General features: G+C 71.8%; 45 protein-coding genes, 1 pseudogene and 1 riboswitch (1 of these 47 running past the window's edge). Of the genes and pseudogenes, 21 read left to right on the top strand and 25 right to left on the bottom strand.

What is annotated here, in order from left to right; translation table 11 throughout:
* Positions 1–342: 342 nt before the first annotated feature.
* The 6 genes from ACZ4S3_RS27145 to ACZ4S3_RS27170 form a co-directional block, all read right to left on the bottom strand.
* Positions 343–1,395, bottom strand: a complete 1,053-nt coding sequence (locus ACZ4S3_RS27145) for a hypothetical protein (RefSeq protein ID WP_467938540.1) — start codon at positions 1,393–1,395, stop codon at positions 343–345.
* Positions 1,396–1,487: 92 nt separating this feature from the next.
* On the bottom strand, positions 1,488–2,396 hold the full coding sequence (locus tag ACZ4S3_RS27150) for a hypothetical protein (protein ID WP_467938542.1): 909 nt from the start codon (positions 2,394–2,396) through the stop codon (positions 1,488–1,490).
* 142 nt (positions 2,397–2,538) lie between these two features.
* Entirely contained in the window at positions 2,539–3,723 is a 1,185-nt protein-coding gene (locus tag ACZ4S3_RS27155) for a VWA domain-containing protein (RefSeq protein WP_467938544.1), read from the bottom strand.
* Positions 3,720–6,164 (bottom strand): DUF5682 family protein, encoded by a 2,445-nt coding sequence (locus ACZ4S3_RS27160; RefSeq protein WP_467938546.1) that lies wholly within the window; start codon positions 6,162–6,164, stop codon positions 3,720–3,722. The genes ACZ4S3_RS27155 and ACZ4S3_RS27160 overlap by 4 nt, the downstream gene beginning before the upstream one ends.
* Before the next feature lie 91 nt (positions 6,165–6,255).
* Positions 6,256–7,674 carry an RNA-guided endonuclease IscB gene (iscB, locus tag ACZ4S3_RS27165; protein ID WP_467938548.1) on the bottom strand — a complete coding sequence of 473 codons (1,419 nt, stop codon included), beginning with the start codon at positions 7,672–7,674 and terminating at the stop codon, positions 6,256–6,258.
* 226 nt (positions 7,675–7,900) lie between these two features.
* Positions 7,901–9,010, bottom strand: a complete 1,110-nt coding sequence (locus tag ACZ4S3_RS27170; protein WP_467938550.1) for an ATP-binding protein — start codon at positions 9,008–9,010, stop codon at positions 7,901–7,903.
* 193 nt (positions 9,011–9,203) lie between these two features.
* Here ACZ4S3_RS27170 and ACZ4S3_RS27175 point away from each other — a divergent pair, with 193 nt between their 5' ends.
* Complete coding sequence (locus ACZ4S3_RS27175) at positions 9,204–10,568, top strand: SWIM zinc finger family protein (RefSeq protein ID WP_467938552.1); 1,365 nt, start codon at positions 9,204–9,206, stop codon at positions 10,566–10,568.
* A 160-nt stretch (positions 10,569–10,728) separates the two neighbouring features.
* Entirely contained in the window at positions 10,729–12,465 is a 1,737-nt protein-coding gene (locus tag ACZ4S3_RS27180; protein WP_467938554.1) for a DUF5691 domain-containing protein, read from the top strand.
* 65 nt (positions 12,466–12,530) lie between these two features.
* Here the strand turns inward: ACZ4S3_RS27180 and ACZ4S3_RS27185 are convergent, their stop codons facing one another.
* Positions 12,531–12,989, bottom strand: coding sequence for a cobalamin B12-binding domain-containing protein (locus tag ACZ4S3_RS27185; RefSeq protein WP_467938555.1), 459 nt, complete (start codon positions 12,987–12,989; stop codon positions 12,531–12,533).
* Positions 12,990–13,291: 302 nt separating this feature from the next.
* Between ACZ4S3_RS27185 and ACZ4S3_RS27190 the strand changes: the two genes are divergently transcribed.
* Positions 13,292–14,119, top strand: coding sequence for an esterase/lipase family protein (locus ACZ4S3_RS27190; RefSeq protein WP_467938557.1), 828 nt, complete (start codon positions 13,292–13,294; stop codon positions 14,117–14,119).
* A gap of 223 nt (positions 14,120–14,342) precedes the next feature.
* Entirely contained in the window at positions 14,343–16,058 is a 1,716-nt protein-coding gene (locus ACZ4S3_RS27195; protein WP_467938559.1) for a M23 family metallopeptidase, read from the top strand.
* A 55-nt stretch (positions 16,059–16,113) separates the two neighbouring features.
* Here ACZ4S3_RS27195 and pcrA read toward each other — a convergent pair whose 3' ends face one another.
* A complete protein-coding gene (gene pcrA, locus ACZ4S3_RS27200; protein WP_467938561.1) occupies positions 16,114–18,597 on the bottom strand; it encodes a DNA helicase PcrA in 2,484 nt (827 codons plus the stop codon).
* Positions 18,598–18,879: 282 nt separating this feature from the next.
* A riboswitch (cyclic di-AMP (ydaO/yuaA leader) is annotated at positions 18,880–19,063 on the top strand.
* Between the two features lie 8 nt (positions 19,064–19,071).
* Between pcrA and ACZ4S3_RS27205 the strand changes: the two genes are divergently transcribed.
* Complete coding sequence (locus ACZ4S3_RS27205; protein WP_467938563.1) at positions 19,072–20,226, top strand: C40 family peptidase; 1,155 nt, start codon at positions 19,072–19,074, stop codon at positions 20,224–20,226.
* 109 nt (positions 20,227–20,335) lie between these two features.
* Here the strand turns inward: ACZ4S3_RS27205 and ACZ4S3_RS27210 are convergent, their stop codons facing one another.
* Positions 20,336–20,689, bottom strand: coding sequence for a hypothetical protein (locus ACZ4S3_RS27210; protein WP_467938565.1), 354 nt, complete (start codon positions 20,687–20,689; stop codon positions 20,336–20,338).
* Between the two features lie 231 nt (positions 20,690–20,920).
* On the opposite strand from ACZ4S3_RS27210, the gene ACZ4S3_RS27215 reads away from it, so the two are divergent.
* On the top strand, positions 20,921–21,961 hold the full coding sequence (locus ACZ4S3_RS27215; RefSeq protein ID WP_467938567.1) for a C40 family peptidase: 1,041 nt from the start codon (positions 20,921–20,923) through the stop codon (positions 21,959–21,961).
* 29 nt (positions 21,962–21,990) lie between these two features.
* Here ACZ4S3_RS27215 and ACZ4S3_RS27220 read toward each other — a convergent pair whose 3' ends face one another.
* From ACZ4S3_RS27220 to ACZ4S3_RS27235, 4 genes are all read right to left on the bottom strand, one after another.
* Complete coding sequence (locus tag ACZ4S3_RS27220) at positions 21,991–23,115, bottom strand: alpha/beta hydrolase (protein ID WP_467938569.1); 1,125 nt, start codon at positions 23,113–23,115, stop codon at positions 21,991–21,993.
* A 226-nt stretch (positions 23,116–23,341) separates the two neighbouring features.
* Positions 23,342–24,133, bottom strand: coding sequence for a LuxR C-terminal-related transcriptional regulator (locus tag ACZ4S3_RS27225; RefSeq protein WP_467938571.1), 792 nt, complete (start codon positions 24,131–24,133; stop codon positions 23,342–23,344).
* 266 nt (positions 24,134–24,399) lie between these two features.
* A complete protein-coding gene (locus ACZ4S3_RS27230) occupies positions 24,400–25,683 on the bottom strand; it encodes a PspC domain-containing protein (RefSeq protein WP_467938573.1) in 1,284 nt (427 codons plus the stop codon).
* Between the two features lie 172 nt (positions 25,684–25,855).
* On the bottom strand, positions 25,856–27,451 hold the full coding sequence (locus ACZ4S3_RS27235; protein ID WP_467939013.1) for a serine/threonine-protein kinase: 1,596 nt from the start codon (positions 27,449–27,451) through the stop codon (positions 25,856–25,858).
* A 566-nt stretch (positions 27,452–28,017) separates the two neighbouring features.
* Here ACZ4S3_RS27235 and ACZ4S3_RS27240 point away from each other — a divergent pair.
* Both ACZ4S3_RS27240 and ACZ4S3_RS27245 read left to right on the top strand, forming a co-directional pair.
* Positions 28,018–29,448: a PspC domain-containing protein gene (locus tag ACZ4S3_RS27240; protein WP_467938575.1), complete on the top strand. Its 1,431-nt coding sequence runs from the start codon at positions 28,018–28,020 to the stop codon at positions 29,446–29,448.
* A complete protein-coding gene (locus ACZ4S3_RS27245) occupies positions 29,445–29,651 on the top strand; it encodes a hypothetical protein (RefSeq protein ID WP_467938577.1) in 207 nt (68 codons plus the stop codon). The genes ACZ4S3_RS27240 and ACZ4S3_RS27245 overlap by 4 nt, the downstream gene beginning before the upstream one ends.
* A 71-nt stretch (positions 29,652–29,722) precedes the next feature.
* Here ACZ4S3_RS27245 and ACZ4S3_RS27250 read toward each other — a convergent pair whose 3' ends face one another.
* A complete protein-coding gene (locus tag ACZ4S3_RS27250) occupies positions 29,723–30,265 on the bottom strand; it encodes a DoxX family protein (RefSeq protein ID WP_467938579.1) in 543 nt (180 codons plus the stop codon).
* Positions 30,266–30,471: 206 nt separating this feature from the next.
* A complete protein-coding gene (locus ACZ4S3_RS27255; RefSeq protein ID WP_467938581.1) occupies positions 30,472–31,752 on the bottom strand; it encodes a hypothetical protein in 1,281 nt (426 codons plus the stop codon).
* A 935-nt stretch (positions 31,753–32,687) separates the two neighbouring features.
* On the opposite strand from ACZ4S3_RS27255, the gene ACZ4S3_RS27260 reads away from it, so the two are divergent.
* Positions 32,688–33,446, top strand: a complete 759-nt coding sequence (locus tag ACZ4S3_RS27260; protein WP_467938583.1) for a bestrophin-like domain — start codon at positions 32,688–32,690, stop codon at positions 33,444–33,446.
* A 206-nt stretch (positions 33,447–33,652) separates the two neighbouring features.
* Positions 33,653–34,525, top strand: coding sequence for an alpha/beta fold hydrolase (locus tag ACZ4S3_RS27265; RefSeq protein WP_467938585.1), 873 nt, complete (start codon positions 33,653–33,655; stop codon positions 34,523–34,525).
* Positions 34,526–34,887: 362 nt separating this feature from the next.
* Here ACZ4S3_RS27265 and ACZ4S3_RS27270 read toward each other — a convergent pair whose 3' ends face one another.
* Positions 34,888–35,673, bottom strand: coding sequence for a class II aldolase/adducin family protein (locus ACZ4S3_RS27270; RefSeq protein ID WP_467938587.1), 786 nt, complete (start codon positions 35,671–35,673; stop codon positions 34,888–34,890).
* Between the two features lie 208 nt (positions 35,674–35,881).
* Between ACZ4S3_RS27270 and ACZ4S3_RS27275 the strand changes: the two genes are divergently transcribed.
* Positions 35,882–36,346 (top strand): SRPBCC family protein, encoded by a 465-nt coding sequence (locus ACZ4S3_RS27275; RefSeq protein WP_467938589.1) that lies wholly within the window; start codon positions 35,882–35,884, stop codon positions 36,344–36,346.
* On the opposite strand, the gene ACZ4S3_RS27280 is transcribed toward ACZ4S3_RS27275, so the two are convergent.
* From ACZ4S3_RS27280 to guaA, 3 genes are all read right to left on the bottom strand, one after another.
* A complete protein-coding gene (locus tag ACZ4S3_RS27280; protein ID WP_467938591.1) occupies positions 36,343–37,242 on the bottom strand; it encodes a 2-hydroxy-3-oxopropionate reductase in 900 nt (299 codons plus the stop codon). The two genes, ACZ4S3_RS27275 and ACZ4S3_RS27280, sit on opposite strands and share 4 nt — an antisense overlap.
* Before the next feature lie 90 nt (positions 37,243–37,332).
* Entirely contained in the window at positions 37,333–37,917 is a 585-nt protein-coding gene (locus ACZ4S3_RS27285) for a Uma2 family endonuclease (RefSeq protein ID WP_467938593.1), read from the bottom strand.
* Positions 37,918–38,041: 124 nt separating this feature from the next.
* Entirely contained in the window at positions 38,042–39,625 is a 1,584-nt protein-coding gene (guaA, locus tag ACZ4S3_RS27290) for a glutamine-hydrolyzing GMP synthase (protein ID WP_467938595.1), read from the bottom strand.
* A gap of 245 nt (positions 39,626–39,870) precedes the next feature.
* Here guaA and ACZ4S3_RS27295 point away from each other — a divergent pair, with 245 nt between their 5' ends.
* Together ACZ4S3_RS27295 and ACZ4S3_RS27300 are read left to right on the top strand one after the other, a co-directional pair.
* Positions 39,871–40,176, top strand: coding sequence for a chorismate mutase (locus ACZ4S3_RS27295; protein WP_467938597.1), 306 nt, complete (start codon positions 39,871–39,873; stop codon positions 40,174–40,176).
* Between the two features lie 898 nt (positions 40,177–41,074).
* Positions 41,075–42,112 carry an LAETG motif-containing sortase-dependent surface protein gene (locus ACZ4S3_RS27300; protein WP_467938599.1) on the top strand — a complete coding sequence of 346 codons (1,038 nt, stop codon included), beginning with the start codon at positions 41,075–41,077 and terminating at the stop codon, positions 42,110–42,112.
* Between the two features lie 75 nt (positions 42,113–42,187).
* Here the strand turns inward: ACZ4S3_RS27300 and ACZ4S3_RS27305 are convergent, their stop codons facing one another.
* From ACZ4S3_RS27305 to ACZ4S3_RS27315, 3 genes are all read right to left on the bottom strand, one after another.
* Positions 42,188–44,059, bottom strand: a complete 1,872-nt coding sequence (locus ACZ4S3_RS27305) for a GMC oxidoreductase (RefSeq protein WP_467938601.1) — start codon at positions 44,057–44,059, stop codon at positions 42,188–42,190.
* A 23-nt stretch (positions 44,060–44,082) separates the two neighbouring features.
* Positions 44,083–45,720: a succinic semialdehyde dehydrogenase gene (locus ACZ4S3_RS27310; protein ID WP_467938603.1), complete on the bottom strand. Its 1,638-nt coding sequence runs from the start codon at positions 45,718–45,720 to the stop codon at positions 44,083–44,085.
* Between the two features lie 136 nt (positions 45,721–45,856).
* A complete protein-coding gene (locus ACZ4S3_RS27315) occupies positions 45,857–47,770 on the bottom strand; it encodes a serine/threonine-protein kinase (RefSeq protein ID WP_467938605.1) in 1,914 nt (637 codons plus the stop codon).
* 135 nt (positions 47,771–47,905) lie between these two features.
* Between ACZ4S3_RS27315 and ACZ4S3_RS27320 the strand changes: the two genes are divergently transcribed.
* The 5 genes from ACZ4S3_RS27320 to ACZ4S3_RS27340 all read left to right on the top strand — a co-directional run bounded on the left by ACZ4S3_RS27320 (position 47,906) and on the right by ACZ4S3_RS27340 (position 52,310).
* Positions 47,906–48,364, top strand: a complete 459-nt coding sequence (locus ACZ4S3_RS27320) for a hypothetical protein (protein WP_467938607.1) — start codon at positions 47,906–47,908, stop codon at positions 48,362–48,364.
* Between the two features lie 190 nt (positions 48,365–48,554).
* The gene (locus ACZ4S3_RS27325) at positions 48,555–49,574 is read left to right on the top strand and encodes a hypothetical protein (protein ID WP_467938609.1); all 1,020 of its coding nucleotides are present in this window, start codon (positions 48,555–48,557) and stop codon (positions 49,572–49,574) included.
* Between the two features lie 267 nt (positions 49,575–49,841).
* Positions 49,842–50,129, top strand: a complete 288-nt coding sequence (locus tag ACZ4S3_RS27330; protein WP_467938611.1) for a hypothetical protein — start codon at positions 49,842–49,844, stop codon at positions 50,127–50,129.
* Between the two features lie 325 nt (positions 50,130–50,454).
* A complete protein-coding gene (locus ACZ4S3_RS27335; RefSeq protein WP_467938613.1) occupies positions 50,455–51,117 on the top strand; it encodes a response regulator in 663 nt (220 codons plus the stop codon).
* Between the two features lie 14 nt (positions 51,118–51,131).
* The gene (locus ACZ4S3_RS27340; RefSeq protein WP_467938615.1) at positions 51,132–52,310 is read left to right on the top strand and encodes a sensor histidine kinase; all 1,179 of its coding nucleotides are present in this window, start codon (positions 51,132–51,134) and stop codon (positions 52,308–52,310) included.
* Between the two features lie 72 nt (positions 52,311–52,382).
* Here ACZ4S3_RS27340 and ACZ4S3_RS27345 read toward each other — a convergent pair whose 3' ends face one another.
* Positions 52,383–52,757 carry an STAS domain-containing protein gene (locus tag ACZ4S3_RS27345; protein ID WP_393538666.1) on the bottom strand — a complete coding sequence of 125 codons (375 nt, stop codon included), beginning with the start codon at positions 52,755–52,757 and terminating at the stop codon, positions 52,383–52,385.
* A 465-nt stretch (positions 52,758–53,222) separates the two neighbouring features.
* Between ACZ4S3_RS27345 and ACZ4S3_RS27350 the strand changes: the two are divergent.
* Together ACZ4S3_RS27350 and ACZ4S3_RS27355 are read left to right on the top strand one after the other, a co-directional pair.
* Positions 53,223–53,822: pseudogene (locus ACZ4S3_RS27350) on the top strand (sigma-70 family RNA polymerase sigma factor); the annotation flags it as partial.
* A 122-nt stretch (positions 53,823–53,944) separates the two neighbouring features.
* Positions 53,945–55,357 (top strand): anti-sigma factor family protein, encoded by a 1,413-nt coding sequence (locus tag ACZ4S3_RS27355; RefSeq protein WP_467938617.1) that lies wholly within the window; start codon positions 53,945–53,947, stop codon positions 55,355–55,357.
* Between the two features lie 45 nt (positions 55,358–55,402).
* On the opposite strand, the gene purU is transcribed toward ACZ4S3_RS27355, so the two are convergent.
* Positions 55,403–56,293, bottom strand: a complete 891-nt coding sequence (gene purU, locus ACZ4S3_RS27360) for a formyltetrahydrofolate deformylase (RefSeq protein ID WP_467938619.1) — start codon at positions 56,291–56,293, stop codon at positions 55,403–55,405.
* Positions 56,294–56,326: 33 nt separating this feature from the next.
* Positions 56,327–56,785 carry an SCO4402 family protein gene (locus tag ACZ4S3_RS27365; protein ID WP_467939015.1) on the bottom strand — a complete coding sequence of 153 codons (459 nt, stop codon included), beginning with the start codon at positions 56,783–56,785 and terminating at the stop codon, positions 56,327–56,329.
* Positions 56,786–56,956: 171 nt separating this feature from the next.
* Here ACZ4S3_RS27365 and ACZ4S3_RS27370 point away from each other — a divergent pair, with 171 nt between their 5' ends.
* Positions 56,957–57,671, top strand: partial view of an ABC transporter substrate-binding protein gene (locus ACZ4S3_RS27370; RefSeq protein ID WP_467938621.1) — the 5' portion only. It continues 644 nt past the right edge of the window; the window shows 715 of its 1,359 coding nt (coding positions 1–715); its start codon is at positions 56,957–56,959; its stop codon lies beyond the right edge, outside the window.

The following is a 57,671-nucleotide window of genomic DNA, read 5'->3' on the forward strand; positions in this document are numbered from 1 at the left end:
GGTCACACTTCCGCAGACGCAGCCAAGCCCGAGCCCGCCACTGCCACTACCAACGCCGAGGCCACACACCCCACATGCGGTTGCAGTACTAGGGGTGTCGATGACCGACAAGACGCTTCCCAGGGCGTCTCCCGAGGCCCATTCCCGCCCCGCCCCCGGCCCCGCCCCCGGCCCCGGCCCCGGCCGGAAAACGCCAAGGCCGGGCGGCTCTCCCCCACAGAGAACCGCCCGGCCGTTCTTGGGCGCCGGAGATGATCCGGCGTGGCCCGGCCCGGCCTGTCCGCCTCCGCCGAGACGGATGGGCCGGGGCTACCTTCGGCCGGGGTTACCGGCCGGAGGGGTTCAGATGCCCTGGACGGGCAGGTTCGGCACGGCCGGGAGGGCCGGCAGGGCCGGGATGTTCGCGGCGTTGGTCAGGTCGCCGAGGTGGGCGGGCGCGGCCGGCACGGCCGGGAGGGACGTCACCGGGGCCAGGCCCTGCGCGCCGGCGGCGATGCCCTGGCCGTCGGTCACGACTACGGTGCCCAGGCCCTGCGCGAACGGCGCGGCGTCGGTCGCGACACCCTGCGTGAAGACCTGCGCACGGCCGCCGACGGAGGTCACGAACGGGGTCGCCTGGGCGGCCGCGTCACCGGCGAGCCGGCCGGCGCCGCCGACCGCGTTCTGGGTGACCGGCACCACCTTGACGACGATCCGCCGGGCGACGGGCGGCAGCACATCGGCGGCGGCGCTGTCGACGGCCGGGCGGGCGGTGGCCGGCGCGGTCCGGGCCTGGTTCGTCAGCTGCTCGGGGCGGACGCCGGTACCGGCGAGGGCGGCCAGCAGGTTGGTGACCGAGCCGGGCGCCTTGGGCAGCGCGGGGGCCTTGGGCAGGCCCTTGGTCAGGCCGCCGAGGCCGGCGGCGGGGACGCCGGGGGTGGCGGGCAGCGACGGGGCACCGGCCAGGTTCGGCACGGCGGGCAGCGTGACGTTCGGGAGCTGAGCGGCCTTGGCGGCCTTCTTGACGGCCTTGCCGGCCTTCTTCGCGGCCTTCTTGGCCTGCTTCACATCGGCGGCCTTCTTCAGGTCACCGGCGTTGGCGTTCGGCAGCCCGGCGCCACCCACCAGCTTCCGCACGCCGTCCACGGCGCCGGTCGCACCGCCGACCCGGGGCAGCTTGCCGGTCGCGTCGCCGACCGTCTTCTTGGCGGTCGTGGTGACGGTGCCCACGGCCTTCGTGGCGGTGCCGGTCACGTCGCCGGCGGGCAGCTGCTTCGCGGCATCGGTCACCGTCCCGGCGGCGGGCAGCTGCGGGGCGGCGGGCAGTTCGGCGGCGTTGGCGGCGACGGAGCCGAGGGCCCACAGACCGCTGGCGGCAGCGGCAACGACGATGGAACGGCGGATGTTGGAGCGCATGATGGTGAAAGTCCTTCGAATTCAGGGGTGTTGGGCAGACCTGTCCCGCCCCCGCGCGGCAGGTCGGTGGTACAGACGCGGAGCGGTCTGCCCTAGCCGGGGAATTCGAGGATGTCTTCGGCACGCCGACGCGTCGGAGCGCCATCGGCCGTGCGGACGCCACCGGGCAGCAGCCGGAAGCGCGTGGGGTCCACCGGGGCGGCGGCGTGCAGGTCCCCGCCACGGGAGCCGTGGCCGTCGCCCGCGGTGTGCGAGGCGGGCGCCACGGGGCCCTGCGGGAACTGGCCCGGCAGGCCGTGATGTCCCTGGTCCCGCTGCTCGTGCAGGGCGGGGCGGGGGTGGCCGGCCGGCTTGTGCGGGCCGTCGGTGCAGTGCGCCGGGTGCAGCGCGGCGGCGGAGACACCAGCCGGGCCGACGGTCCGCGACCCGGCGCCACGGGCGCCGTTGGGCCGCTCGCCGGGCGCGGGCGTGGTGCCGTTGCCGGGCCGTCCCGCCTGCTCACCGGAGGGGAGCCGGACGGGCAGCGTGGCGCCGACGGTGGTGCCGGTCTCCCGTACGACACCGGACACCGGCGTGGTGACCGGAGCGGTCCGCTCGGCGGCGGGCCGTACGGCCGTGGCCACCGCCGCGGAAGCGGCATCCGTGCGCCGGGTGAGCTTGGTGTCGGCCGCCTCGCCCTGCCGCGCGACCGCGGTGTCGGAGCCGGAGAGCCGGTCCGCTCGGTCCGCCGCACCGTCCCGGTTGGGGGTGCCTCCCGCTCGAGCGGAGCCGGGAGTGGGGGAAGTCTGGTCCGGGGCGGACGCCTCGGCCGGGGCCCGGCCCGGGGACGACACGCCGGCCGGAGCCTGCATGCCCGTACGGTCATCGGCGTGCGCGCCGGGACCGAAGGCGAAGCCGAGGGCGACGAAGGCCACCAGGAAGAGCCCCGCCAGCAGCGCACGCCGCGCGACCGCCGCGCGCGGCAGGCGCACGGCGGCAGGCATGGCGAACACAGCGGACAAGGAGGGGACCTTCCCATACGGACGGGGACACCCGGCCGCGCCAACGCGCGGCTTCGGTGTCACTCTCGTCGCGGGCGATCGAGCGATGGGCTGATCCTCGCACGACCTGCCACGTGCCATGCAAGTCGCCCCGGTGCTCCTGTCACCGTTGCTCCGCCATGTCCGGTATGGGCAGCGGCCGCTTCTCGATGGCGGCCGCCATCACATCCGGGAAGAGGTCCGGCGTACACGCGAACGCCGGTGCGCCCAGGGCCGCGAGCGCCGCGGCATGCTCCCGGTCGTAGGCGGGCGCGCCCTCGTCGGACAGGGCGAGCAGTGTCACGAACTGCACCCCGGCCGCCTTCATCGCGGCGACCCGCTTGAGCATCTCGTCCCGGATGCCGCCCTCGTAGAGGTCGCTGATGAGGACGACGACGGTCTCGGCGGGGCGGGTGATGCGGGACTGACAGTAGGCGAGGGCGCGGTTGATGTCCGTGCCGCCGCCGAGCTGGGTGCCGAAGAGGACATCGACCGGATCGCTCATCCGGTCCGTCAGATCGACCACCGAGGTGTCGAAGACGACCAGGCGGGTGTCGATGGCCCGCATCGATGCCAGCACCGCCCCGAACACCGAGGCGTAGACGACCGAGGCGGCCATCGACCCGGACTGGTCGATGCAGAGCACCACCTCCTTCTTCACCGACTGGGCGGCCCGGCCGTAGCCGATCAGCCGCTCCGGGACGACCGTGCGGTACTCGGGGAGGTAGTTCTTGAGGTTGGCCCGGATCGTGCGGTCCCAGTCGATGTCGCGGTGGCGGGGGCGGTTGATCCGCGCGGAGCGGTCCAGCGCGCCGGTGAGGGTGGCCCGGGTGCGGGTCGCCAGCCGCTTCTCCAGCTGTTCGACGACCTTGCGGACGACGGCCCGAGCGGTCTCCTTCGTCGTCTCCGGCATGACCCTGTTGAGGGAGAGCAGGGTGCCCACCAGATGCACATCCGCCTCCACGGCCTCGAGCATCTCCGGCTCCAGCAGCAGGTTGTTCAGGCCCAGCCGGTCGATGGCGTCGCGCTGCATGACCTGCACCACGGAGGAGGGGAAGTACGTACGGATGTCGCCCAGCCAGCGCGCCACGGAGGGCGCCGAGGCGCCGAGCCCCGCCGAACGGTGCGCCCCGTCGGCGCCCTTGCCGCCCTTGCCCTGGCCGTAGAGCGCGGCGAGCGCCCCGTCCATGGCGGCGTCCTGGCCTCGCAGCTCGCATCCGGTGCCGTCCGCCCCGTCGCCGCCGAGCACCAGCCGCCAGCGCCGCAGCCGCTCGGCCTCGGTCGTGGGTCCGGTCGTCGTGCTGGTCATGTCCCTACCCCCGTGAGGTCGTTGTCCGGTCGTCGGGCGGCGTCGGTGTCCTGGTCCCGGCCCAGCAGCAGGCGCAGGGTGGGGAGGACGGCCGCGGCGCGGTCGCGGTCCAGGCCGGGACCGAAGCCGGGGGACGCGGCGTCCGTGGTGTCGCCGGCCGGGGCGCGGGTGGTGGCCGCGGGGCCACGGCGGATCAGCTCGCCGAGGGTCCGGCGTACCCCGGGCTCGTACTCGGTGAAGGTCCGGCGCAGCAGCGGCAGCACATCCGTGAACGCGGCGTCCGGCACGCTCGTCAGCCAGCCGTCGACCAGGGCGAGCAGCCGTTCGTCGTGGACGAGCAGCATGCCGCCGTCCCCGCCGCCGGCGAAGCCCTCGATCCAGCCGGCGGCGTCGGCGGGTGCGGTGCCCGGTGAGAGGGCGAGGCCCATCAGCCGCTCCGCTCCCCCGTCGTCCAGCCGGCCGTCGTCCAGGAGGAGCCGGGCGGCCCGCCCCCGGATCAGGCCGGGTACGGCGTCCCGTCCGCTGACCGCCCGCAGCACCCCGGCCCAGCGGGACCGCAGGTCCGCCGGTCCGCCCTCGGGCCGGGCGGCGGCCCCGAGTTCGGTGTCGGTCTCCGGTTCGGTGTCGGTCCCGCGTCGGGCGTCGGTCTCGAACTGGGCGAGCAGACCGACGGCCTGGTGGGTGGCGTCGAGATGGCCGCGCATCTCCGCGGCGCCGTCGTCGTCCAGGCCTGCGCAGGCCGGCGGCAGCCCGACGAAGACCCGCTCGGCCAGGCCCAGCGCCACCTCGCGCAGCGCCGCGCCGTCCGTGCCGCGCACATTGCCGTACCGCACGGACCGTACGAGAGCGGGCAGTGCCTGGGCGAGATGGCCCACGTCCGCATCCAGCGCCGCGCGGTCCGACAGCGCCCGCATCACCACCGGCAGGGCGTCGGGGAGTTCGGCGAGCAGACAGCGCTCGGCGAGCGCCGTCACCTGCGCGAGTGTGGCCGCGCCCACCGCCTCCGACGCCGATTTGGCGGTGGCCGCGGAGAGGACGGTCGTGCCCCAGATCCCGGCCTCGGCGACCCGTACGGCCAGCTCGGGCTCCCAGCGCAGCAGCCAGGTCTCCCGGAAGGTGCCGGTGCTGCCGCGGGAGCGGGTGGGCTCGCCCCAGGGGATGCCGAGCAGCCGCAGCCGGTGCAGCAGCCTGCTGCGGCCTGCGTCGGTCTCCTTGCGCAGGTCCAGCTCCACCTCGCGCTCCAGCGCTTCCGGCTTGAGCCGCAGCGCCCGCCGGCTGCGGGTGAGATCGCGCTGCAACGGCACCGTGGGGGCGTCCTCGGGTACCTCGCCCAGCACGTCCCCGACCACCAGCCGGTCGTGGATCAGCGAGGACGGGGCGTCGGATCCGTCTCCCATCACGGCGCGGATCGCGTCGTCGGTCTCCGCGAGACCGGCCAGCGGGCGGCCGCGCACCGTGGCCAGCCCCTCGGCGAGCCGCACCGCCTCGATGACATGCGCCGACGAAACGGCGAAATCCTCTTCCCGCAGCAGCCCGGCGACCTTGGTCATCCAGCGCTCGATGGGGCGGTCGGGGGAGCTGAAGAGATGGCCGTACCAGCCGGGCGAGGCGATACCGGCGCCGTAACCGCTGCGCCGGGAGAGCCGCCGGTGGGTCCACGGCACCCAGGTCACCGCCGCCTTCACCTTGGGCAGGCCCTTGAGCAGCTGCCGGTCAGCGGTCACGGTGCCGCGGCGGGCGAGCGCCGGGACGTGCCAGGCTCCGCACACCACGGCGATGTCGTCCCCGAACTCCCGCCGTGCGGCGTGCAGCCGGAGCCGCATATGGGCCTCGCGCACCGGGTCGCGGTCCGGTCGGCCGTCCCCGTACGTCTCGCGCAGCGCCGCCATCGCCTCGGCCAGCGCCGCGAACGGCGCCAGCGCGTCCGCCCCGGGACCACTCACCCCCCGGTGCTCCACGACGTCCTCCCACCAGCGCTCGGCGTCGTCGTATCCGGCGGTCTCGGCCAGTACGCCGATGGGGTCCACCCGGACGTCGGCGGGATCGCCGGCATCGGCATCGGCCTTCTCCGCCTCTTCGGCCGCCGTGGCCTCCTCCTCCGCCGCCATGGCCAGGGAGTGCGCCGCGGGCAGATCGATGAAGCGGACCGGGACGTCGTGCTCCAGCGCCCAGCGCAGCGCCACCCACTCCGGGGAGAACTCGGCCAGCGGCCAGAACGCCGCGCGGCCGGGGTCGTCCAGTACGTGGGCGAGCAGCGCGACGGGGGGCCGCATGTCCTCGCGTAGGGCCAGCGGCACCAGCTCGTCCGCCTCGGGCGGGCCCTCGATCAGCACCGCGCCGGGCGCGGCCTGATCCAGGGCGGCCCGCACCGCCCGCGCCGACCCGGGGCCGTGATGCCGCACCCCGAGCAGCACCGGCTCCGTGGTGGTCCTGGTGGTCATCGGATTCCTTTCGTGGACGCCCCCTGCTTCAGCTGGGGGAGGAAACGCAAGCGCGGGAGGGCCTCCAGGGCCCGAGCCGTGCTCTGACGGGTCAGTCCGCAGCGCCCAGCGCTCCTTCGGGTCGGGTGGTGTAGGCGTATCCGTCTGCTCGTTGGAGGAGGCGGAAGTGTTTGTGGCGGATGCCCTGGATCAGGCCGTGGGCGGTTTTGATATTGAAGTTGCCGGTAGCGCGGACGGCAATCCGGCCGGTGTGGGTGCCCGCTTTCTTGCCAGTGCGGACGACGGCACGTGCGAGGTCTCCGGTCTGGTAGCCGAAGAACTGCTTCTGCCTCGGTAGCCGGAGGCGGGGGAAGCCGTACGTGTCGGTGCGGGTGCGGGCATAGGTACCCCGGCCCGTGGCAATGACGGCGAGAACGGTGTGCGGGGTGCGGTCGATGGTGTCCAGTGCGCCGACGCACAGGGCGTCGAGGGTGTGGGTCTTGGGCTGGCCGGTGCGGGTGCGGTTCCACTTCGTACGCCCGCCCGACGCTGTGTGGACCGCTCCGGGGAACGCATTGCCGAGCGCGTGCCACAGTGCCCACTTGGTCGCGTTGACGGCTGCCGCATCCCGCAGCGGGGCTTTCGCCTGGGCGAGGATGCGCGCCAGCCGACGCGGGGACTTCGACAGGAACTCTTCGACCGGGCGATTGCCCTTGGTCTGGTTGCAGGGGATGCAAGCGGTGGACAGGTTGGAGATGCGGTCGGAGCCGCCCCGGCTGCGGGGATGGATGTGGTCAATGTTGAGCGGCACGCCGGTGGTGTCGCAATAGGTGCAGGCGCGCCCCCACTTGGCGAGGAGGTACTCGCGGACCTCGGTGCCGTGCAACGTGCCGTGCTGGTACTCGGCCCCCTCCAAGGGCTTGCCGGCGGAGATGGCGTGGGTGTCGAAGGCGACCCGCTCCACATGCACCGCCCGGACGGGTGCCCACCGGGCCAGCCGGTTCGTCCACGACATGGTGGTCTCGACACGGTGCCGCATGCTGGGGGCAAGCCAGCCCTTCGGTCTCGTGCGGTTGAGGAAGCGGGGTGCGCGGTAGCGCAGGTTGCGGGTACGACGACCGCGCCGGTAGGCGGCTCGCTGCGACATCTTGTCCCGGATCCGGGCGCCGCGGTGGGTGAGTTCGATTCCGTACAGGCCTCGCCGGTTGCCTTCCTGTTCCGTGAAGACTGCGATGCCGGTGTGCTTGGAGCCGGGATCGATACCCAGCTGGACACCGTCCACCTCGGACCGTTCAGCGGTGCGGTCCTTGAGGCGGATGACGAACGGGGTGTGCCGGGCGACCACGGCCCGGCCGGACGTGAGCAGCTTGCGCGCCCTGGCGGGGGTGGTGGGCTGCAAGGGTGTGCCGTGCTTGTCGAGGACGAACACGACGGGGTGGCCCTCACGGGCCTTCTCCCCAACCGCAGGGTTGGGGGTGACGCCACCAACGCCAGGTGAAGCGCTGGTGATCTCCCCTCGCACATGTTCCACGCCCGGTGCCTTACGGCGTTCGAGCCCCGTTTCGTCCCCGATCCGGGGGGTGTCTGCTGACTCGAATTCCAGAGCCAACTGCTGAGGAAGAACAGGTGGGTGGGTCTTCTGTCGTACGTGAAACGTAGCCAACTTCGTTCACCTCCAATGTGGTGTCGGCTGGTGCTGGTAACGGCGGCCCTCAGCCAGTTCGGCTGAAAACCCCTCCTTCAGGAAGGGGATCCCGTTACGCGCTCACCTCACGGCAGGCGCGGTAGAAGTCCTTCCAGCCGGCGCGCTCGCGCACCACGGCCTCCAGATACTCCTGCCATACGACCCTGTCGGCGGCCGGATCGCGGACGACCGCTCCCAGGATGCCGGCGGCCACGTCCCCGGCGCGCAGCACGCCGTCCCCGAAGTGCGTCGCCAGCGCCAGGCCGTTGGTGACCACGGAGATGGCCTCGGCGGTGGAGAGCGTGCCGGAGGGCGACTTGACCTTCGTGCGGCCGTCGGCGGTGATGCCGCTGCGCAGCTCGCGGAAGACCGTGACGACGCGGCGGATCTCGTCCATGCCCTCCGGGGTGGCCGGCAGGTCCAGCGAACGCCCTATCTGCTCGACCCGCCGGGAGACGATGTCCACCTCTTCGTCCGGTGTCGCGGGCAGGGGCAGCACAACGGTGTTGAAGCGGCGGCGCAGCGCGCTGGAGAGCTCATTGACGCCGCGGTCGCGGTCGTTGGCCGTGGCGATCAGGTTGAAGCCCCGGACGGCCTGCACTTCCTGCCCCAACTCGGGGATGGGCAGGGTCTTTTCCGACAGGACGGTGATGAGTGAGTCCTGTACGTCGGCCGGGATGCGGGTCAGCTCCTCGACCCTCGCGGTCATGCCCTGGGCCATCGCCCGCATCACCGGGCTGGGCACCAGCGCCTCGCGGCTGGGGCCGTTGGCGAGCAGCTGGGCGTAGTTCCAGCCGTAGCGGATCGCCTCTTCGGGGGTGCCGGCGGTGCCCTGCACCAGCAGGGTGGAGTCGCCGCTGACGGCGGCCGCCAGATGCTCGGACACCCAGGTCTTGGCGGTGCCGGGCACGCCGAGCAGCAGCAGCGCGCGGTCCGTGGCGAGGGTGGTCACGGCGACCTCGACGATCCGCCGCGGGCCGACATATTTGGGCGTGATGACCGTGCCGTCCGCGAGCGTGCCGCCGAGCAGATAGGTCGCCACCGCCCACGGCGAGAGCCGCCAGCGCTCCGGCCGCGGCCGGTCGTCGGCCGCCGCGAGGGCCTTCAGTTCATCAGCGAAGGTGTCCTCCGCGTGCGGCCGCAGTGCCTCGTCGTTCGCTGCCTTGGTGTGGTTGTCGGACATGGCTCCCCCTCGTCACGGAAATACGTCGCAAGGTGTGCGGCCCGCAGCGCGGAAACCCGCCGGCCGCTTGCTGAAATCAAGCCTGCACCACACCACTGACAACGGCCCGAAAACCGTCTCTGAGCTGCTGTTTCGTCACAACGGTCGAGGGTTGTCCGGGCCGTTGTCAGTGGCGGGTCGTAGCGTCGAAGACATGAATCCGCAGGGGGAACGCTGGACGACGGATCAGGTGCTCGCGCTGGCGCCTGACGATGCCTCACGTAAGGCGGGCGGCAAACTCGCCTCGCCCGGACCGTGGTCGGAGACGGGCGCGGACGGGGGCGCGGTGTGGGGGCTGTGCAAGGGCAGCGGCAAGAAGCCGTACCAAGCCGTCATCGACGTCACCGGGCCCGCCTTCAAGTGCAGTTGCCCGAGCCGCAAATTCCCGTGCAAGCACGCGCTGGGGCTACTGCTGCTCTGGGCGGGCGGGGGCGGGGAGGTGGCGGCCGGGGAGCCGCCGCAGTGGGCGGGCGAGTGGCTGACCGGGCGCCGGGAAAAGGCGGAGCGGGCCGCGGGCGCTGCGACCGGCGGAGCGGCCGCGTCACGCACGCCGGCCGACCCGGAGGCCGCCAAGCGGCGGGCGGAGCGCCGGCTGCAGCGGATCGGCGCCGGCGCCACGGAGCTGGAGCGGCGCCTGGAGGACCTGCTGCGATCCGGCCTGGCCGCGGCCGAAGGAGCCGGCGGAGGGGGCTCCTGGGACGAGACGGCCGCGCGCATGGTTGACGCCCAGGCACCCGGACTTGCCGCCCGGGTCCGGGAGTTGGGATCGGTCGTCGCCTCCGGGGCCAACTGGCCGGCCCGGCTGCTGGAGGAGTGCGCGCTGCTCCATCTCCTCGACCAGGGTTTCCTGGGGAGGGAGCGGCTGCCGGCCCCGCTCGCCGCGACGGTGCGCTCGCGCGTCGGGCTCACCACGGACGCCGCGGACCTGCTGACCGGGCCCGATGCGACGACGGTCCGGGACCGCTGGCTGGTGCTGTCCCAACAGGACGTCGAGGACAGCAAGTTGACCACCCGCAGAATCTTTCTGCGCGGCGAGCGCACCGGCCGGATGGCGCTGCATCTGTCCTTCGGCGGCTCCGGCCGTCCCCTGGACGTGGCCCTGCCGCCCGGTCAGGTCCTCGACGCGGACCTGGCCTACTACCCGGGCGCCCGGCCGCTGCGCGCCGCCCTGGGCGAGCGGCACTCCCCGGCGGCGCCCGGCACGGTGCCGCCCGGCTGCGGCATCGATGCCGCCCTGGCGGCGTACGGCGACGCGCTGCGCGACGACCCCTGGCTGGATTCCTGGCCGGTGGTGCTCGCCGATGTCACCCCGATCCCGGCGCGGGACGGCGCGGGCTGGCAACTGGCCGATGCTGACGGGGAGTCGGCGCTCCCGCTCGACCCCTGCTGCCTGGGTCGTGCGGGCCTGTGGCAGCTGGCCGCCATATCGGGCGGCGCGCCGATCACGGTCTTCGGCGAATGCGGCCACCGCGGCTTCCTGCCGCTGACCGCCTGGGACCCCACCCCGGTGTCCCTGTGACCCGGCAGCCGGCCTCGGCCACAGCCGCGCCGCCGACGCCGCCCCCGCCCGCTCTCGGCTCCTCGCCCACTCTCGGCTCCGCTCGAGGGGGGCCACGCGCGGGAGGACCCCCATGCGCGGGAGGTACCCCCACCCGCCGCCCGACACCTGGAGAGACCCGATGACGAGCACCCCACCGAAGGCCATGACCACCGCCGCCTGGGAGGACCTGGTGAGCGCCGCCCTGCTCGGCACGGAGCGGCGCACGCCGCCGGTGGCGCCGTCGGCCGGGCAGAGCGCGGCGGCCGCGCTGCTGGACGCGGCCGCCGTGAGTACGGTCCGCCGCCGCGCCGCGCTGCGCCCCGCCCTGGCCGGCGAGCGGCCCGCCGCCGCCCCGGCCGACCCGCGGCCCCCGCTGCCGCCCGCCGCGCGGCGGAGGCTGTCCCTGCTGCTCGCCGACCGCGGCGGCACCGGCAGCGGCAGCCGCCGCGGCACCGCCCCCGACCTCACCGAGCTGCTGCCCCAGTGGCTCGCCGCCGCCCAGGAGCACGGCTATCGCGCCCCCGGGGCGCTGCTGCCCGCCCTGCTGGACGCCGCCCGCGCCCGTACGGACCTGCGGCCCGCCGCGCTCGCCCTGGCGGGACCGCGCGCCCTGTGGCTGGCCCGGCTCAACGACGACTGGAAGTTCGCGCTCCGCGGCATCGGAGGCTCCGCGGCCGCGCTCGGTGTGGGAGGCAGCTTCCACGCATCGGGGTCCCCCCGTTCAAGAGGAGCCGAGAGCGGGGGAAGAGAGGAGAGTGAAGGAGACCCCGAGGGCGTACGGCGCCTGTGGGAGGAGGGCCTGTTCGCCGAGCGGGTCACCCTGCTGACCGCGCTGCGCCGCCGCGACCCGGCCGCCGGTCTCGAACTCCTCGGCACCACCTGGGCCACCGAGCGCGCCGAGGACCGGCTGATGTTCCTCGACTCACTGCGCGAGGGCCTCGCCGCGGCCGATGAGCCCTTCCTCGAACAGGCGCTGTCCGACCGCAGCCGCAATGTCCGCGCCACGGCCGCCGAGCTGCTTTCCGCGCTGCCCGGTTCGGCGCTCGCCGCCCGGATGGCAGAGCGCGCCCGCGCCTGCATCGGCCTGGTCCACACCCCCGGCCCGGTGATCACCGTCGAGGCGCCCCAGGAGTGCGATGCGGGGATGGAGCGGGACGGCGTGGTGCTCAAGCCGCCCTCCGGGCGGGGCCTTGGCGCCTGGTGGCTGAGCCAGTTGACGGAGGCGGCCCCTCTGGCGGGCTGGTGTGAGCAGTTCCCCGGCCGTACTCCGGCACAGATCGTTGCCCTGCCGGTGGCCGACAACTGGCGGACGGAGCTGCACGACGCCTGGTGCCGGGCCGCCGTGCGCCAGCGGGACGCCGGGTGGGCGCGGGCACTGCTGGGCGCGCCCGCGGCCCCGGACCGGGCCACCGAGGTGGCACCGGCCGGCTCGTCCCGCGACCTGGCCAAGCTGCTGACCGTACTGCCCGAGGACGAACGTGCCGCGTGGGTGGCGGAGTTCATCGCCGCGCACGGCCTCTCGGACGCCTTCCGGATGCTCGGCGTCTGTGCCGTCCCCTGGTCCGAGCCGCTGGGCCGCTCGGTCGTCGACGCGCTGGACATCGCCCGGGACGCGGGCAGCTATCCCTGGAGCTTCAGCGGGGTGATGGGCCTGGCCGAGCGCTGTCTGGACCCGGCCGCCGCGGACCGTCTCGACATGCTCACCGCCATCACGGACGAACCGGAAGGCGCCTCCCCGGGCTCCGGCGGCTACTGGTCCGAGGCGTTCCAGCGCCTGGTCGGCACCCTGCGGCTGCGCGCCACCATGCACGCCGAATTCACCCGGCCCGACGCTCCGGCGAACGGGGCCGGCGAGCCCGCCCCCACCGCACCATGACCGTCCGCCCGCCATGGGGCCCGCACCACCTCGCGGGCCCCGTACGCCACCCGCGCGCCGCTGGCTCAGACCGCCAGCGGCCGCACGTTCGCCCGGACCCACTCCACGATGGAGGTGGTCGTCGCGCCCGGCGTGAAGATCTCCGCGACGCCCTGCGCCTTGAGCGGAGCGATGTCCGCCTCCGGGATGATGCCGCCGCCGAACACCTTGATGTCCGCCGCGTCGCGCTCCTCCAGGAGGGCGATCACCTTCGCGAACAGCGTGTTGTGCGCGCCGGAGAGGATGGACAGCCCGATCGCGTCGGCGTCCTCCTGGATGGCGGTGTCGACGATCTGCTCCGGGGTCTGGTGCAGTCCGGTGTAGATGACCTCCATACCGGCGTCGCGCAGCGCCCGCGCGATCACCTTGGCGCCGCGGTCATGACCGTCCAGCCCCGGTTTGGCCACCACGACCCGGATCGGCCCCGACCGGCCCGCCGCCCCCTGGCTCTCCGCTTGCGCTCCGTCCTGCCGAGCCACACTCATCACTGCCTCCAAGCCAAGTACGGCACTCGCCGGGCGGTGCCGCCGAGCCGACAATCGATCGCGCGGCCACGATCGGCGGCCACGAGCGTGAACGAACGTTATCTCCAGCATCCCGTACCCAGCCGTTTCGTGACATGCGGCGAGGGGGAAATCACACATGGGACACATTCACCACACGCCGCGTCCCGCGTGTCGCACAGCCAGGGACGGCGCAGTGCGCACGGGGACGGGCGCACGGGAAGCCGCAGCCGGGCCGCCGCGCCGTTGAGCACGCCTCCCGCATGCCCTCCGGGAGGTCGACCATGCAGGCCAGTCTGCCCAACCGCCTCTGTGCCCTTCCGCCCCTCCTCCGCAGCACCGCCCTGGACCTGGCCGTCCTCGCCGGCCATCTGCTCCTCTACCCCACCGGCATCTCCCAGGAGCAGCCCATCGCGCACTCCACATCCGCCGCATCCGGCACCGAAGCCCCGCCGCTCCTCCCCACCGAAGGCCGCGCTCATCCGCCCGTCCTCCTTCTCCATGGCTTCATCGACAACCGCTCGGTCTTCGTCCTGCTCCGCCGCGCGCTGCGCCGGCACGGCTGGCGCCACCTCGAAGCGCTCAACTACTCCCCGCTGACCTGCGATCTGCGCAAGGCCGCCGAGCTGTTGAGCCGCCATGTGGAGGGCGTGTGCGCCCGGACCGGCCACCGCCGGGTGGACATCGTGGGCCATAGTCTCGGCGGGCTCATCGCCCGCTATTACGTACAGCGCCTGGGCGGCGACGCCCGGGTGCGTACGGTGATCACGCTCGGCACCCCGCACTCCGGCACCCGCGTCGCCCCCCTGATGTCGGCCCACCCGATCGTCCGGCAGATGCGGCCGGATTCCGCGGTGATAGCCGAGTTGTCGCTTCCGGCGCCGAATTGCCGGACGCGGTTCGTCGCTTTCTGGAGCGAGGTGGACCAGGTGATGGTGCCGGCCAGGACGGCCCGAATCGATCACCCGGATTTGCTCGCGTACAACGTGCATGTCGCCGGTGTCGGACATCTCGCGCTACCGGTCAGCGGCGCCGTAGCGGCCGGAATACGCGAGGCATTGACCTCGGCGCGAGGCGCAGAAGGTACAGAAAACGCCATTTCGGTGGCCTGAATTCATCGCACGCAACGCCGCGGCGGCCCCCGTTTACGAACCGATCTTGTCGTTTCCTCGAACAGACTTCGAACGAGGCGCCAAGAACTCGCATGTGGGCTCCCGAAAGGCGGCCAAATGCCCGGTCTCGCCGAGTCGGAAACCTGTTGATGATTGTCGCCGTCGCGTACCGCCGGGTACAGTCGCCGCTAATTCTCCTGCTGCCGAGGCGAAAGAGAAGTTGGTGAACGACCGTCACCCATCGGGCTACCCGGCCTACGACTCCCACGGGCAGCAGCACACCGCGTCCAGCTACGGCGAGTACGGCGACGGCGACCCTCTCTTCGGCTCGCTTCCGGGCTCATACGAAGCGGGCCGGTACGACGCCGGCAGCCATGACGCCGGGACATACAGCACGAGTGCGTACGACACCAGCGGTTACGGCACCGGCGGTTACGACGCGGCGGCGTACGACACAAGCACCTACGGCACCGGCTCCTATGACACCGGTACGTACAACGGCGACGCGTACAGCACCCCCACGTACGGCACGGGTGCCTACGGGACGGCGAGTGCCTATGACACTGCCGCTTACGACACCACCGCTTACGACACCGGCACGTACGCAACAACGGCCACATACGCCGCAGATGGCTATGCGACCGGCACGTACGACACCGGCGCATACGAGGCCTACGACCCGTACGCCCACACCGCGTACGAGCACGCCGGGCACGAGCCGTACCAGCAGCATGAGCAGCAGCACGAGCAGCAGTACCAGGAATACAAGCAGCACGAGCAGCAAGATCAGCAGGATCAGAACGACCCGTACGGGCAGCACCCGCAGTACGGGCAGCCCGCGTACGACACCGGCGGCTACGACACCCGTGATCACGCCACCGGCAGCTTCGAGGCCACCGCGATCTGGTCCACCACGGACCAGGACCTGATCGCCGGCATCCCGGCGCAGGCCGGCCCGTCGCACTACGAGACCGCGCACTACGGGACCGCACAGTTCGAGACCGCGCAGTTCGAGGCTCTGGACTTCGAGGCGCCGGACTTCGAAGCCGCCGAGTCCGAGGCCGACGCCCCGGCCGCCACGGATGTCCCCGACGACGCCGCCGCGGTCGCCGACGCGATGACGCAGGCCATGCCGGTCACCGCCCCGGTCCCCGCCGCGCGGCGGGTCGAGGGGCCGGCGGCCGGGAAAGCCGTCCGCGGGCGGGGCCGCCGCCGTACGGCCAAGCGCTCGGCGCTGCTGACCGTTGCGGTGCCCTCGGTCGCCGCCATGGGCGTCTGCGCGGCCGCGGCCGCCTCCGTCACCGGATTCGTCGGGGATGACAAGAAGGACGACAAGCCCGCCCAGGCCATCGGAGACGCCGGCTCGGTCAAGGCGTCCGCGGCCAACAAGAAGCTCGACAGCCAGCTGGCCGGACTCAGCGCCGACGCCCGTGACTTCGGCGACCGGGCGAACCGCACCCAGGAGCGGATCGACCTCAAGGAGCGCCAGGCCCTCGAGAAGCAGCGCGCGGCGGCGGAAGCGGCCCGCAAGGAAGCCCTGCGGCCCAAGTTCGTGCTGCCGGTCACCCAGCACGGGCTGAGCGCGCTCTTCGGCCAGGCCGGCGTGAACTGGATGTCCGTACACACCGGAATCGACTTCCCGGTCAGCTACGGCACCCCCGTCATGTCCGCCACCGACGGCACCGTCCGCACCCAGTGGAACTCGGCCTACGGCAACATGGCGATAGTGACCGCGCCCGACGGCACCGAGACCTGGTACTGCCACCTCAGCAGCACCAAGATCCGCTCGGGTTCGGTCAAGGCCGGTGAGCAGATCGCGTATTCGGGCAACTCCGGCAACTCCACCGGCCCGCACCTCCACTTCGAGGTGCGCCCCGGCGGCGACGCGGCGGTCGACCCGATTCCGTGGCTCCGCGACCACGGCCTCAACCCGAACTGACCACCGCCCGGCTACACCGAGAAGGTGGCCGGGCGGCGACGCGTCAGACGGACCGCTAGAGCTTCTCCACCGGCGCGTACCGCAGCAGCAGCCGCTTCGGCTTCTCGCCGCCGAAGTCGATGGTCGCCTCGGCGTTGTCGCCGCTGCCCTTGACCCCGACGACCGTGCCCAGGCCGAAGCTGTCGTGCGTGACGCGGTCGCCGACGGCCAGCGAGGGCACCTGCCGGTCCGTGGCGCGGCGCGTGGCGAACCCGCTCGGGCCCTTGGCGCGTGCCGACGACAGCGTGGACCCGATGCCCCCGCCGAGGCCGCCACCGCCACCGCCACCGCGTGACGACAGCCCGCCCATCGAGGCGGACGGCGTCGCGGGACCGGTGCGCTTCCACTCCACGTAGTCGTCCGGGATCTCCTCCAGGAACCGGGAGGGGGGGTTGTACGAGGGCTGGCCCCAGGCGCTGCGCATCGTCGAGCGGGTGACGTAGAGCCGCTCGCGGGCACGTGTGATGCCCACATACGCCAGCCGGCGCTCCTCCTCCAGCTCCTTGGTCTGGCCCAGGGAGCGCATATGCGGGAAGACGCCGTCCTCCAGGCCGGTGAGGAAGACGACCGGGAATTCCAGGCCCTTGGCGGTGTGCAGGGTCATGAGGGTGATCACGCCGCTGCCGTCGTCGTCCTCGTCGGGGATCTGGTCGGAGTCGGCGACCAGCGCGACCTGCTCCAGGAAGTCGGAGAGCGTGCCCGGGTTCTCCTCTCCCCGGTCCTGCTCGAACTCCAGGGCCACCGAGGCGAGTTCCTGGAGGTTCTCGATCCGGGTCTCGTCCTGCGGGTCGGTGGAGGACTGGAGCTCGGCGAGATAGCCCGTCCGCTCCAGGACGGCCTCGAGGACGGTGGCGGGCCCGGCGCCGGACTCGACGATCGTGCGCAGTTCCTCCATGAGGACGTTGAAGCGCTTGACGGCGTTGGCGGAGCGGGCCGCCATGCCGTACGCCTCGTCGACGCGGCGCAGCGCCTGCGGGAAGGTGATCTTCTCGCGGGAGGACAGGGCGTCGATCATCGCCTCGGCGCGGTCGCCGATGCCGCGCTTGGGGACGTTCAGGATCCGGCGCAGCGGGACGGTGTCCTCGGGGTTGGCGAGCACCCGCAGGTAGGCGAGGACGTCGCGGACCTCCTTGCGCTCGTAGAAGCGCACGCCGCCGACGACCTTGTACGGGAGCCCGACCCGGATGAAGATCTCTTCGAAGACACGGGACTGGGCGTTGGTGCGGTAGAAGACGGCGACATCGCCGGCCTTGGCGTCGCCCGCGTCCGTCAGCCGGTCGATCTCGTCGGCGACGAACTGTGCCTCGTCGTGCTCGGTGTCGGCGACATAGCCGGTGATCTTGGGGCCGGCGCCGGCGTCGGTCCAGAGGTTCTTGGGGCGGCGGTTCTCGTTGCGCTCGATGACGGCGTTGGCGGCGGACAGGATCGTCTGGCTGGAGCGGTAGTTCTGCTCCAGGAGGATCGTGGTCGCGTCCGGGTAGTCCTCCTCGAACTGGAGGATGTTGCGGATCGTGGCGCCGCGGAAGGCGTAGATCGACTGGTCGGCGTCACCGACGACGCACAGCTCGGCGGCGGGCATCTCGGCGGTGCCGGCGCCGACCAGTTCGCGGACGAGGGTGTACTGGGCATGGTTGGTGTCCTGGTACTCGTCGACCAGGACGTGGCGGAAGCGGCGGCGGTAGTGGTCGGCGACATCCGGGAAGGCCTGGAGGAGATTGACCGTCGTCATGATGATGTCGTCGAAGTCCAGGGCGTTGGCCTCGCGCAGCCGCGACTGGTACATCGCATACGCCTCGGCCAGGGTCTTCTCGAAGCCGTCGGCGGCCGTCCCGGCGAAGGTCTCCTCGTCGATGAGTTCGTTCTTGAGGTTGGAGATCTTGGCGCTGAAGGACTTGGGCGGGAAGCGCTTGGGGTCCAGATCCAGATCGCGGCAGACCAGGGCCATCAGGCGCTTGGAGTCGGCGGCGTCGTAGATCGAGAAGGAGGACGTGAAGCCGAGCTTCTTGGACTCGCGGCGCAGGATCCGCACGCAGGCGCTGTGGAAGGTGGAGACCCACATGGCGTTGGCGCGCGGGCCGATCAGGTCCTCGACGCGCTCCTTCATCTCGCCGGCGGCCTTGTTCGTGAACGTGATCGCGAGGATCTGGCCGGGGTGGACATGGCGCTCGGCGAGCAGATGCGCGATGCGGTGGGTGAGCACCCGGGTCTTGCCGGAGCCGGCGCCGGCGACGATCAGCAGCGGGCCGCCGGTGTGCACCACGGCGGCCTTCTGCTCGTCGTTGAGGCCCTCGAGCAGCGCGGCCGGGTCCACGACGGGGCGGGCGGCGCCGTCGCGGTAGTACGCCTCCTTGGGCACGGGCGCGTCGAACTTCCCCCCGAAGAGGTCGGCGGGAATCTCCTCCGGGGCCGGGCCGTGCTCGTCCTCGGGGGGCGGCGGATGTTCGTCCTCGCCCTTGGGGCCGAGATCCGCCAGGAAGCTGTCGTCAAAGAGGCTGCTCATCGCCCACCGAGTCTAGGCCGCCGGACTGACAGCCCGCCCCCACCTGACCAGATCCGGCATCCGGTATGCGGCACACCACATTTCCAGGGCTGCCCGGCATCGTCTTCCGGCCACGCCTTCCACCGCGCGGCCCCTTCGCCACGCTGCCCCTTCGCCTCAACTTCTCCTCAGATAACGAAAAGGTTTCGGGCATATCGAACATCAGCCTTCACAGGGGCCACACGAGTTGGCTACCGTGCCTGCTCGGGCAGCCCGCATCCCCGTGGACGACAGCGTCCGCACGGGCCGCCTCCGCCGAGTCCGGCCCTGCCCTCAGGCACCCGGAGCCGGGGACCCACCAGCACCACCGGGGTGAATCGATCACTACGGCCGCCAGCGGCGGACGCAGCGACCGTAGGGCAAGCCTTCCGTCAGCGACACCGCCCGAACCCGACAGCTAACCCGGTAGGCGGTCCACGGAAGGAGTCGCCGGCCTTGGCGTCGCATCGCAAGCCGCGCACCCGCGTTCTCACCTCGCCCGGAAGCCGTACCGCGGCCGGGCTCACCACCGCCGCCCTCGCCTCGGTCACCCTGCTCTCGCAGTCCGCCGGGGCCGCCCCGAGGGCCCCCAAGCCCACCATTGAAGAGGTCAAACAGAAGGTCGACGGGCTCTACCGTCAGGCCGAGGTGGCCACCCAGAAGTACAACGCCGCCAAGGAGAGCGCCGAACATCAGCGCGCCACCGTCAACGGTCTGCTCGATGCGGCCGCCAAGCGCGCGGAGAAGATGAACGAGTCCCGGCGTGAGCTGGGCACCTTCGCCTCGGCGCAGTACCGCACCGGCGGCATGAACCCGACGGCGCAGCTGATGCTGGCCAAGGACCCGCAGGACTTCTTCGACCGTACGCACCTCATGGAGCGGCTGACCGGCCGGCAGAAGCAGGCGGTCACGAACTACGAGGAGCAGCAGGCGGCGGCCGCCCGGCAGCGCGCCGAGGCGACCCGGAGCCTGGAGCGGCTCCAGACGTCGCAGGCCTCGCTGCAGGAGTCCAAGCGGTCCGTCCAGAGCAAGTTGGCCGAGACCCGGCAGCTGCTGTCCCGGCTGACCGTGCAGGAGAAGGCCCGGCTGGCGGAGCTGGAGCGCAAGAAGGAGGCGGCGGCCAAGCGCCGGGCCGAGGAGCTGGCGCGTCAGCAGGCGGAGAAGGAGCGGCAGCAGCGGCAGCAAGACGGCGGCGGCTCGACGGGCGGCCAGACCGGCGGCGGCTCCACCGGGGGCGGGTCCACTGACGGCGGCTCGTACTCGACCAAGGCCGAGAAGGCGCTCGCCTTCGCCCGCTCCCAGATGGGCAAGCCGTACGTCTGGGGCGCGACCGGACCCAATTCCTACGACTGCTCGGGCCTGACCCAGGCGGCGTGGAAGGCGGCCGGCGTCGATCTGCCGCGTACGACCTGGGACCAGGTCAAGGTCGGCCAGCGGGTCGCCACCGGTGACCTCAAGCCGGGTGACCTGGTGTTCTTCTACGACGACATCAGCCACGTCGGGATGTACATAGGCAACGGCAAGATGATCCACGCCCCGCACCCGGGCGCCAGCGTCCGGGAGGAGTCGATCTACTACATGCCGATCTACGGGAGCGTCCGCCCGGCCTGACCCGCTCCCCCCGGAGTCCACCCCCCACGGCCACCCCCCACACGCCACCGCGCGGTCGTCCCCTCAGTGGGATGACCGCGCGGTGAGTCGTCTCTGCGGGCGCCGGGCCTCAGGTCCAGAGCACCGCGATGAAAATGTTGGCCACCGTGAGCCCGCCGACGGCACCGAAGAGCGGCTTGGCGATCTTCTCGTCGTCCCGCTTGACGTAGACCAGCGCCAGGATCACCACCAGGACGGCCATCTTGATGCCGATCTTGATGTTGTTGAGGGTGTGGTCCTGGGCCTCGTTCAGCCCGACCAGCACGATGCCGGTGACCAGCATCGTCAGCGCGCCGTGCAGCATGGCCGGCACAAAGCGGGCGGTGCCCGCGCTCATCGCCTTCATCTGGGTCAGAAAGCCGCCCAGGAGGGAGGCGATGCCGATGATGTGCAGGCCGACGAAGATATTGATTACTACGTCCATAGTGCGCGATCGTATCCGCCGCATAGCACGCGCTTTCCGGCAGGGCATCGGTAATCGCCGCTTCGGTCAGGCCAGGCCCCTCCGGGGCGCGTTCGCGGCGGGGCGCGCTCACCCCGACATCACTCCCGGTCGGAAACGGCCAATTCCGGGCATCTGGGAGCTACGCCGTGACGTGCAGGTTTAGCGTCCTTCCCCAGACGGCCGATGGACCCACGGCCGGTACGGAAGGAAGTGACGGCCGCAGTGGCGTCGCACCGCAGGACCAAGCACCACCCGACAGCCCGTACGGCCGCCACCCTGGCCCTCGCCGGCGCCGCCGGCGCCGCAGCCTTCGACGGCACCGGCCAGGCCGCTCCCCGCCCCACCCCCGCCCAGGTCAAAGACCGGGTCGACGCGCTGTACCAGGAGGCAGAGGTGGCGACGCAGCACTACAACGGCGCCAGGGAAGAGGCCGACACCGCACGCGCGGAGCTGGCCCGGCTCCAGGACGAGGCCGCCCGCCGGACCCGGAAACTGAACGCCGCCAGGGCCGAACTGGGCACGATGGCCGGGAGCCAGTACCGCTCCGGCGGCGTGGACCCGACCCTGCGGCTGATGATGTCCGCCGACCCCCAGCGCTATCTGGACGGCGCCACGGTCCTCGAGCGCGCGGGCAGCCACCAGGCGAACGCGGTGGCCGGTTATGCGCGCCGGCTCGGCAGCGTCCGCCAGATCCGCGACCGCGCCGAGGCCACCGCGGAGCGGCTGGAGCACACCGAGGGCACGCTGAAGCGGCACCGCATCACGGTCATGCGGAAGCTGGACTCCGCCGAGGCGCTGCTCGACCGGCTGACCGACGAACAGCGGCGGCGGATGACGGGCGAGGAGGACCGGCCGGTGGCCGCCCCGGACACCCCGGACACCCCGGACACCCCGGCCGCCAACTCCCGTGCCGCACGCGCCGTTTCCTTCGCCCACGCAGCACTCGGCAAGCCGTACGTCTGGGGCGCGACCGGCCCCTCCGCGTACGACTGCTCGGGCCTGACCCAGGCCGCCTGGAAGTCCGGCGGCGTCTCGCTGCCCCGTACGACCTACACCCAGATCAGCTCCGGGCCACGTATCGACAAATCCCAACTCGCCCCCGGCGACCTGGTGTTCTTCTATTCCGGCATCAGTCATGTGGGGCTCTACATCGGCGACGGCAAGATGATCCACGCCCCGCATCCGGGGGCACCGGTGCGCATCGCCCCCATCGACACAATGCCGTTCGCGGCGGCGACCCGGCCCGCGTAGGGGCCGGCGGTCGGCTTCGAGGGGCGCGCTCAGGCCCTGACCTGTGTGCCCAGCCACCGGAAGATCTCCGGCACCTGGTTCCGCCACACCGCCGTGGTGTGGCCGCCCGCATTCGCCGAAATCTGGTGCACGGTCACCGTCGTCGGCCTCTTGGCGAGCTGCCGCAGGCCGATGCCGGCCTGGTAGCCGTCGCCCGCCGCACCCGAGACGTACAGGGCCGTACGCGGCGGCCGTCCGGCGGCGTTGGCGGCCTTGAGGATGTGCAGCGGGTTGGACTCGACGCGCAGCTTGGGGTCCTTGCCGGCGAGGGAATCGGGCTCCAGCGCCGGGTCGTTGTAGCCGGACATGGCGACGGCGGCGCGGTAGCGGTCGGGGTGGGACAGGGCGAGCTTGGCGGCACAGTGCGCGCCCGCCGAATAACCCGCCAGCGCCCAGGAGTCCGGCTTGCCGCCGGCCCGGAAGTTGTCGATGACCATCTGGCGTACGTCGACGGTCAGCCAGCTGTCGGCGTTGACCTTGCCGGGGATGTTGACGCATCCGGTGTCGGCGCCGGTGAGGATGTTCGTCCGCGGCGCCACCAGGATGAACGGCTTGACCTCGCCGCGCTGCATCAGCGGCCCGAGCTGCTCGCCCACATGCAGCGCCCCGTACCAGGCCTTCGCCGAACCGGGGTAGCCGGGCAGCAGCTCGACCACGGGGAACTTCTTGTGCTGGTAGGCGGGGTCGCTGTACTGCGGCGGCAGCCAGACGTAGACCTCGCCGCTGACGCCCGAGATCCGGCCGTTGAGGTCGGTCATCCGGACGCCGGGGCCCGTCCTGGGGTCGTCCGACGGGCGGAAGTGCTGGATCTGTTTGGGCTCGTTCTTGATCTTCCGGCCGCCCATCCCGTCCGGGCCGAGGTCCTGCGCCGCCTGGACATGGCTGTCGGTGCCGAGGAGATCGCCCCAGGTGTCGTAGAGGCTGTTGGCGTTGTTGACCAGCACGAAGACCAAGGTGATGGCGGTGACCTGGGCAAACAGCAGCATCAGCAGCCGGGCGAGGCCGCGTACCAGAGGCGGCCCGGCTATCCGGCCCCACAGGGCGAGCGGCAGGACTACGGCGACTATCAGAAGCGCGATGGAGGTGAGGAAGAAGGGCGTGCCCGTCAGGCTCATCGGGGTCTCGCTTCCAGGACAGATACGCGAAGGACGTGGGCTGTGGTTCTGGCCCCGCCTTCGGCAGTGAGCCTCTCCGCGCCCTTAGATGGCGATCCGCGCGGTCCTGGTTGCCCGTCTTTGGCCCTTCTTTACGCGTCTTCTCCCGACCCCGGTGGCGCCTCCATCCGTTCCCTCGCCGTCCCCTCTCCGTCCCCTCGCCGTTCCCCCTTCCCGGTGGCGCCGCTCAGACCAGGCGCCGGGCCGCCGCCCAGCGCGTCAGCTCATGCCGGTTGGACAGCTGGAGCTTGCGCAGCACCGCCGACACATGGCTCTCGACCGTCTTCACCGAGATGAACAGCTGCTTGCCGACCTCCTTGTACGCGTATCCGCGCGCGATCATCCGCAGCACCTCGCGCTCGCGCTGGGTGAGGCGGTCCATGTCCTCGTCGACCGGCGGGGCGTCCGTGGAGGCGAAGGCGTCCAGGACGAAGCCGGCCAGCCGCGGGGAGAAGACCGCATCGCCGTCGGCGACCCGGAAGATCGCGTTGACCAGGTCCGTCCCGGTGATCGTCTTGGTGACATAGCCGCGGGCACCGCCCCGGATGACGCCGATGACGTCCTCGGCGGCGTCGGAGACGGAGAGTGCGAGGAAACGGACCGGGCGCTCGGCGTCGGCCATCATGGCGGCGCTACGGCGCAGCACCTCGACGCCGCCGCCACCGGGGAGATGGACGTCCAGGAGGACGACCTCGGGGCGGGTGGCGGTGATGACCGTGATCGCCTGGTCGACGTCGGCGGCCTCGCCGACCACCTCGACGCGGGTGCGCTCGGTCTCGCCGATCTCGGCCTGGACGCCCGTACGGAACATCCGGTGGTCGTCGACCAGCACGACCTTTACGGTCCGCCCCTCAGCCGCCCCGCCGGCCTCGCCCCGCTCCGCGCCGCCCTGCTCCGCGCCGTCCCGCTCTGCGCCGCCGCCCGGCTTGCCCGGCTCCGCGTACCCCTGCCGAGCGTCGTCGCTGCTCATGTCGTCCATCCGTCCCTCGATATCTGCTCGGTCATGACCCGTCATGATTCGCCGGCCCCGTCGTGATCCGCCATGGCGTGTCTCATGCCCCGTCTCATGACCCGTCCTGATCCGCCATACTCCGCAATCCTCCGTCATGCCCGGTCATGTCTGCCCGGTCATGACGGGTCACGCCCCGTCGGTCCCGTCGTGTTCCGGCGCTCCGCGCGCTCGCCGTATCGCCACACGGCACGGCCCGCTGCCGCCCGCCACCGGGCGGCCGCCCCCGGCCCCCGTCATTCCTTGCGCTCCATTTCCAGCTCGACCACCGTGCCGCCTTCAGGGGCGGAGCGCAGCCGGGCGGTGCCGCCGTGGCGTTCCATCCGGCCGATGATGGATTCCCGTACGCCCATCCGGTCGGCGGGCACCGCGTCCAGATCGAATCCGGGGCCCCGATCGCGCACCGAGACGAAGACCGTACGGCCCTCCACCTCCGCGAACACCTGCACCGCGCCGCCCTCGCCACCGTACTTGGCGGCATTGACCATCGCCTCGCGCGCGGCCTGCATCTGGGCGCCCAGTGCCTCGTCCAGCGGGCAGTCGCCGACCACCACGACCTCTATCGGGACGCCGTGGTGGTCCTCCACCTCGGCGGCGGCCCTGCGCACCGCCTCCGCCAGGGTCTCCGGTTCCTCGTCCTCCTCCTTGCCGCGGCCCTCGGGCTTGTAGAGCCAGGCGCGCAGCTCGCGCTCCTGGGCGCGGGCCAGCCGGGCCACCTCCCGGGGGGCGTCGGCGTTGCGCTGGATCAGGGTGAGGGTGTGCAGGACGGAGTCGTGGACATGGGCGGCGACCTCGGCACGCTCCTGGGCGCGGATGCGCATCAGCCGCTCCTCGGAGAGGTCCTGGGTGATGCGTACGAGATAGGGGCCGGCCAGCAGCGCGATGCCGACGACGACGGCGAGCGCGGCCTGCAGCACCGAGCCGAGATGGCGCACCGAGCCCTGGAGCACGACGATGCCGGTCACCCCGACGCACACCAGCGCCACGCCGGCCGCGCCGCGCAGCACCGGCAGCACGCCCTTGCGGCGGCCGAGCTCCAGCCATTGCGCACGGCGGGAGTTGTCCGCCTGGCGCCATACCAGCGCGACACCGGCGCCGATCAACAGCACCGGCCAGAGGTAGCCGTTGGCCCGGCCGAGCTGGAATCTGGAGGCGACGATCGAGGCGCCGACCAGGAGCGCGATCAGCGCGAAGACCTGGCCCTTGTCGGGCCTGCGGGACAGCAGCCGCCGTTTTTCCTCGGCCGCCGCGGGGCGCCGGGCCTCCACGCCGCCGATGCCCAGCGGCACGAAGAACCAGAACGCGGCGTAGAGCACGGCGCCCATGCCCTCGGCCATGAAGAGGGCCACGAACACGATCCGCACCCAGGAAACCGGCAGCCCCAGATGCCCCGCGAGCCCCCGCGCGACACCGCCGAGCAGCCGCCCGTCGGCGCTGCGGTAGAGCTTGCGCACGGGCGGTTCTTCGGGGTCCGGCGCCGGGGCGTACTGCGTCCCGGCGCGGGGCGGCGCGGTGGTCATGGGTCCGATGTTCACACGCCACGCGGGCCCGGGACATCAGGGTCGACCCTGATCGGTCCCGGAGTTCGGCATCAGGGACCGCGACCGCCGGAGTTGCGGTAGCCCGTGAGAACGGCGTCGTCCGCCGACGCCGAGACCGCAGTCACGGCCGACGCCGCGCGATCGCTATGCGCTACTCGGGGCTGAAGCCATCGCGCACCGCGGTGAATACCGGCACGTACTGCTCCCACTGAGCCAAGGGCGCGGACAGGTAGATCGCGTACTCGTTTTCCCCCTTGCGCCCGAACCCCAGGTCCATGGCGCGGAATTCGCGACGTCTGCCCGCCCACCGGAACTCCCAGATAGCCGCTGGGGCGCCGCGGAATGTCGTGTCCTGGAGCCGCAGTCGATCGTACGTGGGCTCCTTGGCCTTGAACTGCTGCTCGACCTGCTCGAAATGCCGGACGTTACTCGAGCTCGCGAAGGGCAGCACGTTGATCTTCAGGTTGACCATCTTGGTGGGATCGACGTAGTCAACCTCGTTCAGCAGCGGCTTGAACTCGCGAGTCCACCCGTCAGGAACGGGAAAGGAAACGTGGAACTTCTTCTCCGTCACACGGTGATACCCGTCCGGTGTGGGCGGCAGCTTGATCGGGGTGGAGCTCGGCTTCGGCTTCTGGGTGGTGGACTGCTGCGGCAGCGACGGAACTCCCGCCACCTCGTCGACCGGCAGATCCAGATACCCCGTCGCGTAGAGAGCACCGCCCGCGAGGGCCAGGGCGGCGAGGGCGCCCACGACTCCCCATACGACCGCACGGCTGCGGCCCCTCGTGCGGGGCTGGAGAACGGCAGCCTCCGTACGGGCTTCCGGTACGGGCTCCGGCTCGGCGGCCGATGCGGGCGCCGAGGCCCACGACGCCCCGCCGGTCGACACCGCCGTCCCGTCGCCCGCCGTCGCCTCCCCGCCGCCTGCCCCGCCGCCCGATCCCGAGTACAACGCAGCGCGGCCCAGCAGCGCGGTGTCCGACTCGGCCTCCGCCGCGCGCAGCGCCTGTTCGACGACCTCGGCCGTCGGCCGGTCGTCGGGCTCCTTGGCGAGCAGCGCCTCGATCAGCGGCGTCAGCGGCCCGGCGTTGCGCACCGGCGCCAGCGGATCCATGGCGATGGCGTACGCCGTCTCCACCGCGGTGGTCTTACGGAAGGGGGGCCGCCCCTCGACCGCCTGATAGAGCGTCGCCCCCAGCGCCCACAGGTCCGACGCGGGCCCCGGGGTGCCGCCCTTGACCCGCTCGGGTGCCAGATAGTCGATGGAACCGACCAGTTCGCCGGTCTTGGTGAGCGTGGACGTTCCGGTGGCCACCGCGATCCCGAAGTCGGTGAGCACGACCCGGCCGTCCGCGCCGAGCAGCACATTGCCCGGCTTGACGTCACGGTGCAGCACGCCGGCGGAGTGCGCGGCCCGCAACGCCGCGATCATGCCTCGGCCGATGCGCGCGACCTCCCGGGGAGGGAGTGAACGGCCCGAGCTCGTCCCTTCCTTGATGGCGTCCCCGAGCGTCGAGGACGGCACGTACTCCATGACGATGCACGGCATCCCGGCGTCGTCCACGACGTCGTGCACGCCGACCACATTGGGGTGGTTGATGCGGGCGGCCGCCTGCGCCTCCCGGGTGGTCCGCTCGTACCGGGTGGCGAGTTCGTCCGGCTCCAGCTGGGGCGACACATGGAGACGCTTGACCGCGACCTGGCGACCGAGAATTTCGTCCCGGGCCCGCCAGACGGTGCCCATACCGCCTTGGCCTATCCGCTCAACCAGGCGATACCGCCCGGCGACCAGTCGCCCCTCGTCCACCGACGCCGCCTCCGCCACCGCACGCCCCTCCGGAAACCCGTACGTATCCAAGGCGCAACGATAGTCTCCGGCGTCGACTTATCGGCCCCCGCCCGCGGCCCGTCGGCGCCCCAGTTTCAGGTCGCGGGGATGTCTCGGGGGGGATATGCGAACCCGCGGGGGATATCAGGTGCGTTCACGGGGACGGGAAACCGACTGGTGGGCAGGAAAAATCGTCCGCGGGGGAGACAAGCTCGTCCCGGGGCACGGCAGAACCGATCCCCGAGGGGCGGCGAAACCGGCCGACGGGCTTCGGCGCGGGACCTCACGGCGCAGCTCCGCGCACGCCTCAGGGCGCGCGTCCGGCGGCGCCTCAGGGCGCGCGTCCGGCGGCGGGTCAGGGCGCGCGTCAGGTGGTCGGGGCGAGCATCCGGGCGTATCAGGCACGTATCAGGGCCGATCTCAGGGATCTGCCAGGGTTCCCACTGATGCCGGGATTCCGTCGCTCTTGTCACCATGGGTCCATGAACGATGCAGCCCCCGTCGAGGAGTCGGCGCCCTCCGGCCCCGCCGGCCCCACCCCGCCGCATCCGCCGCTGCGCCGCAGCCGGCGGCACAAGGTGATTGCCGGGGTGTGCGGCGGGCTGGGCCGGCAGTGGGATCTCGATCCGGTGATCTTCCGGATCGTGCTGGCCGTCCTCACGGTCTCCGGCGGCATCGGCCTGATCGTCTACGGCTTCGCCTGGCTGCTCATCCCGTTCGACGGCGAGGAGGAGAACGAAGGCCGCAGGCTGCTGTCCGGGCGCGTCGAGGGCTCCGCGCTGACGGCCCTGCTGTTCGCGCTGGTGGGCTGCGGGCTGTTCCTGACGAGCCTGGGCAAGGGCAGCGTGATGTCCTTCGCCATCATGCTGACGCTGGCCGTGGCCGGTTCGGCCTATTGGTCGCGCCAGCGCCGCCGGGCGGAGACCGAGGGTCTGGAGTCGGTGGACGCCGCGACCGCCCAGGCGGTGGCCGACGCCCCGCCCGAAACCCAGGCGCCCCCCGCGCCGAACAGCCCCTCGTGGTGGCGTGACCCGCGCTCCAAGGACGCGCCGGCGGGCCTGGACTACCTCTGGGGCCCCGACAGGGCACCGCTCGACATCACCTACGAGTTCCGGCACGGCCGCCCCCGGCCGCCGATGCCCTCCCCCGCCCGCGCCCCGCGCCGCAGACCCCACAGGGGACGGCCCATAGGCGGCTGGACGTTTCTGCTGGCGCTGCTCGGCGGCGCCGGCACGGCCGTCGCGGTATCCCGGCACGAAGCTCTCGCGCCCTCGCTCCAAGCGGGCCTGAGCTGTGCGCTGGTGGTCTTCGGCCTGGGTCTGGTGCTCAGCGCCTGGCTCGGCCGGACGGGCGGCGGCACGGTGTTCATGGTGGTACTGACGGCGCTGCTCCTGGCGGGTGCGACGGTCCTGCCCGACACCATCACCGCCGACTGGCAACGGCGCACCTGGTCCCCCACCAGCCTCGCCGCCGTTCAGCCGCACTACGCACTCGGCTCCGGGGAGGGCACGTTGGACCTGGGCGGACTGCCGTTCAAGGGCGGCCGGACGGTGCGTACCAGCGCGGAGGTCGGCGCCGGCCGCCTCCGGGTGACGCTGCCGCCGGGCGTCACCACGACCGTCCATGTCTCGCTCGGCGTCGGCGATCTCCAGCTGCCCGGCGACGCGCCCAACGACGTGGACATCTCGGCAGGCGGCCGGCAGCGGACGGTCACCTTGCCCGCCACCGGCCTGAAGAAGGGCGAGAAACCGCATGGTGCGCTGGATCTGAGGCTCAAGGTCGGCGCCGGCCAGGTCGACATCCGCACCACCCCGGCGGCCACCCCGTCCACCACCCGGACCACCACCCCGCCCACGTCCCCGCCCACGTCCCCGCCCACGGCCCCGGCCGCCTCCCAGGGAGCCGCGTCATGAAGCGCCACCCCTTTGAACCCGCGCGTCTGGTCTCGGGCGTCACCGCCCTCGCCGTAGGGACCGGCTACGGCCTCGACGCCCTCGGCCTCTGGCACGCCCCCGGTCCCTGGCTCTTCTTCGCCATTCCCGCCGGTCTGTTCCTCTCCGGCGTCACGGCCGCCATCTGGGCCACGACCCGCCGCCATCTCACCCACGACTCCTGACACGGCGGACCCGCCGAGTGACACGGCGGGCCCGCCGAGCCACCAGGCCGGCGGGTGCCGCCCGTGCCGGTTCACCCGAACAACTGGGCCCCGTGGCGGTTACGCCGGTTCCGCAGCACCGCATCCAGGGAGAACTTCGGCGCACCCGCCATCACCAGCGGGATCCAGGCCACCAGGTAGGCGAGGTCATTGCCGTAGTAGTACGGCGTGGTCGCCCAGCTCACCGTGAGCCACAGCGTCAGCGATATCAGCGCACCGCCGAACGCCGCCAGCCGCCCCAGCAGCCCGACGAGCGTCCCGACGCCCACCGCCAGCTCACCGATGGCGATGGCATAGCCGAAGCCGACCGGACTTTTCTGCGCCAGGTCCACCAGCACCGGCAGCGCCGCCGTGTCATGGACCTGCTGCAGCATCGCGCCGAGCGAACCGGTGCCCCGGGCCGCCAGAAACCCCGAGTCCAGCAGCTTGTCGAGCCCGGCGTAGACGAAGGTGACGCCCAGAAACAGCCGCAAGGGGACCAGCGCATGGCGCGCGAGCGCCGCCCGCGCCCCGGTGCCACCACCGGCGCCCGCCCCTCCCAAGTCGGCACCGACCGTACGATTCGCGTGCACCATGACGTCCGCCTCTCCGTTGCCACCGGGCGCAGACGATTGTGCCTGCGCCCGCGCCTCCTGGGGAGGTACGTACGCACATACGGACCAGGTTCAACTGCCCGACGTCCGCCGGCCGCCGGCCGGCCGCCCGCCGGAGGGCCGCGCAACACGCGACAAACCCCGCCGACAAAACGGCCTCACGGGCCGCCTGCCCCGGACGCCGCCGCCTACTCCTGGACGTCGATCGGATACCCGGGCGTCTCCACGCCCGCCGCCGTGACCACCCGGACCTCCACCCGCCCCGGCTCCACATCGACCGGCACCGGCACGGTCAGGACCTCATCCGTCGGATTGGCGAAGCCGCCCGCCACCGGGACCAGGGGGACCGGGACATGCACCGTCCCGATCCGTACGACGGTACGGGCCAGCCGGTCCGGCGTTCCGGCGCCCGGCGGGACGAAGCCGGTGCCGCGGATCTCGATGTCATCGCCGGTACGGATCGGCGCGGCCAGATCGCCCAGCTCCCGGGACCGGACGACCGACAGGATGACCGGGCGGCCGCCGGCCACCGCCTTCCCGGCCAGATACGTGACGCCGGAGAGCAGGAGGAGCACCACCAACCCCCAAGGAAAGTCTGGCAGTTGACCGGGACGCCGGGCCAGGCACACCAGCGCGTACCCGATCACGGCGCCGTTCACCAACACGTACTGCGCATCCGGGAAGTTCCCGCGCTCCGCGTCGTCCGCCAGCAGATCGGCGGCCCGCGGCCGTTCGGCGGGGACCTTCTGCAGCCGCCCCGCCCGGACCCGTACGGCCACCAGGGCGTGCGCCGACACGGCCACCGCACACCCGGCGCACAGCGCCGCCAGCAGGGCGCCGGAGTGCGGGAGCTCAAGCCCGCTCAGGAGACGGCGCCGCGCGCCGGGCCCCGCCATCGCCAGCTGGACGGCGGCCATCAGCACCCCGTACAGCGCGACGGTCACCCACCCCGCCGCAACCGCGCGCGAGGTGGACAGCCGCCGGTCCTCGCCGATCAGCGGGGCGAGCGCGCCGCCGTGCGCACCATGCCGCCAGGCCGCCGCCGTCAGGACCAGCGCAAGCACGACGGCCGCGATCAGTCCCGCCGTACGGGCCGGGGTCCAGCCCGTCCCGATGGCGGTCAGCGCCTGCCCGAGCAGCAGGGCGGCCACCGCGGCCCACACCACCAGCAGGGTGCGGCGCCGTACGGCGGCCAGCCAGGCGACCCCTTCGGCGGTGGCGCGCTCGGCCAATACCCGTGCGGACAGGGTGAGTTCATCGGAAACCCACTGCCGGGCCGCCCCGGCGGAGTGGGCGAGCCCGGCCGGTACGCCCCGCCCGGCAGCGAAGTCCTCGCGCAGCGCGACAAACGCGGCGACCGCCTGCCGATGCCCCGCGCGGGCGCCGTGCGGGCATTGTCCGCACAGACAGGTGCCGCCACCCTCCGGCCCGGCCGTTCCGGCTACCCTGCCCGCCGCCTCAACAGACACGTCCGCTACCGCCCCGCACCATCGTCATCCTCATCGTCATGGCCTGGTCACCGCCACGTGCAAGAAGCCGTGACCATCATCAACTTGTCATTCCTGAACGGAAATTGTGCCCCAGATGGCGGGGGCACCTGCCAAACGGCCAGTTGGCGCGGAGTGGCGCGATCCGCGCGAGGTTGACGCCCGGGGGCACGCGGTCCGCAGATTGCACACCTCGGCGCCAAGTACGCCCCCAAATGCGGCACTTACCACCTTCGAGGGAACTGGCAGAGGTCGACGGCTGAGCCGCGCCCCGCCTGCGCAAGCTCTCCGGCGTGTGGGAAATAGAGAGATCACACCGGATTGCGGCGTGCCTGGTGGCCGCCGCCTTCACCGTGCCCGTCGGGTTCGCCGTACTGGCGGTCCCGGCACCCCCAGCAATCGCTCACGACCGCCTCGCGCACCCCGCCGGCCTCACCGGCAGCCACGCCGGCGTCGGTGACCGCGACAACTGCGCCTACGCCGGGACGAGTCCGCCCGTCGACGTACCGACCGGATTCCCGATGCCGCACGACTGGCACTTCCCCTGTACGTCGGCCACCCCGACGCCCCGGCCGCGCCCCCCGGCACCGGCACCCCGGCCCCGCGTCGCCATGCCCCCGAAGCCGAAGCCGAAGCCGCCCCCGCCGCCACCCCCGCGGCCGACGCCCCCACCGCCCCGGCACATCGCCCCGCCACCGCCGAAGGCAGCCCCCCAACGAGCCCCGGCGCCGCCCTCGCCCTCACCTGTCCTCGTGCACAGCCGGCCCCCGGTGACCCACAAACCCCGTGCCAGGCGCTCCCTGGTGACCAGGACCTTGCTGGTCACCGCCCCGGCCGTGCTGGCGGGCGCCGCGCTTCGTCCCCGTTCGAGCTCCTCGTCCGGTTCCGCCGGGCGCCGTTCCTCGTAGGAGGTTTCCATGTCGCAATGGCTGGTACTGACCATCGCCATGGCCGCTGCCTGCGGCGTCGTCCTGGCCATCACGGTCCTCAAGCAGCGCCGGATCGGTGACGACGACGATCCGTCCGAGACACCCGATGTCATCGAGTACATGACGATGATGGTGGGGGTGGTCTACGCGATCGTCCTGGGCCTGGCCATCGCCGGCGTCTGGGAGGCCCGGAGCGCCGCCGAGGACACCGTACGGACCGAGGCGCAGGCGTTGCACGAGGTCAGCACGCGGGCGGCGGCGTATCCGGCGCCGATGCGGGACCGTATCCGCTCGGACGTCGACGCGTACGTCAGCTACGTCGTCCACAAGGAGTGGCCGGTCATGGCCGAGCAGCAACATCTCACCCAGCGCGGCACGGACCTGCTGGCCAAGGTCCGCGCCGATGTCATCAACTACCACCCGCGTGACGACTACGAGGGGCAGTCCTACCAGCCACTCGTCGACCAGGTGGGGGCGGCCGATGACGCCCGCAACAGCCGGGCCGACGCCGCCGATTCGACGCTGCCGGGGGTGGTGTGGTTCGGGCTGATCGCCGGGGCCGCCATCACCATCGGCCTCATCTTCACCCTGCAGATCCGGCGTTCGGCACGTGAGCTGTTGATGGCCGGGCTCTTCAGCGCGCTGATCGCCTTCCTGCTGTTCCTGGTGTGGGACTTCGACGCCCCCTTCAGCCGGGGCATCTCCGCCGGGTCCGATGCCTTGACCGACCTCTTCCCACACCTGTGATCCGGACACACCCGTGATCCGGAGCCACCCTTACCCGAAGCCACCTTGATCCGAGGCCACCCTGACCGGGCGCCGCCCCCTGACCCGCGCCCCGCGGGCCGCTCCCCCGGCCCGCGGGGCGCCCGCATACGCGCCGGTGGCAAGCTCTCTGCAACGCCTTCCATACCCCCTTGCCGTGATCGCCAGGCGGTCATCAGGATGGCGCCATGCCTACCTTCACCGCGCTCGACGGCACGGAACTGGCCTATCGCACCGTGGGCGAGGGCGAGCCGCTGCTCTGCCTGCCCGGTGGGCCCATGCGCGCCTCCGCCTACCTCGGCGATCTCGGCGGACTGGCGAAGCACCGCCGGCTGGTCTTGCTGGATCTGCGGGGCACCGGCGACTCCGGCGTCCCCGCCGACCCGGCCACGTACCGCTGTGACCGGCAGGTCGCCGACGTCGAGGCCCTCCGCGACCACCTCGGCCTGGACCGCGTCGATGTTCTCGCGCATTCCGCGGCCGGCGACCTGGCCCTTCTTTACGCGGCCCGGCACCCGCAGCGCATCCGCACCCTCACTCTGATCACCGCCCGTGCGCGCGCCCTCGGCGTCGACTTCACCGACGAACACCGCCGGGAGGGGGCCGCCTTGCGCACGGCCGAACCATGGTTCGGGGCTGCGCACGACGCCTACGGAAGAGTCTGGGACGGTTCCGCGACCGACGCCGACTACGACGCCGCCGCCCCGTTCTTCTACGGCCGCTGGGACGCAGCCGCTCAGGCACACGCCGCAGCCGAAGTGGAGCAGACCCATGAGGAAGCCGCGGATCTCTACGCGTCCCGCGGAGCCTTCGAGCCTTCCGCAGCCCGCGCAGCCATCGCCACCATGGACGCTCGGGTCCTGATCCTCGCCGGTGAAGTGGACAGCGGCCCGCTCCCCCGCGTCGCCGCTGCCATTGCGAAGCTTTTCCCCCAGGCCGAACTGACCGTCCAGCCGGGCGCCGGCCACTACCCCTGGCTCGATGACCCCCGCCGCTTCTGCCGGACCGTGGCGACATTCCTCGCCCGGGGCAGCGTCTTGCCGATCACCGATGCCCCCTAAGGGGGCGGTCGAACGCATGCCGTAGGGGATGCAGGCGCCCCTGCGGGGCCACAACGTGGCGGGCCGGGGCGGTATTCCGTGGGTCACCACATGAGTGGATTCCGTGGCGCACCACATGATCGGCAAGCCACCCCCAGAGGACGTCCGGCCGGTCACGGGCGGCGCCGGATGACGAGCGGAGCCGGGGGGCGAGAGCGGACCGGACGACGAGAGCGGACCGGAGGACAAAAGCGGACCGGAGGACAAGACAGACCGGAAGACGAGAGCATGCCGGCGGACAAGACCGAAGGACAAGACCGAAGGACAAGAGAGGGCGGCGGTCCGGCGTCCCCTTCCGCCGCCCCCTACCCAAACGACAGGCCCTAGTTGAAAAGGTCCGGCTCGCTCCGTGCGATCTGCTGATAGAGCGGCTGGTAGTTGATCCACGCGACGAGATCGTTGCCGAGCTGCTCGCGCGTATGCACGGCATTGTGGTGGTCGATCGGCACCGGCTTGCCGGCCGCCTTCGCGGTCAGCTGGACCTGGCAGGACCGCTCCATCGTGATGAACCACCAGGCGGCCGCGTCCACCGAGTCGCCGACCGTCAACAACCCGTGGTTGCGCAGGATCACGGCCTTGTGGGGCCCGAGCGCGGCCGCGATCCGGCGGCCCTCCTCCTCGTCCACCACCACGCCCGTGTAGTCGTCGAAGAGCGCATGGTCCTCGTAAAAGGCACAGACGTCCTGGGTGATCGGGTCCAGCAGCTCGCCCAGCGAGGACAGCGCCCGGCCGTACGTGGAGTGGCTGTGGGCCGCGGCGACCACGTCCGGCCGGGCCTGGTGGACCTGCGAATGGATCGCGAACGCCGCCTGGTTGACGTGATAGCGCCCCTCGACGACCTTGCCCTCCGCGTTCACCAGGATCAGATCGCTCACCGTGATGTGCTTGAAGGACATTCCGAAGGGATTGACCCAGAAGCAGTCGGTGAACTCCGGGTCGCGGGCGGTGATATGGCCCGCCACACCCTCTTCGAAGCCGAAGCGCCCGAACAGGCGCAGCGCCGCGACCAGGCGCTCCTTGCGGTAGCGCCGCTCGTCGTCGACGGTCTCATGCGTCGGCGGCATCGCGAACTGCAGCAGCTCGGTGGGTATGGGCGTCGGCTCGGGCATCGTGGCTCTCCTCCTGTGCGTAGGGCTCCCAGTGCTTCCCCCAGAGGCGGAAGCTACCCTCCGGTACTGCAGAGGGCCAGGCCTGTGACGGGCATCAATGCCCGGACCTGTCTGCACCTGCATGATGGCTGCCCGGCTCCGTCGGCGAACGCCCGGCATCGAGCATCGGGCATCCGGCCTCGGAGCATCCGGCATCGGAAGGGACACCATGAGGTCCATATCCCGCACCAGGGACATCGCCGCCACCCCGCAGCAGCTCTTCGCCCTCCTCCGGGACACGAGCCGGCACGCCGAGCTGGACGGCTCGGGCATGCTGCGCGGCCGGCCCGACGGCCCGTCACCGCTGGGCCCCGGCGACCGGTTCAGCATGGGGATGCGGCAGGGACGGATCGCGTACCGGTCGGTGAATGTGGTGGTGGAGTACGAGAAGGACCGGCTGATCGCCTGGGAGACGTGGGGGGAGTTTCGCGGGCGGCGCTTCGTCGGCGGCCAGCGCTGGCGTTTCGAGCTGACCGCCGTCGACGGCGCCGGCGCCACCCGCGTCACCCACACCTACGACTGGTCCCGCGCCCGGCTCCCCCGGCTGGTCGTCGAACTCCCCGGCTATCCCCGGCGGATGGGCCCGGCGATGGCGGCCACGCTGGAGCGCCTGGCCGCCGCCGTAGGGGGTTAGGAACCCGCGCCCCGTTCCCGCACGTCACCGCTCAGCAGCTCCACGCCGCGCAGCAGTGCCGAGTGGTCGAGGGCGCCGTCGCCGCGGGCCACGGAGGAGGCGATGAGCTGGGCCGCGACGGCGCCGACCGGGAGCGGGACGCCGACGGTGCGGGCGGCGTCGGTGACGATGCCCATGTCCTTGTGGTGCAGCTCCAGCTTGAAGCCGGGGGTGAATTCGTGGGCGAGGAGGTTGTCCTTCTTGCGGGCGAGGACGGTGGAGCCGGCCAGTCCGCCGCCCAGGACCTCCAGCGCGGCCCGCAGATCGACGCCGGACTTCTCGAGGAAGACCACGGCCTCCGCGACGGCCTGCAGATTGACGGCGACGATCAGCTGGTTGGCGGCCTTGACGGTCTGCCCGGCGCCGTGCGGGCCGCAGTGCACCACGGTCTTGCCGACGGCCTCGAAGACCGGCCGTGCGGCGTCGAAGTCGGCCTTGTCACCGCCGACCATGATCGACAGCACCCCCTCGACGGCGCCCGCCTCGCCGCCCGACACGGGGGCGTCCAGCACCCGGATGCCCTTGTCGGCGGCGGCCTTGGCCAGGTCGATGGAGGTCTGCGGAGTGATGGAGGAGTGGTCAATCAGCAGCGCACCGGACCGGGCGTTCTCCAGGATGCCGTCAGGGCCGTACGCGACGGCCTCGACCTGCGGCGACGCCGGGACCATGGTGATCACCACATCCGCGTCCCGCACCGCCTCGGCGAGGGAGGCCGCCTCCCTGCCGCCGGCCGCGACCAGCGCATCGGCCCGCCCGGGGCTCCGGTTCCAGCCGCGCACGGTGTGCCCGGCCTTGGCGAGGTTCACGGCCATGGGGCTGCCCATGATGCCTAGGCCGATGAAGGCGATGGTGCTCATTACGCCACGCTCACTAACTTCCACAAAACGGAATCAAGCTATCGCTATCCGGAATCCATCATGCGGCGCGCCGGCGAGGAGCGTCAACCGTCAGAGTGCGTCGATGGCCGTCAGGTCGATGTCGATGCCGTAGGGGGCGGAGACCTTGAGGCGGTTGTGGTGGGTGCCTGTGGGGACGTAGACGTGCGCCTCCGCGTCAAGCTCGAAGACATGGACAACCGGGTACTGGTCGACGCCGGCCATCTCCATCCGCCAGAAGTACGGAATACCCGCATTGGCGTACTTGTGCGGCTTGGTGTCACGGTCACGGGCCTCGGACTCGGGAGAGACCACCTCGACGGCGAGCATCACGTCCCTGGCCTGGAAGTAGGTCTGTTCGCGATTCCGCGCGGCGGCAGCTCGAATCACGGCGACATCCGGCTCGGGGCCGTTGCGTTTGTCGATCACCACGGTCATCTCGCGCTTGACCTTCAGCTCTGGCGGTGCGGTGCGGCGCAGCCCGCTCACCAGCAAGTCGATCGCATCACTGTGAAAAATGCGCTGCGGACTCACAAAAACCAAACTCCCGTCGAGCAACTCCGTGTGCGGCGGGAGGTCGGGCAGCGTCAGCAGGTCGTCCACGGTGTAACCGTCCTGCGGCGGCACCGGCCAGTGGTGCGCGATCTCAGCGGTCATAAGTCCTCCCATGGACGGGATTCTGGGCCGTATCGCCAGCGTACCCAGGGCAAACGACAACGCCGCCGCCCAAACGAATGAGCGACGGCGCAGCCATTGACCTCAGCGGGAGATCACCAGGGGATCACTCCCACTCGATCGTCCCCGGCGGCTTGCTGGTGACATCGAGCACCACCCGGTTCACATCGGCGACCTCGTTCGTGATGCGGGTCGAGATGCGGGCCAGGACGTCGTACGGCATACGGGTCCAGTCCGCCGTCATCGCGTCCTCGGAGGAGACGGGGCGCAGCACGATCGGGTGGCCGTAGGTGCGGCCGTCGCCCTGGACGCCGACCGAGCGGACGTCGGCGAGCAGGACCACCGGGCACTGCCAGATCTCGCGGTCCAGGCCGGCCGCGGTGAGCTCCTCGCGGGCGATGGCGTCGGCCTCGCGCAGCAGGTCGAGGCGGTCCTTGGTGACCTCGCCGACGATGCGGATGCCCAGGCCGGGGCCGGGGAACGGCTGGCGGTGGACGATCTCGTCCGGCAGGCCGAGTTCGGAGCCGACCATCCGGACCTCGTCCTTGAACAGCTGCCGCAGCGGCTCGACGAGCTCGAACTCGATGTCGTCGGGCAGGCCGCCGACGTTGTGGTGCGACTTGATGTTGGCCGTGCCCGTGCCGCCGCCGGACTCGACGATGTCCGGGTAGAGCGTGCCCTGGACCAGGAACGCCACGGGGTGGTCGTTCGGGGCCTCGGCCACGATCTCGGCCTGGGCCTGCTCGAAGACGCGGATGAACTCGCGGCCGATGATCTTGCGCTTGGTCTCGGGGTCGGACACCCCGGCCAGCGCGTTCAGGAACCGCTCCTGGGCGTCGACGACCTTCAGCTGGACGCCGGTGGCGGCCACGAAGTCCTTCTCGACCTGCTCGGACTCGCCCTTACGCATCAGGCCGTGGTCGACGTAGACGCAGGTCAGCTGGTCGCCGATGGCCTTCTGGACGAGGGCGGCGGCCACCGCGGAGTCGACGCCGCCGGACAGCCCGCAGATCGCCCGCTTGCTGCCGACCTGCTCGCGGATGGCGGCGACCTGCTCCTCGACCACGCTGGTGGTCGTCCAGGTCGGCTCGATGCCCGCACCGCGGTAGAGGAAGTGCTCCAGGACCTGCTGGCCGTGCGTGGAGTGCAGGACCTCGGGGTGGTACTGGACGCCGTAGAGCTTCTTCTCGTCGTTCTCGAAGGCGGCGACCGGTACGACGTCGGTCGAGGCGGTGACCGTGAAGCCTTCGGGGGCGGCGGAGCAGGCGTCGCCGTGCGACATCCAGACGGACTGCTCGGCCGGGGTGCCCTCGAAGAGGGTCGAGCCGGGCTTGGAGACGGTCAGCGGGGTGCGGCCGTACTCGCGGGCGCCGTTGTCGTCGACGGTGCCGCCGAGGGTCGTGGCCATCAGCTGGAAGCCGTAGCACATGCCGAAGACCGGGACGCCGGCTTCGAACAGGGAGCGGTCGAGGCTGGGGGCGCCTTCCGCGTAGACCGACGAGGGACCGCCGGAGAGGATGATCGCCTTCGGGTTCTTGGCGAGCATCTCGGCCACCGGCATGGTGGACGGCACGATCTCGCTGTAGACCCTGGCCTCGCGGACGCGGCGGGCGATGAGCTGGGCGTACTGCGCACCGAAGTCGACTACGAGGACGACGTCCGGGGCGGCGGCAGGGGGTCCTGATGACACTTCGGCGGCCTTCCGGCGGTGGAACAAGGGGTTGGACTTTCGATTCTAACGGGCTCATACTTGGCCCCATGTCCAAGCAGCTGACCTTCGTCTTTACCTATGGCACCGGCCCGTCCGGCTGCCATGGTCGTGCTGCTTGATCCACTGACAAGCGACTTCCCAGGCGCCCCGGGCCGACAAGGCCCGGGGCGTCTGCGTTCCGGATCATGTCGGCCCCGGGGACCCACACCCCAGGAGATACGGATATGAGCACCGACACCGCGACCGCCGCCCCCGCCGCCCCCGACACCGGCGCCCGCACCCCCGAGGCGGCCGGGCTGATCACGGACGCGCGCAGCCGGATCGACGATCTCGACGGCCGGATCATCGGTCTCGTACAGGAACGGATGGCCGTCTCGGCCGTCATCCAGCGCGAGCGCATCGCCTCCGGCGGACGCCGGGTGAACCTCGCCCGCGAGATGGAGATCCTGGCGCACTTCCGCAACCAGCTCGGCAAGCCGGGTACCGCGCTGGCGATGACCTTGCTGGAGCTGTCGCGGGGGCAGGTCTGAGGCGTGGCCGGAATCCGACCGGTATCCGGGGCCGGGCGAGGGCGCGGGACGCCGGGATACGCGCTCCGGCGCGGCGGCCGCATCTGAGTTCGGTTGCCGACTCACCCGTACGGCGCGTGACCGGCCGCCGAGAGGCTTCGTTGTTCCCGGTGCCACGCCAGCCAGGCGCGGCCTGCAGGACTACGCGTAGACGCCGCCCCACGGGCGGAAAGCCGGAGCGATGAGACGCCGGCCGCTTGCAGCGGTCCGCGTCGTGGGACCTCGCTGCGGTGCCGTGACCGGTCAGCAGGGGACAGCAGCCCGGTCACATCCGATGGGGTGGTCGGTCCTGGGGACGCCCGGGACCGACCGCATCCGGTCGAAACGGTTGCGCCGGGTGAGGCGCATCCAGGACGATGCTTGACGTACCGCTTTCCGCGCCTGGTACGGCCCTCGGCATTGCCATTGGTCCGACCACCGCGCGGTCCGCACCACCCCGAACCACACGCACCACCCCATATGCCAGCGGCGCTACCCCCCCCCCCAGCGCCGCCCGTCGGTGCCGGCGCTGCCCTGACGCCGGCACCGAAAGCCAAGGGCCCCGTGACCGTCCGCACCCCCCTCGCGGACGGCGTCCCGGGGCCCTTCGCTGTGCCCGCCCCGTCCGGCGGCTGTGCACTGTCCGTGAGCCCATATGCGCCGTCCGCCCGTTTTCTGTGCGTTGCCCGTGTGTTGCCTGTGTGGCGCCTGTGAGACGTGTGAGCGGCGTCACTGCGGCGTTTCCGGTTTGGCGAACAACCTTTTTCGGCCATGGCTGGTCATGTACCTGCAATCGCACGGCCCTACCGCGCCCCACCGCGACGGCCCGCACCAACTTGTGCCGCCCTGCGGCACTTTGGACACCCGAGAGGTCTTCTCGATGAAGCTTCGCCGTGCCCTGACAGCCGCTGCCGCTACGGCCGTCATCGCCCCCGCCGTCCTGATGGCGGCGCCCGCCGCGTACGCGACCGGCCCCGAGACCGAGGCCGGCGTGAGTGCCGAGCCGACGCCGGCCACCCCCGACGCGGACCCGACCGACGGCGCCACCACGCCGGCCGACGAGCCCACCGAAGGCTCCACCGCCCCCGCGCCGTCCGACGAGCCCACCGCGCCGACGGACGAGCCCACCACCGGCACCCCCACGGAGAAGCCCACCGGCGACCCGACGGACAAGCCGACCGACAAGCCCACCGTCTCCCCCACCGTGAAGCCGACCACGGAGCCCTCCGAGGACCCGGAGTGCGCCAAGGAGTCGGACGAGACGGCCATCTCCACCGAGCTGCGCGGCCTGCCCAGCAAGGTCGTGGCCGGCTCCGGCTGGAAGAACTTCACCTTCCGCGCCACCAACACCTCGGACAAGGCGATGAAGTCGGTCGACGCGTACGTCGCACTGGCCGGCATCAGCAGCGACTCCCTCCACGACGTCTCGCGGCACGTAACGGTGCAGTGGTTCGACGAGGACTCCGGCACCTGGAAGGCCATCACCGACACGGAGGGCTACTTCGCCACCGTCTACGACCTGGGGCCCGATGAGTACGCCGACGCCAAGCTGCGCCTGAGGGTCGATGCCAAGACCCCGGGCAGCTACGGCTTCGCGTTCACCATCGGCGCGTACCACGACGAGGACGACGTCTGCGGCTTCTCCGACGTCGCGGAGTACGACTTCGACATCCTGGTCGCGGGCAGCAAGCCGGGCACCGTGCCGCCGGCCAAGAGCAAGCCGGGCAAGAGCAAGGGCAACAAGCCCGCTCCGCAGGGCGATCTGAAGAAGCTTCCGGTCACCGGCAAGCTCGCCGAGACCGGTTCGTCCTCCGCGCTGCCGGTCATCGGCATGGTGGGCGGTATCGCCATGGTGGTGGGCGCGGGTGCGCTCTTCGTCGTCCGCCGTCGTAAGACGGATGGCGTCGCGGCCGCGTAAGCGGTGATCAGCTGACGGCGAGGGGCCGCACCGGATACCGGTGCGGCCCCTCGCCCGCTTCCGTCGTCTGCGCGCCTACTTCTTCGGCGGCACCGGCGGGACGGCCAGGAACGGCAGATTCAGCGCCCCGAAGGCCTGCTCCGGGACGGCGGGGCTGACCGGCGCCACCGGCGCCAGCCGCTCGTAGGCCCGGCCCGGCGCGGGGCGCGGGTCCGGCTCGCCCTTGTTCGGCCACAGCGACATCGCGCGCTCGGCCTGTGCCGTGATCGTCAGGGACGGATTGACGCCCAGGTTGGCGGAGACCGCGGCACCGTCGACCACCGAGATGCCGGGGTGTCCGTAGAGGCGGTGGTACGGGTCGATGACGCCCTGGTCCGCGTCCTCGCCGATCGGGCAGCCGCCCAGGAAGTGCGCGGTCAGCGGCGTGCCCATCAGCTCGCCGACATTGCTGCCCGCGAAGCCGTTGATCTCCTGGGCGAGGAGGGTGGCCGCCCGGGTCGCCTCGGGGATCTGGTTGGGGTTCGGGGCGCCGTGCCCCTGGCGCGCGGTGAGCAGGCCCTTTCCGAGACCGTCCGGTTTGCGGTACGTGGTCAGGGAGTTGTCCAGCGACTGCATCACCAGGCCGATGATGGTGCGCTCGGACCAGCGGCGGTTGGAGAGCGAGCGGACGGCCAGCCAGGGGTGCCGGGCGACGTTCGCCAGCCAGCCCGCGACCCGCCCCGCCGGCCGGTACGGCACCTGGAGGATCGTCAGCCCGCCCATCGCGTTGGAGCCCTTGCCGTACCGGACGGGCTCGATGTGCGTGTTCGCGTCGGGGTGGATCGAGGACGTGATCGCCACGCCCTTGGTGAAGTCGACCTTGGCCGCACCGTGCCGCTTGCGGTAGCGGCGGTTGTCGCTCTGCGCGCCCACCAGCGCCTCGGAGTTGGTACGGGTCAGCGAACCGAGCCGGCCGGAGAGGTACGGCAGCAGGCCACTGTCCTTCATGCGGTGCAGCAGCGTCTGGGTGCCGTACGTGCCAGCCGCGATGACGACACGGCGGGCGGTGAACGTATGCCCGCCCGTCACCCGACCACCGCCCCTCGTCGAGGCGCTTCGCGCCGCACCGGCCCTTCTGCCCTTCCTCTTGTCGTCGGTCGGGAGCGTGCCGACGGCAAAGCCGCCGCGCGAGTCCTCGGTGACGGTGACGACGGAGGTCATGGGGTGGATGACCGCGCCCGCCCGCTCCGCGAGATGGAGATAGTTCTCGTTGAGGGTGTTCTTCGCGCCGTGCCGGCAGCCCGTCATGCACTCGCCGCACTCGGTGCAGGCCTTGCGGGAGGGGCCCGCGCCGCCGAAGTACGGGTCCGCGACCTCTCCTCCGGGCGAGGTCTTCGAGGTGCCGTCCGCGTCGTCGCCGTCCCCGAAGAACACCCCGACCGGCGCCATGTGGAAGGAGTCACCGACGCCCATGGCCTGCGCGGTCGCCTTCAAGTGGACGTCGGACGGCGTCATCGTCGGGTTGAGCCGCACGCCCAGCATCCGCCGGGCCTGGTCGTAGTACGGCTTCAGCTCCTCCTGCCAGTCGGTGATGTCCTTCCACTGGGGATCGTCGAAGAACGGCTTCGGCGGTACGTAGAGGGTGTTGGCGTAGTTCAGCGAACCGCCGCCGACCCCGGCGCCCGCCAGGACCATCACATTGCCGAGGAGATGGATGCGCTGGATGCCGTAGAGGCCGAGCGCCGGGGCCCAGAGGTAGTTCTTGAGGTCCCAGGAGTTCTTCGGGAGGGTCTCGCGGGTGAAGCGCCGTCCCGCCTCGAGGACGCCGACGCGGTAGCCCTTCTCGGTCAGGCGGAGCGCGGAGACGGACCCGCCGAAGCCGGATCCGACGACGAGCACGTCGTAGTCATAGCCGCCGTCCACTTCGGCGTCCGGGCCCTGATTTTGGGCAGAGTTCTCCTGGGGCACTGGCTCTCCCTGAATGAGGTGACTTACCGGAGTCGGAACGCCTTCATCGCGCGCAGGCTGAGCGACATGAGCGCCGCGTACTTCTCGTCGTCCATGCCGAAGGCCGGGGCGAGCGGCATGATCCGCTGGTGGGCGACGGTCTGCGCCTCGGTGTACTTGAGGATGCCCTCGGAGCCGTGCCGGCGGCCGAGCCCTGAGTCGCCCATGCCGCCCATCGGGGACTGCACGCTGCCGTAGCCCGCGGCGTAGGACTCGTTGACGTTGACGGTGCCGGTGCGCAGCCGCGCGGCGACCGCCCGCCCCCGGCGCCCGTCCTTGGTCCAGACGCTGGAATTGAGGCCGTAGGGCGTGGCGTTGGCGAGCGCGACCGCCTCGTCCTCGTCGCTGAAGCGGTAGATCGAGACGACCGGGCCGAAGGTCTCCTCGCCGCAGACGGCCATCGGGGCCTCGACGCCGTCCAGGATGGTGGGCTCGTAGAAGAGGGGGCCGATGTCGGGGCGCGGCTTGCCGCCGGCGACGAGCTTGGCGCCCTTGGCGACGGCCTCCTCGACGTGCCGGGTGACGGTCTCCAGCTGCCGCTCGCCCACCAGGGAGCCCATATCGGCTCCGTAGGCGAGGGCGTTGCCCAGGCGCATGGCCTTCGTACGGGCGGCGAAGCGCTGGACGAAGTCGTCGGCGATGGACTCGTGGACGTACAGCCGCTCGATGGAGATGCACAGCTGGCCCGCGGAGGAGAAGCAGCCGCGCACCGCGCCGGAGGCGGCCTTCTCCACATCGGCGTCGTGCAGCACCAGCATGGCGTTCTTGCCGCCCAGTTCGAGCGAGCAGCCGACCAGGCGGGCCGCGGCGCCCTGGGCGACCTCGCGGCCGGTGCGGGTGGAGCCGGTGAAGGAGACGTAGTCGGCGTGCTTGACGATCTCGGGGCCGACGACCGGGCCGTCGCCGATGACGACCTGCCACACCTCGGGCGGCAGCCCGGCCTCGATGAGCTGCTCGCGGGCCCACAGGGCGGTCAGCGCGGTCTCGGTGTCGGGCTTCATGACGACGGCGTTGCCCGCGACGAAGGCCGGCAGGGCGTCGCCGACGGAGAGCTCGAAGGGGTAGTTCCAGGGGGCTATCTGACCCACCACGCCGCGGGGCTGGCGGAGTTCGGTGACCTTGGTGAGGGTCGGTACGACGCCGGTGTGGCCCTTGGGCTTGAGGTAGGAGGCGGCCTTGCGGCCGTAGTGGCGGGCGGCGACGGCGACCGCCTGCACCTCCTCGTGGGCGTGGAGGCGGGCCTTGCCGGTCTCCAGCTGGATGAGGTCGAGGACCTCGGCCTGGCGCTGGAGGACGAGGTCGTGGAAGCGCAGCAGGACGGCGGCGCGGCGCTTGACCGGGACCCGCGCCCAGCTCGCCTGGGCGGCGCGGGCGCGCTCGAAGGCGGTGGCGACGTCCTCGGGGGTGGACTCGGGCAGGTCCGCGAGCTTCTCGCCGGTGAACGGCGTGTGGTTGGCGGTCCGGCCAGTGCCGACCACTCCGCGGGTCAGGCGGGCGACCACCTCCGGGGTGACCACGTCGGCGGCGGTGCGGGTGCCGGCGGCGGAGGATGCCACGGGGTTCCCGGCGGGCGTCGCTGCAGTGTCCTGAAGGGCGTCCTTGGTGTCCTGCGAGTCCGTCATGCGGGCGAGCGTATTCCTCCCCGGGCACTTTGTGTACCCGGCAGTAACGAGTTTTCGCCCGGCGCCCACGACTACGCCAGTGATTGCTGGCCGTAAAGGGTCTGGTCAGCGACGACGGCCCGGATGCCGAGGGGCGTCAGCCGGTGAGCCGGAAGTCGTCCAGCGCGGTGTCGAAGTGCCGCTTGGCCACGGTGCGCGAGCCGACCGGCGCCGAGATCCAGACATCGATCATCTTCCCGCCCTGGTTCCAGCTCAGGTCGTAGGTGTACCGCGACCCGCCGTCCTGGGCGCTGCCGTTCCACACGAACTGCCAGAGCCCCGCCTGGAGTCCGTTGTGCGTGGTCTCGGTGACCTGACTCTGGCGGTAGCCCGTGTAGTTGTTGTCCGCGTCGGCCGCCCGCATCGCCCCGATCGGCCCCTCCGGCACCGGCTTCTGCAGCTGGACGCCGATCCGGAAGCGCTTGCCCTGCGAGTAGTAGTAGACCCGGCCCTTCTCGTACGAGCGGGTGAAGCCGTCCGGTACGGCGAGCGTGAAGCCGGCCGGGTCGCGGACGAGACCGTAACCGGCGGGGATCTTGGTGCCGTTGCCCCCGGCGGGCTTCGAGGTGCCCGTGACGGTCGCGCCGGGGTGGGCCGTGCCGCCCTGCGCCCCCGGCCCTGAAGGCGACGGCGAGTGCGCGCCCCCCTGGGACGCACTCGGCGTCGCGCCCCCCTTGCCCTGGTTGCCGTGGTCGTCGTTCTGGTTCATGACCAGGGCCGTGATGCCCGCGCCCGCGCCGCCGAGGACCACCACCGCCAGGGCGACCAGCAGGAAGGTGCGGGTGCGTCCGGTGTGCGGACGGGCGGCGGCCGCCAGCGCCCGGTCGTCGAGCGCGTCGGGGATGGGGACCCCAGGAGTGCGGCTGCCGGTACGGGGGCGGCCCGGGGCGGGGCCGGCGGGCGCGCGGCGGTCGGTGTAGCCGGTGGGGGCGAGGGGGGTGCCGCCGGGCAGGGACCGGCTGCCGTCGTCCAGGTCCTCGCTGGGCGGGTGCTCGCTGGGAAGGTCGCCGCTGGGGGCGTCGTAGAACGGGTCGTGGGCGTCGGGGGCCGGTCCGCGAGGGGCGGCCGGGGCGCTCGCGGCGGCCGCCTCACCGAAGCCGGCGCCGCGGCTTGCGGGACCGCGGCCTGCGGCGCCGCGGCCGCGCCCCCGGTGCGGGCCCGCCGTACGCTCCGGGGCTCGCCCCGTCCGCACGTACTCCCGCAGCAGCCGTTCCGTCTCCTCCACATCCAGGCGACGCTCCGGATCCCGCTCGAGCAGCCCGTTGATCACGGCGAGCAGCGGACGCGCCGCCTCCGGAATCTCGATCGCGTCGTACACGACGGCATGCAGCACGCCGGCCAACGAGTCGCGGCGGAACGGCGATTCACCGCTGAGCACGGCGCACATCAGCACCCCGAGCGACCACAGGTCCGCCTCGGGACCGGTGCCGTGCCCGGCCATCCGCTCCGGCGCGGTGTATTCCGGCGAGCCGATGAATCCGCCCGCCTCGGTCAGCGTCGTCACGCCCGGAACCTGGGCAATACCGAAGTCGGTGAGCACCACCCGGTGGGTTCCCGACTCGATCAGCACATTGGCGGGTTTGATGTCGCGGTGCAGCACGCCGCGGGCGTGCGCCGCCCGCAGCGCGCCCAGCAGCGCGACGGCGATCCGGGCCGCCTCGCGCGGGGCGAGCGGCCCGCCGCTGTAGAGCCGGTCGGCCAGCGACGGGCCGTCCACCAGCTCCATCACGATCCACGGCCGGCCGTCCTGCTCGACCACGTCATGCACGACGATCACATTGGGATGCTTGACCTGGGCGACCGTCCGCGCCTCCCGCATCGCCCGCTCACGCTGCACCCGCGCCTCGGACTCGGCCGTCGCCTCGTCCAGGTGCAGTTCCTTCACCGCGACCTGGCGGCCCAGCAGTTCATCGGTGGCCCGCCAGACCGTTCCCATTCCGCCGCGGCCCAGCCGTATGTCCAAGCGATACCGGCCACCCACGAGCCGGCCCTCGCCCCCGAAGATCCCCATGGGGGCCATCTTGCCGTACCACGACGGGCCCGGCAGGGGCGGCTCCCCCGCCAACCGCCATGAACGGGCCATGATTTCGCCCGTATCCCTCCTGACCTGGGACCACTGTGGTCCACTGCCCTCATGGAGGCAGTTGTGGCAAGCATTGTGGCCGTCATAGGCACCCTGCTGGGTTCCGGCATCACTCACGTCTTTCAGAATCGTGCGACCGACCGCAGTGAGCGCTTCGCCCGCCAGGAGCGGCTCCGCCAGGAACGTATCGACGCCTACTGCGCCTATGCGGGTGCGCTGCTGGACTACCGCCGGGTCCTCGTCCACCGCTGGTTCGTACTGCACGACGAGAACCGCTGCGACGAGGACTCCCCCGCACTCCGCGAGGAGATGTACAAGACCCGCTATACGGCCCAAGAAGCCATGTTCCGGGCGCAGATGGTGACCGATGATGCGGAGATCCTCGCCCGTAGCGAGCAGGTGATGGCGGATGTCACCGAGCTCCACTGGGCCGAGGACCGGGACACGCTGACCGCCGTACGGGCCGCCACCCGGGAGGGGATCCGCGGCTTCATCGCGGCCACGGCGCCGCGCGTGCGTTGAACGGGGCGGCCGGGCGCCTGAACGGGGACGACCGGGCGCACCTGTGCGGAACCCCACGACACACGGGGTGGAACCTCCACCGCCCCTCCGGCCGTCCTTGACACAGTGAGGCCATTGAGGCCGCCGTACGCGAACGGCGGCCGGTACGACAGCTGGTACGACGGCTGATACGGCGGAGCGGGGGTCGGCCATGGTGATGCAGGACGGCGGAACGGTGGATGTCCGGCCTGGCGCCGACCCGGGCCGGGCCGCCCCGGAACACAGCGGCGCCTATCTGGCCACCGGTCTGTGCCTGGCCCTCTACGGCGGCACACTGCTCGCCTGGACCGTCTACGGCATCTCGCAGGGCAACGGCACCGCCTGGGACTTCGTCGAGGGTCTGTTCAACCCCGGCGCCTCCACCGCGGTCCAGGTGCTCGGCCCCTACGAATGGGCCTTCACCGTCGCGTTCCTGGCCGTCTCCGGCCTGTCGCTGGCCCAGCGCCGGGTGGCCCGCAGCGCCGCCCTCCTGTGCGCCTTCCTCCTCCTGGCCATCTCCTTCCGCGAGGGCATCGGCCTGTTCGACTCCGCCTACCGCAACCACTACAGCGACGACACCCTGGGCGGCTGGGTGCTGGCGACGCGCGGCCTGGGCCTCCTGACGGCGCTGGTCATCCTGGCCGTGCTCGTCCCGGCCAGGGAGCGGCCCGCCGGCCCGCGGCCCGCGCCCGCCCCCGACAGCCCCGAAGCCCGCTGGCGCCGCCTGTCCCGCATCTGCGGCGTGCTGTTCCTGCTCACGGCCGTGACCCGGATCGGCTGGACCGTCCGCAACCTGGCATCCAGCGACATCGACGTCGGCCGCTACCTGCACGCCGTGTTCGACGGCTCGGTCCTCGGCACCCTCGACCTCTCCGTGGCCGCCGAATTCACCACCGTCGGCTCGGTGCTGGCCCTCGTGATCCTCGGCGTGACCGCCTTCCGCGGCCACCAGGACATCCGGGGCGCGCTCCTGCTCTTCGCGTCCGTGGAGCTGTACCTGACCGTACGCACGGTGGTGTGGCTGGCCGTGACGGACTTCTTCAACCTCTCCTCCGAGACGCTGGAGGGGGCGCTGTCGATGGCGACCACGGCGTATGCGCTGGCGGCGATGACGTCGGTGGTGCTGTTGGCGACGGGGCGGGGGGCCGGGGTGCCCCCTCAGTCGCGTTCCTTCAGCGCATCCGCGAGCTGACGCCCTTCCGGAGCCTTGCGGCGCAGTAGCACCGCCGCCGGTATGTGCGGAAAACGGCGCCCCAGTCCTCGTCAGCGATGGCTGCTACGAGCCGCGGGTGAGACCACAGGCCCGTATCAAAGTCACCCATGCCTCCAATATAGGGCGGTCCTATAGGGACTTGGGATGGGCGCGGGGGACCTTGGGGCGCAAGGGTCGTGCACGACAGACCCCCGCGACCGAGGGAACGGCGCGGGACGCGCCCACCCCGACGAAAGGCAGGCCCACGTGCCGCACACGCCCCCCAGTGCCCGTCTCCTCCCCTGGACCACCCCCGACGACAAGCCCTGCTATCTGCTCACCGACGGCGACGGCGGATACGTGTCCGAGTGGGCCGATCAGATGGAGGCCGTACAACTTGAGATGGGGGTGGGGCTGCTGGGGCATGCCCAGGAGCTGATCGATGACCCGAAGGCCGGCGCGCGGCAGCTGCGGTTTCTGGCGGTGCAGCTGAGTGCGGCGCTGCGGGATGCCGTGCGGATTGCGGAGAGCCGGGGCGGGCTGCGGGGCGGCTGAAACGCCGGGCCGGGCGTGCGGGGGAGATCCCCCTCCGAACCGCCCCCGCGCGCCAGCAGCGGCCGCCGCGTGTGGGGGTCGCGGCGGCCGCCGATGTGAACTGCAACGCCTCGTGGGCTTGTGGCCTCTTCAGTGGTGCAGCATAAGAACAACTCTGCCCGTGGAGGTCACTCCACGGCATCCTTCGCAGGTCGCGGGATTACCCCCGCCGGTCGGCGGGGGTACGGGGCCGTCCTGAGGCGGACCCCGGTGACAGGGAACGGAGTCGCGCAGCGCCGGGTGGTTCCGTGGAGTCGGGTGGGTGCGGAGGAGAAAGGGGCGGCCGGTGATCCGTGTCGCTGTGGTGGACGACGAGCGGCTTGTCAGGTCCGGGCTGAGGATGATTCTGGGGACCGCCCCGGATATCGAGATGGTCGCGGACTGCGGTGGCGCGGAGGCCGTGGACACCGTGCTGCGCAGCGGCGCGGAAGTGGTGCTGCTCGATATCCGGATGCCGGGGGTGGACGGGCTGACCGTGCTGCGGCGGCTGCGGGCCACGCCCGAGCCGCCTGCGGTGGCGATGCTGACGACCTTCGATGCCCAGGAGTATCTGACCGCGGCGTTGCGGGAGGGGGCGGCCGGATTCCTGCTCAAGGATTCGGACCCGGAGCAGCTGGTGCGGGCCGTACGGACGTTGGCGGCGGGCGGGAGTGTGCTGGATCCGGGGGTCACGCGGGCGGTGATCGGCGGATATCTGACGGCCGAGGACCAGGCTGCGGCGGCGCGGGCCGTCAGCGGGCTGACGCCGCGTGAGTCGCAGGTGCTGGCGCTGCTCGGTGAGGGGCTGGGGAACGCCCAGATAGCGGAGCGGATGGGACTGGCCTCGAGCACGGTCAAGGATCATGTGCGCGCCCTGTTGGCGAAATTGGGCGGGATCAATCGCATCCAGGCGGCGATTGTCGCCGACCGGGCCGGGCTGGTGGCCGGCGATCCCCGGGGGGCGCGGTGAGGGCCGGCGGGGCGGTGACACGCCTGCGGGCGCGGGCGCGGGTGTTCGCGCGGGGAGCGTTGGCGCATCGGGTGCGCCGGATCGCCCCGCTGCTGGTCCCGGTTCTCCTGGCCATCGCCGACGCGGTGCTGGTCAACGGCCTCAAACTTGCCCTGGAGCTGGGCGTCTCGGTGGTCGCCGCGACGGCCCTGCTGCTGCGCCGCCGCTTTCCGCTGCTCGTTTTTCTGTTCACGCTGCCCGGCCTCTACATCGGCTACATCTGGTTCGCGCCGATGATCGGGCTGTACACGCTCGCCGCCCGCCGGCCCGGCCGGGTGCGGCTGGGGATCTGCGCGGTGCTGCTGATCGCCGCGCATTTCTTCCCGTATCCGATCTCGGACTTCGAGCCGACCTCGTACCGGGAGAACACCCTGGTTCTCATCGATGCCTGCGTCACCTCTGCCGGGCCGATCGCCATGGGGCTGCTGGTCCGTACGCGGCGGGAACTCGCCGTCCGCGTCGAGGATCTGACCCGCAGCCTGCGCCGCGAGGACCGGCTGCTCGCGGACCGGGTGAAGACCACCGAACGCGCCCGGCTCGCCCGGGAGATGCATGACGTGGTGGCCCACCAGGTCAGCCTGATCAGCCTGCAGGCGGGGGCGGTGCAGGTGAGTACGCAGGACGAGGCGGCGCGGGCCGGTGCGCGCACGATCCGGGAGTTGTCGGTGCGGACGCTGGAGGAGCTGCGGCACATGGTGGGGGTGCTGCGGGCGGACGGCGGGGAGGCGGCGGAGGCCCATCGCCTCGCGCCGCAGCCGGACCTGGAGGAGCTGCCGCGGCTGATCGAGATGAGCGCGCTGGATGTGACGTACGAGGGGGGTGTGGTGGCCGGGGCGAGCGGCGCGAAGACGGTGGAGCGGGCGGCGTTCCGGACGGTCCAGGAGGCACTGACCAATGTGCGCAAGCACGCTCCGGGGGCGCGGGTGCGGGTCCGGGTCGCAGCCGATGGCTCCGGGGCGGGTGAGAGCTTGTGCGTCGAGATACGGAACGGGCCGCCGGACGAGGCCGCTACGGCGCCCGCGCTCCCTGGTGGCGGGCACGGGCTGGTGGGGCTGCGCGAGCGGGCCCAGAGTCTCGGGGGGACGTTGGAGGCGCGGAACACGTCGGACGGCGGCTTTGTCGTACGGGCGGAATTCCCGTACGGGGCGGGGTGATGGCTTACGGCGCCTTCCGGGCGGGGCCGGGTGATGCCCTGCGGCGCGGCGCCCCGGCCTGACGCGGGCAGCTCAGGCCGACAGCGGCGCCGCCGCCTCGTCCACGGCCGTATGCAGGTCGGGGTAGACCTCGAAGAGCCGGCGGACGCCCAGCGCCGCCAGGACGCGGTTGACGTGGGAGCCGTCGACGGCACCCTGTGCGGGAAGGATCAGTCGCAGGCGCCCCTGACAGGAGCGCATCAGTCTGCGGGCGGCGATCAGGACGCCGACACCACTGGAATCGCAGAACCGGACCTCGGAAAGATCGAGCACCACACTCCGCCGGCCGTCGGCCACCGCGTCGTGCACATGTTGGCGTACCGCGGGCGACGTGACCAGGTCCATTTCGCCGGAAACCTGCAGCACGGCCCACCGGCCCTGTTCGCCCTCTGCCACCTTCAACGACACGCGCTCGAAGCCTTTCGCTCGCTTTCGGACCGGCTGCGTTCCGGATCTATCCGGAACACACCTTCCCCGGCTCGACTGCCCGGCCTCTCTCCCCTGAAACTCTTCCGAATCCTTGGCGCAACAGGCCGTTCCTGCCCAAGGCTATGCCCACTGGGCGGTGCGTTTTCCCCGGTATCCGGTCACACACGGATAACACATCGGCCGATACAGGGTCGATCCGGAGCCGATACCGGCACGAAGGATGCACATGGATCTCTCTATCGATCGCTTTTGATCCGATTCGACGGGGGGGATACCACCTCATAGTGACAACTCCCCTACCATCCGCATCCCCCGAAGAACTTGGTTTGCTTCAAAGGAGCGTGCGTTGTCAGACCCTCGCATTACATTCGGAGTGGGCGAAGCGAGCACGGCGCCCGAAGCAGAGGTGTGAGCACGGCGGCGACGGACAGGGATAGGGGTCCGATGGGAAACGACACACCCCCGCGCTGGGACAGGCGGATGCAGCAGCGTCTGGCGCGCGGCGAGGCGGCCGCGCTCGGCGAGCTCTACGACCGCTTCGCTTCGCTCGTGCACAGCCTCGCGCACCGGGTCCTGGACGACGAGGACGCCGCCGACCGCGTCACCCGCGAGGTGTTCACCTACCTCTGGGAAAATCCCCATTCCTACGACCCCAAGCAGGGCTCGCTGCGCTCGTGGGTCGCCGCGGTCACCCGCCATGAGGCCGTCCAGCGGCTGCGCCGGACCGAGGCCGCCTCGGCGCGGGACTGCGGGCCCGATGCGCCCGCGCCGGCCGAGATGGAGCAGAAGATCCACGAAGCCTCCACGGCCGCCCGCGCCGATTACATCGTCACCTCCATGCCCGCCCCGCTGCGGGCCGCCTTGGAGCTGGCATATTTCCAGCGCCGGGACTACCGCCAGACCGCCGCGGACCTGGGCGTCACGGAGGACGAGGCCCGGCGCCGGCTCCGCCTGGGGCTGCAGCTGCTGTCCACCGCCCGCAACCACCCGGCCCTGTCGCCCTCCGCGCCCCGCTCGTCCCACGCGCCACGCAGCGCACCCGGCTCCCGTACGCCGTCCCACGCACCGCTGTCATCACATGCGCCCCACGGGCCGCGCTCGCCGCATCCGCCGCAGCACACCGGCCCCGGAAACGCCCCGCCCGGCTCGGGTCACGGACGGCTGCTGTGAACGGCCCGGACGAATGGGAGGGCCCCGGCCGGCCCGGCGGGCCCGGTGAACGGCCGCGGATACCAGCTCCGCGCCCCGCCGCCGAGGACCACGGCCCGCTGCCGGACGCCCGTCCCGCGCCGGAGCGGGAGCAGGAGCCGGAGCGGGATGCGAGTAGGGACACGAATAGGGATACGGATACGGCTGCAGATACGGGACCCATGACCGACGCCACCGGCTTGGGCTCCGGCTCCGGTTCGGGCTCCGGTTCCGGCTCCGGGGGCTCGCCGCCCGAGCCCGTTCCGTTCCCGGTCCCGGCCGCCCCGCCGCACAGGGTCCTCAAGTCGCTGCTCGGCGCCTGGGCGCTGGCCGCCTGTTCCACCGAGGAGACCGCCGCCGTCGAGGCCCATCTGACCGACTGCGCCTCCTGCGCGGATGAGGCGCTGCGGCTGCGCGAGGCCGTCGGCCTGCTGCATCCCGCCGACAGCCTCGACCTCGATCCGCTGCTGCGCTCCCGCGTCCTGGAGCGCTGCCTGGACCGCCGCCCGCCCCGTATCCCGGTGCCGGAGTGGGCGACGCCGTACGACGCGGAGACCGCGAAGCTCGACGCGCTGCTGCACGACATGGGCGAGGCCGAGTGGCGCGCCCCGGTGCGGCTGCGCTGGTTCGAAGGCGAACGGCCGGTGGAGCGCGAGACCACCGTCGCCGGGGTCATCGGCCATCTGATGACGGTCGACGGCCTGGTGGCGACGGCGCTCGGCCTGCCCGACCCGCTCGGCGCCGCCGCCCCGTCGGGCGCCCCGGGGCCGACGGACCGTACGGAGGCCTACTGGCAGGCGGTGGGCGAGGAGCCGGGCCGCCTCGCCACCCACGGCCCATGGCGCGAGCAGAGCTACGCGTTGATAAGGACGGTCTCGTTCGCCGGCGGCGGCGTCGACGAACTCGCCGTCCCGTACGGCACGTTGCGGCTCCCGATGTGCGATTCGTTCCTGGACCGCGCCTTCGGGTGCTGGGTACACGCCGGCGATATCGCGGACGCGGTGGACTATCCGTACGAGCCGCCGGCCGCCGGGCATGTCCACCGGCTGGTCGACCTCGCCGCCCGGCTGCTGCCCACCACGCTGGCCGACCGCCGCCGGGCCGGGCTCGCCTCGCCGCCGCGGAAGCTGGGTGAGGCGGGCGCCCCGGGCCGGACCCTCCACCTGGAGGTCGAGGGCAGCGGTGGCGGCCACTGGTACATACCGCTGGACTCCCCGGCGGCCCTGGGCACGAAGGAACAGACCGTCGCGCACATCGCCCTGGACAGCGCAGAGTTCTGCCAGCTGGCCGCGGGGCATGTCTCGCCGGAGGAGGCCGCCGCGGGCCAGCACGGCGAGCGCGAGGCGATCCGCGATGTCCTGTTCGCGACCGCGTCGCTGTCCCGTCTGTGAAGTCCCTCTGCTGCCGAGGCCTCTGCCGCTGAACGGCAGCCGGCGCTACGCGAAGACGACCGTCCGGCTGCCGTTCAGCAGCACCCGGTGTTCGCTGTGCCACTTCACGGCCCGCGCCAGCGCCTGGCACTCCACGTCCCGGCCGATCGCCACGAGCTGGTCGGGCGTGACGTCGTGCCCGACCCGCTCGACCTCCTGCTCGATGATCGGGCCCTCGTCGAGATCGGCGGTCACGTAGTGGGCGGTGGCCCCGATGAGCTTCACCCCGCGGGCGTGCGCCTGGTGGTAGGGCTTGGCGCCCTTGAAGCTCGGGAGGAAAGAGTGGTGGATGTTGATGATCCGGCCGGAGAGAGCCTTGCAGAGGTCGTCGGAGAGGACCTGCATATAGCGCGCCAGCACCACCAGCTCGACCCGCTCCGTGCGCACCAGCTCCAGCAGCTGCGCCTCGGCTTCCGCCTTGTTTTCGCGGTTGACCGGGATGTGGTGGAAGGGGATGTCGTACGAGCCGACCAGCTCGGCGAAGTCGGTGTGGTTGGAGACCACGGCCGCGATCTCGACCGGCAGCGCCCCGATCCGGGAGCGGAAAAGCAGGTCGTTGAGGCAGTGCCCGAACTTGGACACCATCAGGACGATCCGCATCTTCTCCTCGGCCCGGTGGATCTGCCAGTCCATGTGGAAGGAGTCGCCCACCGCCGAGAAGCTGGCCCGCAGCTTCTCCAGGCTCACCGAGGCGTCCGCGGCGAAGTGGACCCGCATGAAGAACAGCCCGGTGTCGCGGTCGCCGAACTGCTGGCTGTCCTCGATGTTGCAGCCGGTGATGAAGAGGTAGCTGGAGACGGCGTGCACGATCCCCTTTTTGTCCGGGCAGGACAGCGTGAGGACGTACTGGTCCGACAGGTCGTGGTTGCCGGGCTGCGTGGGCTGGGGCTCGCTCATGACCTCATAGGGTCGCACACCTGCGGGGAATGCTCAGGCCGGGGCGTCCGTGGCGCCGTTCATGATCGCCAGGACCTCCAGCGAGCGCGGCGGCCCATCGGGGTCCTCGCCGTCCGCCGTGGCCAGCCGGACATGTGCCTCGCGGGCCGCCCGTACGGCCTCCGGCCAGGCGTGATGCTGCACATACGCGGTGACCGGGGCGTCCGGCCCGACCTGGTGCATGATCCGCAGCACCTGCAGTACGGCGACATCGACCAGCTGCGCCTCCTGGGCGTCGCGGAAGATCGTGCCGACGTATTTGTCGGCGGACCAGTTGTCCAGCCAGGTGTCCTCGACGAGGCGGTAGACGGCGTCGGTGACGTCGCCGTACCCGGGGCGGCCGGCCAGCCAGGTCTCCTGCTGGAAGGCGGGGTCGGAGAGCATGTGCAGCGCGGAGCGCACATTGCTGCGCCAGCGCCACCACGGCATGTCGTTGAGTGGCATACCGCCCATGGTGGTCGAGCGGCGGCCGCGACGGGAAGACTTCTCCGAACCTTGCACAGTATTCGATCGTACGTTCCTCACGGATGATCTCCCGCAGCCCCCTGGAGTTCACCTCTGCGTCACTATCCGTTGCCCCGCCGTCACTCACGCGTTGAGGGCGAAACGGAAGGCTCATGCGACATGACCGGACGGCGACGCTCCTCCCCCCGCCCCTACTCCCATGCTCCCGCGGTCGCGATCGCCTCGGCGGTGGCATGTGCGGCGGTCATCGCGTCGCTGCTCTCGGGCTGCGGCTCCCTCCCCGGGGCCTCGGGGGACTCCGGGGAGAAGGAGCCGATCACGGTCATGACCTGGGCCCCCGAGGACACCAAGGCCACCAATATGCCGGGCATGCCGGCCATGGCGCAGGCGTACGCCCGGTGGGTCAACTCCCAGGGCGGCATCCGCGGCCACCACCTGAAGGTGCTCACCTGCAACGAGCACAACGACACGGTGGCCGCCGCGCAGTGCGCACAGCGCGCGGTGGACGAGGGCGCGGCCGCCGTCGTCGGCTCGTACAGCCAGTTCGGCCGGTCGTTCATGTCGCCGCTGGAGGTCAGCGGCATCCCCTTCATCGGCGGCTACGGCGCCTCCGACGAGGAGTTCGCCAGCCCGCTCTCGTATCCCGTCAACGGCGGCCAGGCATCGCTCCTCGCCGGAAACGGGCGGCAGTTGGCGGGCAACTGCAAGCGGGTCGCCCTGGTACGGCCGGACACCATCCAGGGCGACCAGATGCCGTCCCTGCTCAACTCCGGTCTGCGCGACGGTCATCGGAGCCCGGTCAAGGACATCAAGGCGCCCGAGGACGGCACCGACTACTCGTCCCAGGTGACCCGCGCCCTGGACGACGTGGGCG

Source organism: Streptomyces sp. NPDC028368 (assembly GCF_055565615.1).

What these genes read in the sequence shown, in the direction of transcription:
- ACZ4S3_RS27170 (WP_467938550.1), bottom strand. Translation starts at nt 9,010, where the DNA reads ATGTCCGACAACCACACCAAGGCAGCGAACGACGAGGCACTGCGGCCG.
- ACZ4S3_RS27365 (WP_467939015.1), bottom strand. Translation starts at nt 56,785, where the DNA reads ATGGGCGGTATGCCACTCAACGACATGCCGTGGTGGCGCTGGCGCAGC.
- ACZ4S3_RS27180 (WP_467938554.1), top strand. Translation starts at nt 10,729, where the DNA reads ATGACGAGCACCCCACCGAAGGCCATGACCACCGCCGCCTGGGAGGAC.
- ACZ4S3_RS27245 (WP_467938577.1), top strand. Translation starts at nt 29,445, where the DNA reads ATGAAGCGCCACCCCTTTGAACCCGCGCGTCTGGTCTCGGGCGTCACC.
- ACZ4S3_RS27185 (WP_467938555.1), bottom strand. Translation starts at nt 12,989, where the DNA reads ATGAGTGTGGCTCGGCAGGACGGAGCGCAAGCGGAGAGCCAGGGGGCG.
- ACZ4S3_RS27310 (WP_467938603.1), bottom strand. Translation starts at nt 45,720, where the DNA reads ATGACGGACTCGCAGGACACCAAGGACGCCCTTCAGGACACTGCAGCG.
- ACZ4S3_RS27250 (WP_467938579.1), bottom strand. Translation starts at nt 30,265, where the DNA reads ATGGTGCACGCGAATCGTACGGTCGGTGCCGACTTGGGAGGGGCGGGC.
- ACZ4S3_RS27295 (WP_467938597.1), top strand. Translation starts at nt 39,871, where the DNA reads ATGAGCACCGACACCGCGACCGCCGCCCCCGCCGCCCCCGACACCGGC.
- ACZ4S3_RS27190 (WP_467938557.1), top strand. Translation starts at nt 13,292, where the DNA reads ATGCAGGCCAGTCTGCCCAACCGCCTCTGTGCCCTTCCGCCCCTCCTC.
- ACZ4S3_RS27300 (WP_467938599.1), top strand. Translation starts at nt 41,075, where the DNA reads ATGAAGCTTCGCCGTGCCCTGACAGCCGCTGCCGCTACGGCCGTCATC.
- ACZ4S3_RS27145 (WP_467938540.1), bottom strand. Translation starts at nt 1,395, where the DNA reads ATGCGCTCCAACATCCGCCGTTCCATCGTCGTTGCCGCTGCCGCCAGC.
- ACZ4S3_RS27155 (WP_467938544.1), bottom strand. Translation starts at nt 3,723, where the DNA reads ATGACCAGCACGACGACCGGACCCACGACCGAGGCCGAGCGGCTGCGG.
- ACZ4S3_RS27230 (WP_467938573.1), bottom strand. Translation starts at nt 25,683, where the DNA reads ATGACCACCGCGCCGCCCCGCGCCGGGACGCAGTACGCCCCGGCGCCG.
- ACZ4S3_RS27260 (WP_467938583.1), top strand. Translation starts at nt 32,688, where the DNA reads ATGTCGCAATGGCTGGTACTGACCATCGCCATGGCCGCTGCCTGCGGC.
- ACZ4S3_RS27175 (WP_467938552.1), top strand. Translation starts at nt 9,204, where the DNA reads ATGAATCCGCAGGGGGAACGCTGGACGACGGATCAGGTGCTCGCGCTG.
- ACZ4S3_RS27265 (WP_467938585.1), top strand. Translation starts at nt 33,653, where the DNA reads ATGCCTACCTTCACCGCGCTCGACGGCACGGAACTGGCCTATCGCACC.
- ACZ4S3_RS27235 (WP_467939013.1), bottom strand. Translation starts at nt 27,451, where the DNA reads ATGGGCACCGTCTGGCGGGCCCGGGACGAAATTCTCGGTCGCCAGGTC.
- ACZ4S3_RS27270 (WP_467938587.1), bottom strand. Translation starts at nt 35,673, where the DNA reads ATGCCCGAGCCGACGCCCATACCCACCGAGCTGCTGCAGTTCGCGATG.
- purU (WP_467938619.1), bottom strand. Translation starts at nt 56,293, where the DNA reads ATGAGCGAGCCCCAGCCCACGCAGCCCGGCAACCACGACCTGTCGGAC.
- ACZ4S3_RS27315 (WP_467938605.1), bottom strand. Translation starts at nt 47,770, where the DNA reads ATGGGGATCTTCGGGGGCGAGGGCCGGCTCGTGGGTGGCCGGTATCGC.
- ACZ4S3_RS27275 (WP_467938589.1), top strand. Translation starts at nt 35,882, where the DNA reads ATGAGGTCCATATCCCGCACCAGGGACATCGCCGCCACCCCGCAGCAG.
- ACZ4S3_RS27220 (WP_467938569.1), bottom strand. Translation starts at nt 23,115, where the DNA reads ATGAGCCTGACGGGCACGCCCTTCTTCCTCACCTCCATCGCGCTTCTG.
- ACZ4S3_RS27285 (WP_467938593.1), bottom strand. Translation starts at nt 37,917, where the DNA reads ATGACCGCTGAGATCGCGCACCACTGGCCGGTGCCGCCGCAGGACGGT.
- ACZ4S3_RS27225 (WP_467938571.1), bottom strand. Translation starts at nt 24,133, where the DNA reads ATGGACGACATGAGCAGCGACGACGCTCGGCAGGGGTACGCGGAGCCG.
- ACZ4S3_RS27240 (WP_467938575.1), top strand. Translation starts at nt 28,018, where the DNA reads ATGAACGATGCAGCCCCCGTCGAGGAGTCGGCGCCCTCCGGCCCCGCC.
- pcrA (WP_467938561.1), bottom strand. Translation starts at nt 18,597, where the DNA reads ATGAGCAGCCTCTTTGACGACAGCTTCCTGGCGGATCTCGGCCCCAAG.
- ACZ4S3_RS27280 (WP_467938591.1), bottom strand. Translation starts at nt 37,242, where the DNA reads ATGAGCACCATCGCCTTCATCGGCCTAGGCATCATGGGCAGCCCCATG.
- ACZ4S3_RS27160 (WP_467938546.1), bottom strand. Translation starts at nt 6,164, where the DNA reads ATGACCACCAGGACCACCACGGAGCCGGTGCTGCTCGGGGTGCGGCAT.
- ACZ4S3_RS27325 (WP_467938609.1), top strand. Translation starts at nt 48,555, where the DNA reads ATGGTGATGCAGGACGGCGGAACGGTGGATGTCCGGCCTGGCGCCGAC.
- ACZ4S3_RS27210 (WP_467938565.1), bottom strand. Translation starts at nt 20,689, where the DNA reads ATGGACGTAGTAATCAATATCTTCGTCGGCCTGCACATCATCGGCATC.